Consider the following 57,671-nt stretch of genomic DNA (forward strand, 5'->3'; position numbering starts at 1 on the left):
CAACCAAGCTATTACAGAAAGTCGTCGTATGATGGATGGACATAAAATGGAATATTTCTTTTTATGCTTAAGTTTTATTGGTTGGTTTATATTAAGTTGTATTACATTAGGGATTGGCTTCTTATGGTTGATTCCATATTTCTATACAACAGCTGCAGCTTTTTATGAAGAGATTGCAGAGGAATATTATGAGAAAAAAATTCCAACGCTATAAAGTGAAACTGTAATCAGTGGGAGGGTATCCATCCCCCACTGATTACTAGTTGAACCAATTGGGCTTTTACTGCCCGCAAATAGCCGGATAAAAAACACCCAGTGTGAACTATTGGTTCATGCTGGGTGTTTTTTGTAGAAATTTTATAAATTGATTACTAGTAAGTGGTTTGCTGAAATAGTAACCTTGCATATATTTGCAGTTGTTTTTTTGCAGAAATTTAAGTTGGTTTTCTGTTTCGATTCCTTCGGCAACGACTGAGAGATTTAAAGTGTTTGCAAGAGAAAGGATAGTGGAAACGATGGCTCGTTCTTCAGGTCGATGATCGGCTAGTTGTGTAAATTCTCTCGGTACTTTCAATGTATCGATAGGAAAAATTGATAAATAAGCGAGAGAAGAATAGCCAGTACCGAAGTCATCAATGGACGTTCGAATACCATATTCCTTTAATTGTTTCAGTCTCGATAATGTTTCTTTTTCATCAATCATCGCAATTCGTTCTGTTAACTCAAGTATTACATATTGTGGATCGATTTTCATGTCGCTTAGTATTTGTGAAATGTTTTCGATTAATTGCTCTTGCTGGAACTCTTTTGCTGATAAATTAACACTTATTTTTAAATTGTTGTAGCCAAAGGTATGCCATATTTTCAACTGGCGACAAGATTCTTGTAATACCCAATGTCCAAGTGGAACGACTTGTGGAGTTTCTTCTACAATTGGAACGAACTCATATGGTGGAATGTCGCCTAGTAGTGGGTGTTTCCAGCGTATTAATGCTTCGGCACCGATAATTTTATTTGTTGTCGTATCAATTTGTGGTTGATAGACGAGATAAAATTCTTTGTTTACTAAAGCGAGTGGCAAATCTTTTTCGATTCGGGCTTTTCGTTCCATTTTTTTATATAGTTCTTTTGTATAAAGTGAGCTACCATTTTTCCCTTTGTTTTTTGCTTCGTACATGGCCATATCAGCATGTTGCAAAATAGACAACGGATCTTTGCCTGCTTCAGGGTATATGGCAATCCCGATACTTGACGAGATTTGTAAATGTTGATTTTCAATTTCGAATGGTTCATTCATAGATACTACAATCATATCAGCTATTTTTTGTACATCTTTATCTTCTTTATAAGCTTCTATTAGAATTGTGAACTCATCCCCAGCTAATCGAGCAAGTTTCATATTGGGCGTCGATATTCGTTCGAGCCTTTTTGCTACAGCAATTAAAAGTAGGTCTCCTATTCGATGGCCGAGAGTATCGTTAATAACTTTAAATCGGTCTAAATCGAGAAACATAACAGCGAAAGGCCTCTTTGATGTTTTTGCTCGTATAATTGCTTTTTCCAATTGTTGATGAAACGAACGGCGATTTGCAAGCTCAGTTAAAGTATCATGATATGCTAGGAAATTAATTTGTTCTTGTTGTTGTTTGCTTTCCGTAATGTCTTTAATCATTAAATAGACCCCTGAAATATGATCTTTTAAAAAGATGGGAACAGCTGTAACATGCAAGTAGTAAATATCTCTGTTTTTGTGATACGCTCGTATTTCTAAAGAGATAGAATTCCCCTTTTTTACGCGATGAAAGGCGTTAATAATCTCTTCTAAATCTTCTTCGTATATGAGTGAGTAGTAAGGTTGATTTAATAATTCATTCGTTTGATAACCGAGTAAAGTAGTACCAGCGTTATTCACTTTAAGAAAATTACCATACAAATCTAATGTGAAAATTGGATCCGGGTGATGCTCGTATAAAGATTTGAACATTTGTTGGTTATGATAGAGTTCATTTTTTTGCTCTACTAAATCTTCTGTACGTAGTTCAATTTGTTTCTCGAGTTCCGAGTTGAATTGCATTTGTGCTACCAATAATATTTTATTTTGTTTTCGCACTAAACTATGGCGTATGAGAACGAAAGAGAAAGTTAACATAAGCCCAATTACTACAATGGGTGCAAAAACATATTCAACCAATATAAAAACAATAAGCATCATGACAGAAATATACGGTAATGATAATCGGATGAATTCCCCAAATTTAGGTGTTAGTAGTACTTGTTCTTGTTTTTCAGGTTCTTTTGTATGAAGAATACAGGCGATTGCTACTAGTACTAAGGTCACTTGATAGAGCGGAGTAACAGTAAACATAGAATACTCTGGTGTGAAGTATTTTATATAAGCATAAATTGCATCCGTAGTGGCATACAAAATTAAAGCACTACCAAGAAGCGCACCAACTTGTTTTGGTAATAAGGATAATGGTCTGAATAAAAGATTGATTCCTATTAAAAGAAAGAGTAAATCAGCCATTGGATAGATAAGCTGAACAAATGTGTCGATATAGGATGTTGTAAAAACGTGAATGGTTCGTTCAATAAGTAAGTAGTAACTTAAAGTAAATTGGGCTGTAACGATAATGCAAATATCACATATCATAAAAATCTTTTCTAATAAATCTCGGTTATAAATGATTTCGTATAGAAAGGCAAGTGCAAAGCTAATTAAAAAAAGTAAGTAAAAAAAGTCAGACGGATCAACGAACGTATAGTAGTCCTTTAAAATTAAACGTTGATAGGAAACGACTATATCACCGATGAAATAAGAAAGGGCTCCAACTGATAATATGATCCAAAATAAACGAGGTAGCCCTTTTTTTATATTTGAAAAATAAAGTATATAACTACAAGCGATAATATCAATTAATAAGGTACTCATTCCAATTAATATTTGAAATGGAAATGAGTATTCATATAGAAAAGGCATTGCTATGTAATGAATCGCAATAGATAACAATAAAATGCTTGTGAGAATACTTATATGTGTTTGTTTTTTCATTTATATCACCTACGGTATATATAAACTCCGCTTTGTATTTTTTATGATTGGTTGAAAAACATATATAATTTCTATACTTATTTTGCACAGGTATAGCGAGTTCTAAAAATAGATTTTAATAATTCTTGTTTCTGTTCCTAACATATCGACATAGGAATTTGAAGTTTGCTATAATGATTTAAATAGTTGTATTATTTAGAAAAATTTAAAAATAATAATTACTGCAACTAGGACATATTGTTTACTAAGTGAACTTGTTCTTAATTCAGGGGGGAGGGTTTCACAATGGCAAGTGTATATGAAAATAGTTATATGATCGTTTTGATTTTCTTGCTATTAGGCATATTGCTGCCGGTAGTGGCTCTTACATTAGGGAAATTGCTACGCCCAAACAAGCCGAGTGCAGCGAAGGCGACGACATATGAGAGTGGAATTGAGCCTTTTCATGATGCAAATATTCGGTTTCATGCTCGTTATTATATTTTCGCTTTATTGTTTGTCATCTTTGATGTAGAAACTTTATTTTTATATCCATGGGCTGTTGCATATGACAAGCTAGGTTTATTTGCATTAATTGAAATGCTCATTTTTGTTGTAATGTTGCTAGTTGGATTAGCGTATGCTTGGAAAAAGAAGGTGTTACAATGGTTATAAATTTTGAGGAATTACACCCAAACGAGCGGGCGGAATTAGAACGGAATATCTTTTTTTCTACATTAGAACAGTTGAAAGGATGGGCGCGGAGCAATTCTTTATGGCCGATGACATTCGGGCTAGCATGCTGTGCGATTGAAATGATGGGAGTGGGTTCATCGCATTACGACTTAGATCGATTTGGGTCATTTTTTCGGACGTCACCAAGGCAATCAGATGTCATGATTGTATCAGGAACGGTAACGAAGAAGATGGCTCCTATTGTTCGGCGCTTATATGACCAAATGCCGGAACCGAAGTGGGTTATTGCAATGGGATCTTGTGCAACAGCTGGTGGTCCATATGTGAATTCATACGCTGTCGTAAAAGGAGTAGATCAAATTGTACCAGTTGATGTGTATATTCCTGGTTGCCCACCAAACCCTGCTGCTTTAATTTATGGAATTAATAAGTTGAAAGAGAAAATTCGTTACGAGGCAAAGACGGGAAAGCAGGTGACGAATAAATGAGTGATCCAAATAAAGATTTAGAGGATTTGAAAAAAGAAGCAGCTAGGCGCGCGAAAGAAGAAGCGAGAAAACGTCTTGTAGCGAAACACGAGTCGGAAATAAGTGAACTTGAGGAAGAAAACGAAGAAAAAGAGAAAGCGCTACCAAAAAATAATGATATTACTGTGGAAGAAGCAAAACGACGTGCAGCAGCGGCGGCCAAAGCAAAAGCGGCGGCGTTAGCGAAGCAAAAGAGAGAAGGAACAGAAGAAATAACGGAAGAAGAAAAGGCGAAAGCGAAGGCAAAGGCAGCAGCGGCGTTAGCGAAGCAAAAGAGAGAAGGAACAGAAGAAATAACGGAAGAAGAAAAGGCGAAAGCGAAGGTAAAGGCAGCAGCGGCGGCCAAAGCAAAAGCAGCGGCGTTAGCGAAGCAAAAGAGAGAAGGAGCAGGAGAAATAACGGAAGAGGAGAAAGCGAAGGCCGTGGCAGCCGCAAAGGCAAAAGCGGCGGCAAGAGCGAAGCAGAAAGCCTCGCTAGGTGATGGGGATTCGGGAGATGAAAAGGAAAAGGCAATTGCAGCAGCAAAGGCGAAAGCAGCAGCGGTGGCAAGGGCGAAGGCAAAGGGTGCTGAAAGTAAGAAGGAAGGTGCGCCGAAGCAGGAAGAACCATCTATTAATCAGCCGTATTTAAATCAGTATGTTGAGGTTATTAGGAACAAAGTAGGAGAGGATGTATTAGTAGATTCCTATATTAATAAACTTTCAAAAGATGTACCGACTCTCGTGGTGGCTCCTTCAAAATATTATGAGACGATGGAGTTACTGCGATTCCATGAGGGACTTGCTTTTGATTATATGTCAGAGCTACATGCGACAGACTTTGTGACTCATATGGAAGTGTATGTTCATTTATTTTCATATGGAAAGAAACAGTCAGTAGCAGTGAAAGTAAAGCTGGACCGAGAAGCGCCGCAAGTGGAGTCGGTGACAGCGCTTTGGAAAGGGGCTGACTGGCCAGAGCGAGAAGCGTATGATTTGCTCGGCATTGTATTTAAGGGGCATCCGAATTTATCGCGTATTTTAATGCCTGATGATTGGGTAGGGCATCCGCTTAGGAAAGATTATGAACCGTATGATGTGGAGGTGTAGCTTATGATTCGTACGGAAGAAATGCTTTTGAATGTAGGGCCTCAGCACCCGAGTACACATGGTGTATTCAGGCTTGTTATTAAGATTGACGGGGAAATTATTAAAGAAGCTATACCGGTTATTGGGTATTTGCATCGCGGGACTGAAAAGATTGCTGAGAGCTTACAGTATACGCAAATTATCCCGTATACAGATCGAATGGACTATTTATCGGCAATGACGAATAATTACGTCATTTGCCATGCTGTAGAGACGATGATGGGGCTTGAAGTTCCGGAGCGTGCCGAATACTTGCGGGTACTTGCGATGGAGCTTGGAAGGATTGCGAGTCATCTCGTTTGGTGGGGGACGAATCTTCTGGATATAGGAGCGGTTAGTCCATTTTTGTACGCGTTTCGTGAACGAGAGATGATCATAAATTTATTAAATGAATTATGCGGTGCACGGCTTACTTTTAATTATATGAGAGTCGGCGGTGTGAAGTGGGATGCGCCGGATGGATGGATTGAAAAAGTGGAAGAGTTTGTTCCGTACATGAGAGAGCAATTGGCAGGTTACCACGACCTTGTTAGCGGTAATGAGATTTTCTTAAATCGTGTGAAAGGCGTTGGTATATATAGCGCGGAAGAAGCAATTTCGTATTCTTTAAGCGGAGCAAATTTGCGATGCACCGGAGTAAACTGGGATCTTCGCAAAGATGAGCCGTATTCGATTTATGATCGTTTTGATTTTGACGTTCCTGTTGGAAGCGTGGGGGATGCTTGGGATCGCTACGTTTGCCGAATGGAGGAAATTGAGGAGTCGTTAAAAATTGTAGAGCAAGCAGTCCAGCAGTTTCCAAAGGACGGAGCTGTGCTAGCGAAAGTGCCGAAAATTATTAAGGCGCCTAAAGGAGAAACGTTCGTCCGTATAGAGTCGCCGCGTGGAGAGATTGGTTGCTATATCGCTAGTGACGGAAAGAAAGAGCCATACCGTTTGAAATTCCGCAGGCCGTCTTTTTATAATTTGCAAATTTTACCAAAATTATTAAAAGGTGAAAACATCGCCAATTTAATTACGATTTTAGGTGGAGTTGATATTGTACTTGGGGAGGTTGATGGCTAATGATTGAGACGCTCTTACAATCACCTTCAAGCTGGACGAATTTTTTCATTTTTTTCGGATTAGCGGTGCTTCTATTATTTGCAGTCCTTGGCTTCGTTACATATGGCATTTTGGCAGAACGGAAAGTGATGGGATTTATGCAGGGGCGGATTGGACCAAACCAAGTTGGAGGACGGTTCGGTTTACTGCAAACGGTAGCTGATGTTTTGAAACTATTATTGAAAGAAGATAGTATTCCGAAAGCAGCGGATAAACCGTTATTTATATTAGCGCCTGTCATTGCATTCGCACCGGCATTTATGGTGCTTGCGGTTATCCCATTCACTGATAAATTTCAGTTCGCAGATATTGGAGTAGGGCTGCTCTATTATATTGCTGTTTCCGGCATTACGACGATTGGTGTTGTGACTGGGGGATGGGCATCGAATAATAAATACTCCCTTTTAGGAGGGATGCGCGCGGCGGCGCAAATGATTTCTTATGAAATTCCGCTTGTAATGAGTGTAATTGGCGTCGTTTTGTTAGCTGGTAGCCTGAATTTAAATGAGATTGTAGTGGCACAGGAGAAGGTATGGTATATTTTCGCGCAGCCAATCGGTTTCGTTGTTTTCTTAATTGCAGCAGTTGCAGAGTTAAATAGGACACCATTTGATTTGCCGGAAGCGGAGTCAGAACTTGTTTCTGGATATCATACGGAATACTCAGGGTTTCGCTGGGCGTTTTTCATGCTTTCAGAGTATGTATATTTCTTCGGGATGGCATCGTTAATTACAGTGCTCTTTTTAGGAGGATGGAATCCAGTTATGTTCCTTGGATTTATCCCAGGTGCTGTATGGTTTGCTTTGAAATTTAGCAGCGTAGTCTTTCTCTTAATTTGGTTCCGTGTCACGTTTCCGCGTATAAGGGGTGATCAGTTAATGGAGTTTGGCTGGAAGGTATTGTTGCCAATTGCACTTGCAAATATTTTCTTAACGGCATTGATTAAAGAGTTATTCTTCTAACCTATGAGAGGGGTGCCAGTAAGAGATGAAAGGACTATTTAAAGGATTAAAATATACATTAAGTAATTTGAGTAAGAAAAAGGTGACGTATGATTATCCGAATCAACCGTTGCCGTTGCCAGATCGTTTTCGGGGTATTCAAAAATTTTATCCGGAAAAATGTATTGTTTGTAATCAATGTTCCAACATTTGTCCGACGGATTGTATTCAGTTAACGGGAAAAAAACATCCTGATCCTACGAAAAAAGGAAAAATTATCGATACGTATGATATTAATTTTGAAATTTGTATTCTTTGCGATTTATGTACAGAAGTTTGCCCGACAGAAGCAATTGTTATGACAAATAACTTTGAACTCGCGGCGTACTCACGTGATGACTTATTTAAAAATTTGCAGTGGCTTGATGAAAACGACGAAAATGTCAGGAAGGAGAATAAGTCATGAATGGCGAGTTTGTAGCATTCTTTATACTATCCTTGTCTGCAATTATCGGCGGTGTTCTTATGTTGAACTTAACGAAAGTCATGCATATGATGCTAGCTCTTGTTCTAACATTTCTCAGCATTGCAGGTTTGTACTTTCTTTTATCAGCCGAGTTTATCGGTGTTGCACAAATTTTACTTTACTCTGGTGCGATCACAATTATTATGATTTTTGGCATTATGTTAACGAAACATAACGCGGAAAATGAATCGCGTCTTACTCTTCGAAAATGGATTATCTTCTTTGCAGTTGTAGCATTTGGGGCAGTTATGTATTTCGCTGTTAACAATATTGATTTTGCAAATGAAAGCACACAAGGAAGTTTACCTCTCCATGAAAAAAACACACTTCAAATCGGTACACTTCTCTATTCGAAATATATTATTCCATTTGAATTAACTTCAGTTATTTTACTTGTAGCACTTGTTGGCGCAATTATACTTGCGAAGAAGGATGAGAAAGAGGAGGATTCCAATGAGTAGCGTTCCCGCTTCTGCATATTTAACGCTTGCGATTATTTTGTTTTGCATTGGTCTATTTGGAGCTTTAACAAAGCGAAATACAGTAATCGTATTAGTTTGTATCGAATTAATGCTCAACGCTGCCAATTTAAACTTAGTGGCGTTTAGTAAATTAGGTTTATTCCCGAATTTAACAGGGCAAATTTTCTCGCTGTTTACGATGGCTGTAGCGGCAGCGGAAGCGGCGGTAGGACTCGCCATTTTGATTGCTTTGTACCGCAATCGCACGAAAGTTCATGTAGATGAAATGGATACGCTCAAGGGATAGCATTGTGACCGAAAAGGGGGAAGGAAACAATGATCGATTATGCATGGCTCATACCGCTTTTCCCGCTTGTTTCGTTTTTGTTACTTATTATATTCGGGAAGAAAATTAGAGAGGGAAGCAGTGTACTTAGTATTTTTTTCGTCTTTCTCTCCTTTATATCCGCGGTACTTGTATTAATAGAACGGTTTTCGAAAGTCACAGTGAAGCATAAGTGGCTATGGCTTAGAGCTGGAGATATCGATATATCATTTGGCTTTGAAGTGACTGCATTAGGAGCTTTAATGTTGTTTATCGTCACACTTGTGAGTTTACTTGTACATGTGTATTCGAAAGGTTATATGAAAGGCGACGAAAGACTACCAACCTTTTATGCATATTTAGGACTCTTTACATTTGCGATGCTCGGGCTCGTTCTATCGCCGAATTTATTACAACTTTATATATTTTGGGAGTTAGTGGGTCTCGGTTCATTTTTACTCATCGGTTTTTATTTCTTTAAAGAAGAAGCGAAGGCTGCTGCGAAAAAGGCTTTTATTATGACCCGTATTGGGGATGTTGGTTTATTTATTGGGATGATTTTAATTTTTTGGCATGCAGGTAGTTTTGAATATGATGCAATTTTTAGGGCGATTTACACGGGTGATCTTCCCCCTACTATGATTACTATAACGGCGATATTAATTTTTATCGGGGCGATGGGGAAATCAGGTCAGTTTCCGCTTCATACGTGGTTACCAGACGCGATGGAAGGGCCAACGCCTGTTTCGGCACTTATTCATGCGGCGACGATGGTCGCAGCTGGTGTATATTTGGTAGCGACGATGTTTCCGCTATTTTCGGCGAGTGCGGTGGCGATGCAGACGGTTGCAATCGTTGGGGGATTCACCGCAATCTTTGCGGCCTCTATCGGTCTTGTACAGACGGATATAAAGAGGGTGCTTGCTTATTCTACAGTTAGCCAGCTCGGATATATGATGCTTGCGTTAGGTTCTGCTGGTTATGTAGCCGGTGTATTCCATTTAACGACACATGCCTTCTTTAAAGCGCTACTATTTTTGGCGGCAGGAAGTGTAATTCATGCCGTGCATACGCAAAACATTAATAAAATGGGCGGTTTACAGAAGAAGATGAAAGTAACTGGTACGTTGTTTTTAATAGGTACACTTGCAATTAGTGGGGTTCCGCTCCTTTCCGGATTTTTTAGTAAAGATGAGATTTTGGCGGCGACTTGGATGAGTGGCAATTACTTTCTATTTGTTTTAGCAGTCCTTGCGGCATTTTTAACAGCGTTTTATATGTTCCGTTTATACTTTCTTGTCTTTACTGGGGAAGCGGAGACGAAGGAAGAGGTGCACGAATCACCTCGGATTATGACGTATCCAATGATTGTTCTCGGCGTCCTTGCGGTAGTAGCGGGATATATAAATACACCGTGGTTTGGGACGTTTCTCGGAGATTGGCTTACGAAAGATATAGGATTTAAAGTGGAAGAGGTGCATGGGCCCGTATGGATTATGATCGTTGCGACGCTCGTTTCATTTGCGGGAATTGCCCTTGCTTATTTCATATATGGAAAGAAAACTATCTCACGGGATTGGGCTGGAGGAGAAGGATCATCTCTTCATAAGCTCCTTAAAGAAAAATATTATGTGGATGAACTATACAATGTTACGGTGCTTCCGATTACGAAGGGAATCGCTCATGTGCTTCGCTTATTCGAAGTATATGTTGTAGAAGGATTCGCAGTTTTAATTGGAAGTTTGGTGAAAGGTGTGAGCGGCATCGGGTCGAAACTTCAAAACGGGAATGTACAAGTGTACGGCACTGTAACAGCGGTTTCGCTCGCGATACTTGTAATTATTTTGCTATATACGGGAGGGGATTTACGATGAATGATTTGCTACTAACGTTCTTCATTTTTTCCCCACTTTTAGGAATTCTCTTACTTGTATTAACACCGAAAAAAGAATCGCGTACAGTGCAAGCGCTTGGTTTGTTTGGGACGGCGCTTCCATTCGGAGTCGCCATCGTCCTCGCTTGTACATATGCTTCTGGAAAGAGTTTATCGCTATTTGATGAAAAAGTGAAATGGATTAAATTTGGGGATTTTGCAGCGGTAGATAAAAGGTGGTTTTCCATTTATTACGAGCTTGGTATTGATGGATTATCGCTTGTCATGATGGTACTGACGGCCCTTCTAGCGATGCTTGCAGCAATTGCGGCGTTTTCCATTAAAAGAAATTTGAAAGCATTTTATATGCTATTACTCATGCTAGAAATAGGGATGCTAGGCGTCTTTGCTGCTCAAAATTTAATGTTGTTCTTTATCTTCTTTGAAATTACGTTACCACCAATGTTCTTATTAATTGGGAAATGGGGGAAATTGTCGAGTGAAAAGGCTGCATACAGTTATTTAATATATAACGGCATTGGCTCAGCTATTTTGCTCATTGTTTTCTCAATTTTGTTCGCGAAAACAGGTACGACAAATATTGCGGAGCTTAAAGAAATATTAACGAGTGTATCTACTGGAGGAGGATTGTTTGTTCCGAGTGGCTTACAGTTCGGTTTATTTCTTGCCATAATGATTGCTTTTGCAATTAAACTACCCGTCTTCCCTTTGCATCGCTGGATGGTCAATGTGCATATTGAGGCACATCCTGCTGTAGTTATGCTTCATGCGGGCGTTTTGCTGAAGATTGGCGCGTACGGTATTATTCGCTTCGGGAAGGGGCTATTTCCGGAATACTTTCGCGAGTTTGCAACGATCCTTGCGATTTTAGGAGTCATTAATTTATTGTATGGTGCCTTTTTAGCGCTCATCCAAACGGACTTTAGGAAGGTACTTGCTTACTCTAGTATTTCGCATATGGGAATTGTTTTAATGGGACTCGCAGCACTTAATGCGCCAGGTACGCAAGGGGCGTTATTCCAAGTTGTGTCGCACGGTTTAATTGCAGCCTTGCTCTTTTTCTTACTCGGTGTTATTGAACAGCGATTTGGAACGTCGAATATTACAGCGCTTGGTGGACTGGCAAAAAGTGTCCCGGTACTTAGCGGCTTCCTCTTAGCAGGAGGAATGGCCTCGCTTGGATTGCCGGGGATGTCTGGATTTGTTAGTGAGTTTCTTGCCTTTCTCGGTTTATTCCAAGAGGAGCCAGTCATTGCTGCTGTCGGTGTGCTTGGCATCATTTTAACAGCTGTATATGTATTAAGAGCGACACTCCAAGTGACATTTGGTAAGAAAGAATGGGAAACGAAATTTGATATACACGGATGGGAGTATGTACCTGTTATATTACTTATCGTTTGTATTATTGCAATTGGAGTAATGCCAGAAATACTAGGGGATCCGCTTCAAAATACATTGAAAACATTGGGGGTGAAGTAGGATGGATATGAATACGTTACTTAGCTTATCGTGGCATCTTATGGTGCCAGAATTCATTATTCTCGGGGCTGCCATCCTTCTTTCCATATGTGATTTGTTTTTTAAGCTGAACCATAGGTACGTAGCGCTTGGTGCGATCGCTGCCATCATATTAGCGATCGTGTCATTAATTACACTATATGGCGAACCAGCAGGAGATATTTTAAATGGATCGTTCGTATTAGATGGATTTTCAAAAGGATTTAAAACGTTGTTATTAGGCGGGGCAACCCTCATCTTGTGTATGGCAATGAGCGATGACAAGAAGAATCCAATTGAAGATAAGGGAGAATATTATTACTTATTTTTAATGGCGCTTCTTGGTGCGATGTTCATGGCTTCTAGTGTCGACTTCATTACGCTTTTCGTCGGTTTAGAGCTACTATCACTTTCTTCCTATATTTTAGTAGGAATTCGAAAAAAGAACCGTGCATCAAATGAAGCGGCAATGAAATACGTCATTAACGGAGGAATTGGAACGGCAATTACGCTCTTTGGAATGAGTTATTTATACGGTATTACAGGTGTAACCAATATCGTGGATATGCAAAAAGTATTCACCGGGGAGCTGGCTAGTGGTATTCAGTTATTGTTAGCTCTCGCATTTCTCCTATTGCTCGTTGGACTCTCATTTAAAATTGCAACAGTGCCATTTCATATGTGGGCACCAGATGTGTATGAAGGGGCTACGACACCGGTTACGGCTTTTCTTGGAACGATTTCTAAAATTGCTGGGTTCTTACTCGTTATTCGCCTGTTCCTTATGGTTTTTGCAAGTGTATCAATACAAGGGGATGTGCAATCTTTATACGGGCGTATGAGCATATATATTGCCGTGCTAGCAAGTATTACGATGATTGTTGGGAACGTGGTCGCATTAAAACAATACAACGTAAAACGTCTATTTGCTTATTCAGGTATCGCACACGCAGGGTATTTACTCGTTCCGCTTGTAGCATTATCGCCGTTTACGATGGATAGTATGTGGTTTTATATGCTTGCGTACATGCTTATGAATATAGGAGCGTTTGCGGTTATCCACGGCTTAATCTTACAAAACGATAAGGAAAATATAACTATTTTCACCGGTTTATACAAGCGATCGCCATTTACAGCGATAGTGATGACAGTCTTTATTTTATCGCTGGCCGGGATACCAGGAACGGCAGGTTTCATTGGAAAGATTAACATCTTTTTAGGTGCACTTCATGTAGAGCCAGCTCATTACGTACTAGCTTCGATTATGATGGGTACGACAGTTGTTTCATTCGTATATTATTTCCGTATTTTACAACAAATGTTTTTCCGCACAGGGGAGACAGAAGAAAAGATTCGGTTACCGTTAAATATAAAGATTGTTATGAGCCTTTGTGCAATTTCGATTGTAATACTAGGGATTATGCCGATGATTGGATATAATTTCTTTTATGAATATTTTCCATTAATGAAAGATTTCTTCTTCTTAGGGAACGTGGTACAATAGTGAAAATAAAAGGTGTGGAGTCAGTACTCTGCGCTTTTTATTTTGTGTTAATCGCAAATGAAAACGCATATAGGTATACGTTTTTTGAGAGGAATTTTCGATATGAAATGTAAGATGCTTATTTGCGTTTGAAAAAGTGTGGCTCCTACTTAGTATGGTATCGTTTTTATATGTTTTGCAAGTAGTAGCCAAGTAAAGAGGGGTCGATTTTTTGGCACAACTTTTAGGGCAACAAGCACTGATTGCTATTGTTTCGCATCTATTGTTTATTACCATTACGTGGTGGGCCTTACAAGGCATTCACATTGAGCGTTTAATGAAGCCTGGGAAAGTGATGCAGACACGAGTATTACTCATCCTAATTACCATTGCAATTGGGACATCTGTAAGTAACTTTTTCCTTGATTATTTAGGCTATTCAAAGAGTTTAACGTATTTAGTAAAGTAAGTGTATAGAACCTTATATCTCCGTTAACAATGGGGATAGGAGGGGATGAAATTGAAGCTTAAAGCCATTCTTATTGTTGTCGTAAGTGTTGCTTTATTTTTGGTTGGATATAGAGAGATGAAACCGATAAGCGATGAACAGAAAATGGAGAGCATGATTGCAGCTTTAGAGAAAAATAATGCTAAAGTGGAAAAATGGTCATGGTTAGCACGAGAGACAAAAACGATTTCTAATATACATACGTTTCAAAAGTTGTTAAACGATGTGAAGGACAAGGCAAATGTCCAAAAGTGGGAATTAGAACAATCTCCAGATGGATATAAAGCTACATCCTATAAAAAATTTTCTTCGTATGAAGAACGAGTAGTAGTAACTTGGAGTAAGGAAAATACTAAAGAAAACACTTTCATTATATTTGAAGTGAGCGGGGCAAAATGGGACCCGAAGTACGTTCAGAAAATGAATAAAATTTTTAGCGAAAAACCTATAATTTACACTTGTGTTCAAGGTGTACTGAATGATAAGATTGAAGGTGTTTTGCAAAATAAAACCAATCAGGTTTTGAAAGATCTTTCAGCAAGAGCGATCGAACAAGTAGAAGAAAGAGCATTTGTGTCAGTCTCCGCATACAATAAAAAGTGGGATGACGCTCTTTCAACAAATAGAGAGAAAATAAATGTGCAAATAGCAATACGTTCTACAGACAACAAAGATACAATTGTGGTTGGCACACCGATCATAACTTCTGAGTATTGAGTGAATAGATACTGAAAAAAGGACACGGAGGGGAATAATTTGGAAAAGATCATCGTCCGTGGCGGAAAGCGGTTGAACGGCACAGTGCGTGTTGAGGGCGCAAAAAATGCTGTATTACCTATAATCGCTGCAGCCCTATTAGCGAGTGATGGAAAGAATGTACTATCTGAAGTACCAGTATTGTCTGATGTATACACAATTAACGAGGTATTACGTCATTTAAATGCTGAAGTCGTATTTGAAAATAACCAAGTAACAATCGATGCTTCTAAAGAACTAAACATTGAAGCACCATTTGAATATGTACGTAAAATGCGTGCGTCTGTTCAAGTAATGGGGCCATTATTAGCACGTAACGGTCGTGCTCGTATTGCACTTCCTGGTGGATGTGCAATTGGTTCACGTCCAATTGACCAACATTTAAAAGGCTTTGAAGCAATGGGAGCAAAAGTACAGGTTGGTAATGGTTTTGTTGAAGCATACGTTGAGGGAGAACTAAAAGGAGCTAAAATTTATTTAGACTTCCCAAGCGTGGGCGCGACAGAAAACATTATGTCTGCAGCTACATTAGCAAAAGGGACAACAATCCTTGAAAACGCAGCGAAAGAACCAGAAATCGTTGACTTAGCGAACTTCTTAAATGCGATGGGAGCGAAAGTACGCGGAGCTGGAACTGGAACGATTCGTATCGAAGGCGTTGATAAATTATATGGTGCAAACCACTCTATTATTCCTGACCGTATTGAAGCGGGAACATTCATGGTTGCAGCGGCAATTACTGGTGGAGACATCTTAATTGAAAATGCTGTGCCTGAACATTTACGCTCAATTACAGCGAAGATGGAAGAAATGGGTGTTAAAATCATTGAGGAAAATGAAGGTGTACGTGTTATTGGCCCAGATAAGTTAAAAGCGGTTGATATTAAAACTATGCCTCACCCAGGTTTCCCAACAGACATGCAATCACAAATGATGGCATTATTACTACAAGCTGACGGAACAAGTATGATTACAGAAACGGTATTCGAAAACCGCTTTATGCACGTTGAAGAATTCCGTCGTATGAATGCTGATATTAAAATTGAAGGTCGTTCTGTTATTATGAACGGTCCAAACAGCTTACAAGGTGCTGAAGTAGGTGCAACTGATTTACGTGCAGCGGCAGCATTAATCTTAGCTGGTTTAGTATCAGAAGGTTACACTCGTGTAACTGAATTAAAGCATCTTGACCGTGGTTATGTAGATTTCCATAAGAAATTAGCTGCATTAGGTGCAACTATTGAACGTGTAAACGAAAAAGTAGAAGAAGTGAAAGAACAAGAAGTTTCTGATCTTCACGCTTAATTGAAATAGTCTCTATGTCTTTTGACATAGGGGCTATTTTTTTTCTATTACTGTTATAGTCAAGAAATTCTATACTTATGCACGTACCAGTGAAAATATTTAGAAAATTTTCGTTTTATTCCGTAACATTTCGATTGATGATGAACGAAATCACTATGCATTACACTTCTGCTTTATCCCGCTATTTGCGGGCAGTAAGACTCCCACCTCAAAATTCGGCGAATGCGAGGGAGTTAGGTGGGAAATTAACTGCCCGTAAAAGCCCGATTGGTGTGGGCTAATAATCAGTGGGAGATGAACAAAATCCCCACTGATTAAAGTTTCACTTTATATCAATACCCCCAAGTATGTTCTAAAAGATTCGGTAGTTCCATAAGAATGAAAGGAAGCCAACTTTATATTGGGGGAATAGGATGAAAGTTTCAAAGCCACTTTTCATTACAGTAGCGCTCTTAATAGCGCTCGTTATCATTGTACCTGCTGCTCTTGTTATCCCGTTTGCGAAAGCAAAAGTAGGGGAAGAAGTAGCTTCTAAAACTCCTCCAGTCGCAGAAAGTATACCCGCTCCAGGAAAAGTAGATACAGCTGTTCAAGTGGCTGTATATCGCGAGAAGCAGAAGAAGGTAGAAACATTACCGGTGGAGGAGTATGTGACAGGTGTAGTAGCTTCTGAGATGAATGCCAGTTTTGAAATAGAGGCGCTAAAGGCGCAGGCATTAGCAGCGAGAACATTTGTAGTACAGCGTATGCTAAGCGGAGAAAAGAAAAACAACGCGGACGTGGTAGATACGGTGAAAGATCAAGTGTACAAAAGCAAAGAAGAATTGAAAAAACAATGGGGTAATAACTACGAAAACAATTTAAAGAAAATCGAGGAAGCCGTTTCCAAAACAGCAGGACAAGTTTTAACATATGAGGGAAAACCAATTTCAGCGTCTTTCTTCTCAACGAGTAACGGACGAACAGAAAATGCAGCTGATTATTGGGGAAATGATTATCCGTACTTAAAGAGTGTGGATAGTCCGTGGGATCAAGCTTCTCCAAAATTTACGAGCGAGCAAACATTCACAGTAACTGACTTTCAAAAACGTCTCGGTGTGAAGGTACTAGCAGACGGGAAAGTTGGAAACATTAAAGACCTTACAGAAGGAAAACGAGTAAAAGATGTAGAGTTTCAAGGAAAAACATTAACAGGAAAAGAAGTGCGTGAAAAATTAGATTTACGTTCTTCTGACTTTACGTGGAAACAACAAGGAAATAACATTGTCGTCACTACGAAAGGCTTTGGTCACGGCGTCGGTATGAGTCAATACGGAGCAAATGGTATGGCGAAAGAAGGTAAGAAGTATACAGATATTGTTGCTCATTACTATAAAGGAATCGAAATTAAAACGATGAACGATTATGAAGGAAAATTAATGGTGAAGAAGTAGATTGTAAAAAGAGCTAATTTAAATTAGCTCTTTTTGTCATTATTTGTAGAAATAAATGAAAAGGTACGCTGTTTACCTTGTGTTATAATACAGTTATGTGAATATATAAAACATAATAACAGGGGGTAATGGAAAATGATGATGGATGTACCGCTTCTCATTCCAGCAATGATAGAACGAGCAGAGAAATATTTTTCCAAAAAGGAAGTTGTTTCACGGACTGCATCTCGTATTCATACATTAACATACGGAGAAATTGCAAAGCGGACGAGAAAGCTTGCTAGCGTATTAAAGAGAATGGGAATCGAACAAGGGGATAAAGTAGGTACAATTGCTTGGAACCATCATAGGCATTTGGAAGCATACTTTGCGATTCCGGGAATCGGTGCAGTACTACATACGATTAATTTAAGACTTTCCGCTGATCACATTTCATATATTATTAACCATGCAGAAGATAAGGTCATCCTTGTCGATGAAGATATGGTACCTGTATTAGAGAGTATTCAACACGAAATCCCGCATATAAAAGCCTTTATTATTATGACAGACGATCATAAACTCCCTCACACAACATTATCACCAGCATATCATTACGACCAATTACTTGAAGAAGGCGATGAAACATTTCCATTTATAAAAGATTTAGATGAAAAAGCACCAGCAGGTATGTGCTATACGTCGGCTACGACAGGGAAACCGAAAGGTGTAGTATACACACACCGTAGTATTGCGCTCCACAGTTATACACTTGGACTTGCAGATGGTGGGAATATATCAGAAGTAGACACTTGCATGCCTGTTGTTCCCATGTTCCATGTGAATGCATGGGGATTACCGTTTGCAAGTACGTGGTTTGGTACGAAACTCGTATTACCAGGGCCACATTTTACACCAGAGATTTTAGCAGGATTAATCGAAAGAGAGAAAGTAACAATTACGGCTGGCGTGCCAACCATTTGGATTGGCTTGTTGCAGGAACTAGAAAAACATCCATATGATATTAGTAGTATAAAAACGATTTGGTCAGGTGGATCAGCTGCTCCGATGAGCATGATTCGTACGTATGAAGAGAAATATGAAATTGCATTTAGACAAATATATGGAATGACAGAAACAAGTCCTGCTGTTGTAATTAATTGCCCAAAATCATATCAGCGTGATTTACCGAAAGAAGAGTATTATAACTTACGCTCTCGCCAAGGATATTTATTCCCTGGGTTAGAAATGAAAGTGATTGGACAAGACGGTGAAATTAGGTGGGATGGCGAAGAAATGGGAGAACTATGTTTAAGAGGCCCGTGGATCGCAGGTAGTTATTATAATGATGAGCGAACAGAAGAATCAATGAAAGATGGATGGCTCCATACGGGAGATATCGTTACAGTTGATTCGGAAGGATTTATTAAAATTGCTGATCGTACGAAAGATTTAATTAAAAGCGGCGGTGAATGGATTTCTTCTGTAGATTTAGAAAATGCTTTAATGTCACATGATAAAGTATTAGAGGCATCTGTCGTGGCAATACCGCATGAAAAATGGCAAGAACGTCCCGTTGCTTGCGTTGTATTAAAAGAGGGACAAGCAGTAGAAAGAGAAGAGTTGTATGCTTTACTAGAAGCAGAATTCCCGAAATGGTGGATGCCCGATGATATTTTATTCGTAAATGAAATTCCGAAAACATCTGTAGGGAAGTTTTTAAAACGAGCACTTCGTGATCAGTTAAAAACTTATATGGTAGAGCAGAAATAGAGAAGAAGGCTATCCTTTAATATGGATAGCCTTTTTTGTTGTCATGATATGAAAATGTATGAAATATCATAATTTCCCATTAATTGTTTGGTACAATAAGATAAAAATCATTTGGAGGAGACGGAATGGCGCTACTGGGGTTGAAACAATTAGGGAAGACGAGCCAGTTACCAGCAATTGAGCTACAGGTTGAGAAAGGACAATGTGTTGTTTTGCAATGTAATAACCATACAGCTAAAGTGTTGCACCGCATCATTATCGGTGAGGAAGAAGCTTCAACTGGCAATGTACTATTTGAAGGCGAAGCGATTGGAAAGAAAAATTATGCCCGTATCGGTTTTTGTTTTCTGAAAGATGAAGCATATGACCGTCTGAAAGTGAAGGAATACTTCAAATTTTTATTAGGACTTTATGAATCAAAGATGAGTATAGAAGAAGTTGTACAGTATGTCGGTCTCTTAGATAAGTTAAATGTGAAAATAGAAAAATTGTCATTTTCAGAGAAACGTCGCCTTCATATCGGGCGAGTGATGATTCATAATCCAGATTTAGTTATTTTGGAAGAGCCAGAGCAAAACGTAGATATAGAAAGTACGATTATTATACGAAAAGCGATTATGAAAATGAAAGAACAAGGAAAGGCAATTTTTATTACGTCATCTTTCTTATCGGACGCCCTTTCATTAACAGAAGATGTATATATATTAAACAACGATGGTGTAAAAAAGGTAGAAATTGAGCAGGAAGAAGTAGAAGAGGTTGATGAAGAAAAAGTCGTTCAAATGATTCCGCAAATGAAATTAGAAAGAATACCGGCGAAAGTGAACGATAAAATCATTTTACTTGATCCGATGGAGATTCATTTTATTGAAACGCAAAATGGAGTAACACATATTCATGTGCGTGAGGGTGATTTTGTATGTGCGTTAACATTAAGTGAACTAGAAGTGAGATTAACAGGATTCGGATTCTTCAGGTGTCATCGCTCGTATCTTGTAAATTTACAAAGAGTACGAGAAGTTATTACATGGACACGTAATAGTTTTAGTTTAATTCTGGATGATGAAAGAAAAAGTTCGATTCCGCTTTCAAAAGGACGAATGGACGAATTGAAAGGTGTAATTGGACTATAAAAAGTGCTCCAATAAGCTCAAAATACGATTCATTCACCGGTAAAAATACTCCTTTTACCGGTATTTTACTGCGTAACCCCTTTGTTTTTCATATGATTGAGTCAAGAAAAGCGAAACAAATAAACGAGAATCGCTAAAGCGGCTTTCATCTATAGAAAAAGAAAAACAAAGGGGATGACGAAATGACATTGGCAATTGAAATGAAAGATGTAATGAAAAGTTTCAGTGGGAAAACAGCACTTCGAAATGTAAATATTGAGGTGAAGCAAGGAGAGATTTTTGGATTTCTCGGACCAAGTGGATCCGGTAAAACGACAACAGTAAAAATATTAACTTCTCAATTGCTTCATAGCGTTGGAACGGTAAGAGTATTTGGGAAAGACATTTCAGGACCAAATAGCATCGATTACAAACGAATTGGTATTTTAACAGACAATAGCGGTTTATACGAAAGACTTAGCATTTATGATAACTTATTATTATTTTGTGATTTATACGATTGTAAAAAAGAACGAATTGATGAAGTGCTATCACAAGTGAACTTATTAGATGATAAAAAAACACAAGTGAAAAAATTATCAAAAGGAATGAAGCAGCGCGTCACATTAGCGAGAGCAATCCTTCATAAACCAGATATCCTCTTCTTAGACGAACCAACATCGGCACTTGATCCAGTAAACGTACAAAACATTCATAAAATCTTAAAAGACTTAAATAAAGAAGGAACGACGATTTTCTTAACGACGCACAATATGGACGAAGCGGAAACGCTTTGTAACCGCATTGCCTTCCTTTGCGGGGGAGAAATTGTAGCACTTGATACGCCGGAAAACCTTCGCTTGCAATACGCGAAAGATCAAATACAAGTCGTACTAAAAGATAAGCAAAAAGAAATTGTGAAAAAAGATGAATTAGGTGCAAAACGTATTTCAGAATGGATGAAAAAAGGAGAATTACTATCCATTCATTCACACGAACCAACGCTAGGCGATATCTTTATTGAAGTTACTGGGAGGGGATTATAATGACATTTTCAATGAGACGATTTTCAGCTATTGTAAGAAAAGAAATGTATGATGCAGGTAAAAATTCACAAGTTGTAATTATGGCGCTATTACCTATTCTTCTTGCTGTGCTTTATAGTAATATGACTTCTCTAAAAGAGTTCTTTGCAGGTTTTACGATTGCAATGACGCTTACTATGGTGGGGAGTTACGTGCAAGCAATTATTATTGCAGAGGAGAAGGAAAAACACACTTTACGAGTATTGATGTTATCTCCAGCAAAGCCATTAGAAGTTATTTTAGGAAAAAGTGTACTAACTGTATTTTTTGTATTAGCATCTAGTTTTATTAGTTTAGTGATTTTAGATACTTTTAAAGGGAATATTGGCATGCTAGTTATTATTCTTTTAATAGGTACATTGTTATGTGTCGTATTAGGTACTATTGTTGGCTTACTATCACAAAATATAGCGCAAACATCTATTTTGGGACTTCCGATTTTTCTAATATTCACATTAGGGCCGATGTTACAGGAAATGGTTAAGAATGAGTTTGTGATAAAAGTAGTTAGTTTCCTTCCGACAAGTCATATTATGGAGGCATTGCAAAAAGTTATAAAAGGAAAAGGATTTGTTGCGATTCAAGAACATCTTTTAAACAATATAATTTGGGCTATATGTCTTATCATTCTTTGCATTATTGTTTACAAAAAGAAACAATTAGACTAAAAACTGAGCTAAAACGCTCAGTTTTTTCTTTTTTCTATCATTTCCTCGGAAATTTTGCACTTCTTATACATATTTTTACATATTTTGTCGAAAAGTAATTAGTTATACGTTGTATAGGATGCGTGAATATTGTTCAAAATGATTGCTGAGGTGATGATAGAATGCGAGGAAGGAATAATAAAAAGTCGCAAAAAGTAGTACATTTATTTCAAAGAAGATGGGTGTTTCCGGCACTATACATTGCTTGTGCAGCGGTAATCTTAATGGTTGCGCTATGGTTCCAAGGAGCTAATCCGAAGAAGACTCCGAACCAAGATGCAACACCATATACACAATCGGAAGATCCAGCAGTACCAGTAACGAAATCTTCAGAAGTAGTGAAAATGCCAACTGCCGCTAATGCGGAAGTAGTCGTACAGAAGAAATTCTATGAAGATGCAGCAACAGAGGCGGAACAAGAAAAAGCACTTGTCTTTTATAACAACACATATTCCCCGAATAAAGGAATCGACATTGCTGCGAAAAATGGAAAAGAATTCGATGTTACAGCTGCTTTAAGTGGTGTTGTAACGAAAGCGGAAAAAGATTCACTTCTTGGTTATGTTGTAACAGTTGATAGCGGAAATGGTGTAGCAGCTTCTTATCAAGGCTTAGGCAGTGTGAAAGTAGAAAAAGGTGCAAAAGTTGCACAAGGTGAAGTATTAGGAAAGTCCGGCCTAAGTGCAATGAACAAAGAGGCAGGTTCTCACGTTCACTTTGAAGTGCGTAAAGATAATGTGGCTGTGAACCCTGAGCGTTACTTAAATAAATCAGTAGCAGAAATTAAAGCTGATGCAGGTGCTGCAAAGGCAACGAATGCTTCTGGTAAAAAAGCTGATGACAAATCTCAAAAAGAAGAGAAGTCAACAAGCACGAAACCAGAAAGTAAAACAGAAGATAAGTCTCAAAAAGAAGAGAAATCAACAAGCGGTTCGACTAGTGACAAAGAGACGAACGGCAAACAAGAAGAAACGAAGAAAGAAGAAAAATCAACAAATGGTTCTTCTTCACAAGAATAAGAAAGTGAAAAAATCAGTTCTTACTAGGGGAACTGATTTTTTTATTTTTATATAAAAATAACCAATTTCGAGAAAAAAATTGCAATAACAAGGAAATATGACGAGATTCTCGAATATATATTACAAAAGGGAGGGGATACTGTGTCATTTTTATTTGTTCTGTCGATTGCTATTATTTTATTGTTTGTTTTATTTACTTTATATTATTACATTGCCGGTAAGAAAGAAGTTCCCCGCCATCAATTGTTAGAGGAAGAATATGATCGAGAAGAGTGACACTCCAAAAAGGAGTGTCTTTTCTTTTCGTGCACCTATTGGAATTTTTAGAACTAAGCCGTATAATACTAGTTGTGATTTTTTTACATAAAAACGATATTAGAATACAGTAGGGATCTAATATACTGTATTTTTTGTTGTGGTTGAGGGGGAAGTTTAATGAAAGCTAGAGAGAGCAAAGGTTTTAACAAAGTTTTTATTTTCATCGTTATAGCAATTGTATTAATTGGTACGATTGGGTTTATTATTTTTAATAAGGTTAGTAAAGATAGTAAAGAACAAAAAATTCCAGTTTTGACTTATTATTATTTAGCAAAAGATAAGGACAAAAAGGTAAGTGCTGAGTTGAAAAATCGAAACACAGTTTTATCTGTTGAAGAATTTGAAAAACAAATGAAATATTTAGCTGATAATCAGTATCGTACTCTTACATTAAAGGAATTTAATGAATTTATAAAAGACAAAAAGAAATTACCTAAAAAAAGTGTGTTGATCTCGTTTGATAATTCTTCAAAGTCAAATTATTTATATGCATATCCTATTTTAAAAAAATATAAGATGCATGCAGTTTCATTTGCAGTTACTTCTAAAATTGTAGCTAAAGAACAGAACTTGGATGTTCAAAAAGTTCAGCCATTAAGTGAAGTAGAGATGGATAAAATGAAAGATGTCTTTGAATTTGGGAGTCATACCCATAATCTTCGTGATAGTGCTGACGGTTCGGTGGCTTTAATAAGTAAATCAAAAGACGAAGTTAAAAAGGATGTAGCAAAGAGTCAACAAATTTTAAAAACAAAATTTATGTCATACCCATTAGGGAAATACAATAGAGAAACTATTGAAGTGCTAAAAGAACTGAATATGTCTTTAGCATTTACTAGCTTACAAGGTTATGCGACATCAGAACAAAATCCATTAGAAATCAAGCGTTGGTCTATTTCTACAGATACTACAATGAATCAATTCTCTGAAATCGTTTCTGGGAAATACAACGTTAATAAGAAGTGAAATTTAGTTAATTGTTAAAATTACATAGTTCACAGCCGGAAAACATATTTGAGTTCTTTTGAATTCTAATATGTTTTTTGTTTTATAATGATGAAAATCTTAGAAATATGAAATGTCCTCGATTTTTCACATAAGAAGTTTAAGTTTCTTAAACTTCTTATGTGAAAATACCAAACAGGTAGCATATATCAGTAGTGCGGGCAATACAATGGTATAAACCAAAGCAAAGAGAGTGTTTGAGGTGAGAAATCGTGAATCATTTCATTATAAATCCAAGAATGTTTAACGCTTACAAACAGCACTCACACTTACTTCTTAGTCGTATGCAGCGAGGCTCATTTCACACTTCTCACATCCAATTTAGGGAGGCGAGTGGTGTGCACGATTACATCAAAGAGAGAACTATCAAAATTGGTAAGTATATCGTGGAGACAAGAAAGACAGTGCGTGTCATTGCAAAGGAATTTGGGGTATCAAAGAGTACAGTCCATAAAGATTTAACAGAACGTCTACCAGAAATTAATCCAGAGCTCGCAAATGAAGTAAAAGAAATTCTTGATTATCATAAGTCTATTCGTCATTTAAGAGGGGGAGAAGCAACAAAGCAAAAGTATAGAAAAGAAGATGTAGAAAAGCCTGTACGCCAATAAATATACAATAGCAAACATTCCGTGAACATTCGGTAATATTTTTCAGAAGAATTCTTTTTGCGAATATTACGTTTCTGTTAAATTTATGATAAAATCAGAAATTAGGTGTAAAAGAATTCGGGTGTAACCTGATTTTAAATATCGAGGAGGAAAAAACGGGAATGTTTGCGCGAGATATCGGAATTGACCTAGGTACGGCTAACGTATTAATTCATGTTAAAGGTAAGGGTATTGTATTAAATGAACCATCTGTTGTGGCAATTGATCGTAATACAGGTAAAGTACTAGCAGTAGGTGAAGAAGCAAGAAGTATGGTGGGACGTACGCCTGGTAATATTGTAGCGATTCGTCCACTTAAAGATGGCGTAATCGCAGATTTCGACATTACAGAAGCAATGTTAAAGTATTTCATTAACAAATTGGACGTAAAGAGCTTCTTTTCAAAACCTCGCATTTTAATTTGCTGTCCAACTAATATCACATCAGTAGAACAAAAAGCAATTCGTGAAGCTGCTGAACGTTCAGGTGGTAAAACAGTATTTTTAGAAGAAGAACCAAAAGTGGCCGCTGTTGGTGCGGGTATGGATATCTTCCAACCAAGCGGTAACATGGTTGTTGATATTGGTGGAGGTACAACAGATATCGCTGTACTATCTATGGGTGATATTGTTACCTCTTCCTCTATCAAAATGGCGGGCGATAAGTTTGATATGGAGATCTTAAACTATATTAAACGCAAGTATAAGCTATTAATCGGAGAACGTACTTCAGAAGATATTAAAATTAAAGTTGGTACAGTATTCCCAGGTGCACGTAGCGAAGAGCTTGAAATTCGTGGACGTGACATGGTAACAGGTTTACCACGTACAATTACAGTATGCTCTGAAGAAATTACAGAAGCATTAAAAGAAAATGCAGCTATCATTGTACAAGCTGCAAAAGGCGTACTAGAGCGCACGCCACCAGAATTATCTGCGGACATTATCGACCGTGGTGTTATTCTAACAGGCGGTGGAGCTTTACTACACGGTATCGACATGCTTCTAGCAGAAGAACTAAAAGTACCAGTATTAATTGCTGAAAACCCAATGCACTGTGTTGCGGTTGGTACAGGTATTATGTTAGAGAATATTGATAAATTACCACGTCGTGCATTGAAATAAATCCTAAAAAACCAGAAGTATACAATTTCTGGTTTTTTTTTTGTATGGTTAAATAAATTGAGTGAAGCTATATAAACCGGCATTGAAAACGTTTTCGTAGGGGCGGTGTTACATAAATTGCACATTAATTGTAATAGTTGATTAATGGAAATTATGTTATAATCGCTAATGTGAAATCCGTGTGAACTTAGTGTAATTTATTTGTAAATTTAATACGGATTTAAAAGGGCTTTTATTATTTTGATAATGATGCGAGGAGCCCTATCAAAAGCAAGTTATTTATTGATTTTGGGGGGCAACTAAATATGAAAAAAGTAATTACATATGGAACTTTTGATTTATTACACTGGGGGCATATTAATTTATTGAAGAGGGCAAAGGACTTAGGGGATTATTTAATTGTGGCGGTTTCTTCCGATGAGTTTAATAAATTGAAAAATAAAAAGTCTCATCACAGTTATGAAAATCGTAAAATGATTCTTGAAGCAGTTCGTTATGTAGATGAAGTAATTCCAGAGTATGATTGGGAACAAAAAGTGGTAGATATTCAAGAGCACAATGTTGATGTATTTGTTATGGGCGATGATTGGAAAGGTAAGTTTGATTTTTTAGAAAGCTACTGTGAAATTGTTTACTTACCAAGAACAATAGGAATTTCTACAAGCAAAATTAAACAAGAATTAGCGTTAATTGCTAGGTAATATATGCTAAGAGAAATTAGTGTAACAATATATCTGGCTGTATTCAAAATACTTTTTAGCATAGTAAATATAGCACCACTTAAAAATAAAGTTACCTTTATTATGTCATATGGTGAAAACCTTATTTGTATTTATGAAGAAATGAAAGAGCGAAATATTGATTGTGAATTTGTATTTTTATATAAATCGACTTGTAAGTATGAATTGAAAAATTATCCGGATTTAAAAGTAGTTGCGTTTGAAACAAAAAATATTGTACAAATGATACAAGCCATATATCATTTAGCGACATCTCGGTATGTTATTGTTGATAATTATTTTGGATCACTATCCACGATTCGTTTCAAAAAAAAGGTTCAATGTATTCAAATTTGGCATGCAGCGGGAGCGCTTAAAAAGTTTGGTTTGTTGGCACCGGCTTTTAAAAAGAGGAGTAAATATGCTCAAAAAAGGTTTCTAAGGGTGTATAAGAATTTTCATAAAATTGTCGTAGGATCAGATGCCTTAGCGGAGATTTATATCCAGGCATTTGGAATGAACGAAGAAAATATACTGAAAACAGGGATTCCGCGTACAGATGTATTTTTTAATAAGGGTGACCAAAAACATATTATTAATAATTTCATATATAGTATTCCTAATTTATCTAGAAAAAAAGTAATTTTATATGCACCTACTTTTAGAGATAAAGAGCTCGAGGATTTTGGCTTGCATTTAAATATTGATGCAATGTATGAAGCCTTAAGGGATGAATATATTCTTATTATTAAACTACACCCTGCTATTAGAAATAAATTGGAATACAGGGAGAAGTATGAGGATTTCTTGTATGATTACTCTCTATATCCCAATATAAATGATTTATTTTTGGTAACAGATATATTAATAACGGATTATTCTTCTGTGCCTTTTGAATTCTGTCTACTAAATAAACCAATGATATTTTTTACATATGATTTAAAGAAATATGCGAAAAAAAGAGGGCTTATTGGAGATTTTATATCAAATGTTCCAGGTCCAGTTGTCTATAGCACGGCTGAAATCATTGAAAAGATAAAAAATCATTCGTTTGATTCTAGAAAGCTGGAACAATTTAATGCGCAATGGAGTCAGTATTCAAATGGGAATTCCAGTAGGAATTTAGTGAGTTACTTATTTGATAACTGGGAGTGATTTTTAAGCTAAGTGAAATTCATAGAAATTACTTAGTTTTTTATTTATGTAAGGGTTTTGGTTTATATTATTTAAGATGTCCGGCATTGAATATGAAAAGATAAATTGATAATCCGGTAATTTTACAAGATGGCTAAATGTAGTTAGAAGGTGTATGAATAATATGAATGTAATCAAAAGAATGAAAACAAATCGATTGGTAAAAAGAGTTTGTAAAATGATATTTGTCGTTTGTAGCTACTTACCTGTTCGGGAAAATTTGGTTGTTTTCGAAAGTTTTTCTGGCAAACAGTATAGTTGTAATCCACGCGCTATATATGAGCATATGAAACAACAAAATTTAGGGCTTTATATGGTTTGGAGTGTGAATAAAAGTTATACCGCACATTTTGAAGAAGCAAACATTCCATATATTAAACGTTTTTCACTTCGTTGGTTTGTTTTAATGGCACGTGCGCAATATTGGGTTACAAATAGTCGGATGCCACTATGGCTTCCAAAACCGAGGCATACCATTTATGTACAAACTTGGCATGGTACACCGCTAAAGAAATTAGCGATGGATATGAAAGAAGTTTATATGCCAGGGACAACTACAGAAAAGTATAAGAAGAATTTTCAAAGAGAAGTGCAAAATTGGGATTATTTGCTGTCCCCTAATGCATACTCAACAAAGATTTTTCAAAGAGCATTTCAATTTGAAAAACATGTAGTTGAGACTGGATATCCTCGAAATGATTTTTTATATGTAAATAACAATGGTAAGAAAGTTGAAGAGTTAAAGAAAAAGAATAGCTTACCTATGGATAAAAAAGTAATTTTATATGCTCCAACATGGAGAGATGACCAGTTTTATACTAAAGGGCGCTATAAATTAGACTTGCAATTGGATTTAAGACTTTTAAAACAAAATTTGAGTTCCGATTATATTATTTTATTAAGAATGCATTATCTAGTAGCAGAACAGTTCGATTTGGAGGAACATGCAGGGTTTGTTTATGATTTTTCTCATCATGTTGATATTAATGAATTATACATATTGACAGATATTTTAATAACAGATTATTCTTCTGTCTTTTTTGATTACGCAAACTTAAAAAGACCTGTTATTTTTTATACGTATGACATCGATTTATATCGTGATAAGATAAGAGGTTTTTATTTTGATTTAGAAAAAGAAGCTCCTGGACCAGTGGTTTCAACAACGGAGAGTGTACTAGAAGAAATTATGAAATTTGGAAGGAATGGATTAGGAGAATTTGAAAAAAAATACGATACTTTCTATGACAACTACTGTTATTTGGAAGATGGTTTGGCATCTAAACGCGTGGTAGAGAAAGTGTTTTTTGGAGAGGCACAATAAGATGAATGCAATGATTATGGTATTAAAAGAACAGATAAATAGTCTTTATCTAATTAAACGTCTATCTATTTATCAGGTTAAAAGTTCAAATAAAGATAATTATCTAGGGATTGTTTGGGAAATGTTAAATCCTTTAATTCAAATGGGTATTTATTGGTTTGTTTTTGGAATTGCAATAAGAGGTGGTTCAGGTGTTAATGGTGTACCGTTTGTATATTGGCTAATTTCTGGCATATCGGTATGGTTCTTCATTAACCCTGCAACCTTACAAGCTTCTAAATCTATTTATACAAGATTAAATATGATTTCAAAGATGAGTTTTCCGATGAGTGTTATTCCTAGTTATGTAATTATATCTAACTTTTATCAACATCTAATATTAGTAGGCATTGTTACTTTTATCTTTTTGATAGGGGGACAAGGGATTTCAATTCATTATATCCAATTGATCTATTATATGTTTGCGACAGTTATGCTCGTTTTTTCATTTTCCTTAATAACTTCTACTTTATCTACGATTGTACGTGACGTACAATTGGTCGTACAATCTTTAATGCGGATGCTACTCTATCTAACTCCTATTTTATGGACTCCTGAGAAGTTACCGCTTGCCTTACAAAAAATTATGCAACTTAATCCATTATGCTACATTGTTGAAGGCTATCGAAAGGCTCTTTTAGGGACAGGATGGTTTTATGAAGATATAAAGTATGGCCTTTATTTCTGGGGCATTGTATTTGTCATGCTACTGATGGGTACAGCAATACATGTAAAATTTAGAAAACATTTTGTAGACTACCTATAACGAGGATTGTAAAAAATGAATTATTCAGTGAAGTTTCATAATGTAACAAAAAAATATAAAATGCATAGTAAAAGTTCTGATAAGTTAAAAGATATAATATATCCTAGCGGATTTGGTGAAGATTTTTACGCGTTAAGAAATTTAAGCTTTGAAGCACAAAAGGGTGATGTAATAGGGATTATTGGTGTAAATGGATCAGGTAAATCAACAATGTCCAATTTAATTGCTGGTATTACACCACCTACAGCAGGAACTATCGATATTAAGGGTAATATAGCGCTTATCGCTATATCTGCTGGACTTAATAATCAATTAACAGGTCGTGAAAATATTGAATTGAAGTGCTTGATGATGGGATTGAGCAAAGAAAAGATTCAAAGTTTAACACCAGAAATTATTGAATTTGCGGATATTGGTAAATTTATTGACATGCCCGTAAAAAAATATTCTAGTGGTATGAAATCTCGTCTTGGTTTTGCAATTTCGGTAAATATTAATCCAGATGTTTTAGTCATTGATGAAGCATTATCTGTAGGTGATCAAACTTTTACAGATAAATGTTTAAAGCGTATGAATGAGTTTAAAGAGCATGGAAAAACGATCTTCTTTGTAAGTCATTCATTAGGGCAAGTTAAGCAGTTTTGTACAAAAGCATTATGGATAGAGTACGGTGAAATAAAGGATTATGGGCTTATGCAAGATGTAATGCCTAAATATGAGCAGTTTCTAAAACAATACCGTGCTATGAGCAAAGAGGAACAAAAAAAGTTTAAAGAAGAGGCACAACGAAAACAAGCCGGCGAAGAAGTTCGCAAAGAAGACAATATAAGTATTAATCCACCTACATATGGATATACCTTACTAAGGCGAAAAAAGAATAATAAAAAGAAAAAAGTGATAATTGCTGCGGCTGGATTAGCTTTATGTATCGGATTAGGAAGTGCAGTTTACTTGAAAAAAGACTTAATATTGAATTCGTCGCAAGTAGAAGTAGCAAATAAAAAAAAGACAATAGCATCTAGTGAAAAGAAAAAGAATCCATTGGCGGACTTAGATGTGAGATATGTGAAATCAGCAAAAGCGCGTATTAGAGATATGCCAAATTTAAATGGAAAACAAATAAATTTGATGGAGTTTGGTACGCCATTTATTGTAAGGGCACAGCAAAAAGATGAAAAGGATGATATAAATTGGTTAAAGCTTGTATATGAAGATGGAACAGAAGGCTGGATCAGTGAGAGTGTGTCTAGTATGATCCCTTTTAACTCAGCTTTACAGTATGAGGCAATCTCTAACAAGTTAGGGGAGCTATCAGGCTCAAATCAAGATTTTAAGAGTGGTATATCCCTATTAGGAAAAAATCAACAGGATGTACAAGGTATAATGGGGAAGCCTAAAAACATAGAAAACCTATTAGAAGGTACAGTAAATAGTTATAAGAATATCAATGTCTTATACAACCATCATTTCACTGTAAAACAGGTTACAATACAAAATATGTCTATTTCTAAAGAGACGATGTTAGAGAAATTAGGTCAAGCACAATTAATAAGTGAAGACGGAACATCATTTATATACCGATCAGATAAATATGATTTTAAATTTTCATCTGTAGATGGTATAACTGTTGATCAGATATCTATATTTTTACATATTAATTAAATTGATGAAGTGTTTGCATGATTACGGTGGAGCTAAAACCTTCGTATATCGCTCATAGTTGAGTTACAACATACAATTTGCTTAGAAATCTAAGGTGCGTGGCGTGTATTTAACTATATGAATTTAATTCATTGAAATGCTGAAGAGAGTGTGAAACGAATGGTAGAATCCCCCGGAAAATTAATTACTAAAATACGAATAACATCGTTTAAGAAAAGAAAAGGAAAGTGGCAGTTTGCTATAAGGGTAAAATGTAAAGACAAATGTACGATCCAAGGTATAACTTTAAAAAAAAGGAACGGAGATAAAGTTTATCAAATCCCATATCGGGAAAGTAACGTAAATGAAGTTGAAAAAAAGGTTGTCTTTGAAGTAGAACTGAGTCAAATTGAGTTGGGTCCGTTTTTTTGGGATTTCTATGTGCATCTGAAATCCGATGAATTTAAAAGCTATCGAATTAAGCATCCGAGTTATATGGTTAATAGAAAAATAAACAATCGTTTACAGCATGACCATACTGAAGGTGAGTATGTAGTATATCCATATGTGACCGTTAAAGGTGGACTCAGTTTACATTATCGAAAAAAGGGAACCTATGACCAGTTAAAATATGCCTTGAAAGAAAAGCTAGCATTAATTATATACTATACATTTAAATGGTATTGGGATCGAAAAGGTGCTGTATTAGTATATGAGAAATTTAGCCAAACAGCACAAGATAATTCTTATTATTTCTTTAAGTATTGCTATGATCATAAGAAAATTCCTAACCTATATTATGTAATTAACAAAAAGTCTAACGACTATAAGATGCTTGGTCAATATGAGGATAAAGTTATCGATTTTATGAGCGTTAAGCATATGATCTATCTCCTTGCTAGTACATTTATGATATCTTCTGAGTCAAAAGCACACTGTTATATATGGAAAGAAAACAGAGGGACGTTCAAGAAAGTTATACATGCTAAAAAGCACGTTTTTTTACAACACGGTGTACTAGGTTTAAAAAAGGTAGATTCAATTTTTAAAAAAGGTAGTCCGAATGGAACGAATCTATTTTGTGTATCTTCAGAATACGAAAAAGAAATTGTAAAACAATTTTTTAATTATAGGGAAGATGAAATAATTGTAAGTGGATTGGCACGTTGGGATTATTTACAAAATAAGAGCGGGAGAAAAAAACAAATCCTATTACTACCAACATGGCGAGAATGGCTAGATGAGATATCAGAGGAAGAGTTTTTAAATAGTCAATTTTATAGGCAATATGAAAGGTTATTAAACGATACAAATCTTATTGAACAATTAAAGAAACATAACGTTATATTAAAGTTTTTTATGCATCCAAGAATTTGTAATTCTATTCATTATTTCCAGCGCCATACTCCGAATATAAAGTTTGTTAAATACGGAGATACAAAAATTAATGAGTTGATAATGGAATCTTCATTGCTTATAACAGATTATTCTAGTGTTTCTTGGGATATGTATTATTTAAAAAAACCAATTATTTTTTTCCGATTTGATGACACAATGGATGGTTATTTGGATGTAGAGCATGAATTATTTGGAGATACATGTATACATGTAGAGGAACTAGTCCAATTATTAACCTTGTATATAAATAATGGTTTTAAGGAAAAGGAAAAATACGGATTGCTTAGAAATCGTTTATTTTCATATATTGATCAAAATAATGCGAAGAGAATTGTTGAAGGCATTTTTTCAAAGGAAAAACAATAAAAAAACTAACACTTCTTTTTTAATTACTTGAGGATATTTTATTATATTGTCAATTAAGTAAATAGGTATACTGTGTTTGTCGCGTTTAAATGTAATCAGGGTCTTGTTTCTTAATTACGGCAGGAATAATAGTTTTTTATATAAGAAACATAACATCATTTGTAAATAAAAGAATGGATATAGCAGTAGGGGTAGTGAAGCTAATTGTTAACAGAGGAAAGGTGAGGTCGAATTGAAAGTAAAGGTATTACTGGAAGAAATGAAGGTTACTCAAAATAAAAATATTGAATTAGAAATCTCTATACAAACAGATGGAAATACTAAAGTTGTTTATGAGCGAGTAAAGGGATTATATATTCATAAAGGAGAGTCTAAAAACCAGTTATCACTATCCAGTATAAGAATCTGTAATGATAGAGTTATATTTGTTCTTCCAATTTCGGAGCTTTCTAAAATAATGAATTACGGAAAATTAAAGGTTTCCTTACAGCTAGATAAAGATATTATTCTGCTTCATGTATATAACAATTTGAAAAAGAGTTTCTTTATATGTCCTGACAATACAAGCTTTCAAGTGAATGCGAGTAATTCAGTTGAAAAACTTGCTGAATTTAGTAGGAAAGATTCTGTAAGTATTGCTGTATCCGCAAATAAAATTTTTGAAAATAAAGAGAAGGATTTTATTATACAAGGAAGATTCTCTCCAGAGTTTAAGCGGAAGGAAGTGCGTTTAAAAGAGTTTTTCTTGAAAAATAACCTTACAAAAGAAGTTAGAAAATTAACAGATTTAAAAGTGAATGAGAGCATAAATGAATATCAAGTAATACTGAAATTAAAGGGAAACCCTTTATATGAAGGGAATTGGGAACTATTTTGTGCAGGAGTGCTTAATGGGAAACCTGCATTAGTAAAAGTTAAAAATAAACAAGAAAGAAAAGTAGTTGGAAGTTATTTTAGTTATAATGATCAATTACATTACCATATGTTTTCTCGTAATGCTGAACATGAGCTCGTTCTAAATATTAAAAGGAATACAGAGCGAATGGCCTCTACTAAAGTTGAAAATGTAAGTTTAGATCAGAATAAGCTTACTATCGAAGGCTCAGTTCAATTCAATCGTATGGTAGACATGAAAAACCAAATGGTAGAGCTACTATTTATTCAAAGAGATACGAAAAGGGAACAATCTCACCCTATCAGTATAACGAATGATTTCTTTAAAAAGACTATTGTTTTTGAAGAAGGCGACTTCTTTGAAGAAAAAGGAATTTGGGATGTATTCGTAAGCTTTAAAGTGCAAGGAATCAGAAATAAAGTCCCATTAAATCTAGGTTCTAATCCGGATTCAAAAGCAGATTTTGTAATTATACCTAAGACATTTTATAACAAATCAGGTGCTATAAAGAGGATTCGTCCATACGTAACCCTAGATAATAATTTAGCAGTATTAATTAGAAATGAAGGAGTATACTGTGATGTTATTAGAGTTGACTATGAAGCGAGTAAGTTAATTGTAAAAGGTTTTGTCAGAATCCTGGATATCAATTATGTTTTAAAAGATGTTTATCTTTATGAAGAATCTTTAAATTTGAAAATGAAGTGTACAAATGAATTTTCAAAAGGAGATGGTGGCTACTATTTTAGTAGCTCATATGACTGGGATTCATTTGATATTGCTAAAATTGGTGAAGTGAATTTTAAATTTATGGTTCATGTTGAGAGTAATGGAAATAACATTGAATTTAAATTAGCCTCTAATTTAGATGACATTAAAAATAAATCAAAGATAATGATTTATCCACCATTAAACAAAGATGCTAATGGATATCCAATACAAATTCGACCTTACTATACAAATAAAAATGAACTGTCTATTTCCATATGCAACTCTCTTCAAGCATATTGTACTGTGGTTGATGCAAAGAAAACACATGTGAAATTTACAATTCAGTCCAAAATACACGGTGATTTTGTATTGCAAGGTGCAGAATTAGTCTTGAAGCATAGTCAAACAAAAGAAATCATAAAACAACAGTTGCAGTCGAATAGTGAAAATGAATATATATGTAATATGAATCAAGCGTTTATTGAATCTATTAAATTACATGAACAGGGCAGATGGGAAGTTTATTTTTCTACACGTGTAAATAATAATATCGTTCAAGCAAGATTATTTGGTAGGGATCTAGAGGTTATTAATAAGAGTTCCACGTTCAAATCAAATGCGATAAAAATAGCAGATGAACTATACATGTCAATTTTCTTTGATAAAAAAAATAGAATAATGTCACTTGAAACGCGAAATATAAGAGCTCATGAGAAACCGAGTGAAAAGATAAGATTTTTGGCTGCAAGAGGAATTGCTAAAATATGGAGTAAGTTTAGAAGAAAAAAGGTATGGCTTATTGGTGAAAATTTAGGAGAAGTTGCACAAGATAACGGATTTGCCTTTTTTGAATCTTGTATTAAGAAGAATGTCCAAGAAGAGACGTATTATGTGAGTAAGAAAAATAATAAAAATATCGACAATCTCTTGCCATATAAAGATAAAGTTGTGCGATACGATAGCTTTAAACATCTTGTTTTATACTACTTAAGTGAATATACAATTGTAAGTCATGGAATTAGGGATGTTATTCCAAGTATTGTTCATAATAAGATGGCGAGTAATACAAAGAAAGTTATCTATTTGCAACATGGTATTATCGCAATGAAAAAATTGCAATTTAATAGAAATTCATATAATGGAATGATTAAAAAGTTTGTTGTTTCTTCCGAACATGAAAAAAATATCATGATCAATGAAATGAAATTTAAAGAGAAGCAAATCATGGTTACTGGCTTAGCTAGGTTTGATTCGTTAGTAGATAAGAGTAAAGATAAGAAAACGAGAGAAATTCTTCTTATGCCTACATGGAGAGAATGGGTGATTGGCTCAAAAGAAGAGTTTTTAGCTTCTGATTTCTTTATACATTACCATGGGTTATTGCAAGATAAAAAATTGCATGATTTGCTTGAAAAGCATGATTTAGTACTTAAGTTCTTCCCTCACATTGAAATTCAAAAAAAATATAAGGGTGAATTTGAATCTTTAAATGAAAGAATACAAGTTGTTAAATTGGGTGAAGAAAGTGTAAAAGAATTGATGCAAAACAGTTCTTTAATGATTACGGATTATTCAAGTGTTGTATTTGATTTTAACTATTTGAAAAAGCCAACAGTCTTCTATCATTTTGATGTAAATGATTATTTGAAACATAGAGGTTCTTATGTAGATTTAAGAAAAGATCTAGTTGGGGATATTGCACTGACAAGAGATGAAGTTATTAAATATGTGAGCGATTATGCTAAAAATGACTTTAAGTATAAACTGAAATATAATATAAATTCTAAAAAATATTATGCTTATCATGATAAGCATAACTTTGAACGAATTTATAATGAAATTGGGAAATTATCTACTAAAGTAACGACTAAATAGTGAGGTGAAAAAAATGAAAGTTACATTTCTTGTATATAATATTTATGGAATGGGCGGAACGGTAAGAACTGTTGTAAATACAGCGAATTACTTCGCTGCTAAAAACCATGAAGTAGAAATTATTAGTGTGAGAAGAACAAGTGCTACTCCGATGTTTAATATTGATAAAAAAGTAAAGATTACCCCAATCTTTGATGCAAGAAAGGGGAAATTATTTGGTAAAAACACACCGTTATATCAAAAAATTATTAAAAGAATACTAATGAAATTTCCTAGTGTCTTCATAGATAAAAGTGAAGATTTGTATCAGATGTTTAATTTATTTGTAGATTTTAAAATCATTGCAGCGCTTAAAAAGATAAACAAAGGAATTTTAATTACGACAATACCTTCTTTTAATATTCTAGCTACAAAGTTTGTAAAGAAAGATGTAATAAAAGTTGGACAAGAACATTTATATTTCGCTGGTCATGCACCAGGATTGCAAAATAAAATAAAAAAACATTATAAAAAGCTAGATGCTCTAACATGTTTGACAGACTCCGAAATTAAAGACTATGAGCAGTTATTAAAGGGAAGTAAAGTGGATTTATATAAAGTAGAAAATGCAACAGATATTCCAGAAGAAACAGCAAAGCTGGATAAAAAAGTGGTCATTGCAGCTGGACGTTATGCCCCTGAAAAGGGATTCGATCTCTTGATTCCAGCTTTTTCTAAAGTTATAAAAAAACATCCTGATTGGAAGTTGAAAATTTTTGGGTCTGGAGCGGAGGAAGAGGTACTTCGCGAAAAAATCTTCGAGGAAAAAGCGTATAATAATATTTTCCTTATGCAAAAGACAAATAATATTATCGGTGAAATGCGCAACTCTTCGATATATGCTTTAAGTTCTAGATATGAATCCTTTGGAATGGTAATTATTGAAGCAATGTCCGTTGGGGTACCTTGTGTAGGTTTTGCTTGTACAGGCCCTAGAGAAGTCATTGCACATAAAGAAGATGGTATTCTAGTTGAAGAAGGAAATGTAGAGGAACTAGCTAATTCATTAATGATGTTAATTGAGTCTGAAGAATTACGAAAAGAGTATGGTCGAATGGCAAGAAAGAATGTTGAAAAGTATACATTTAATGTTGTCGGTGGAAAATGGGATCGTATATTAGAAGAACAAGTACAAAAAAAGTCAAAAAAGAACGTAAAAGAAATGCTCGTGCAGACATCTGTATAAAATAATTTAATATGAAAAGAGCTGACTCGCAAAGTTGATAGAAACTTATCAGCTAGAGGTAGCTCTTTTTTGTAATTACAAATCGTTTTTAAAAAATATATTATTGTTGTTTGGAAAAAATAAATAATTTTTAAAGTAATAATTGAACCGTACTGATGAATCATAGGTACCTAAAAGAGCTCCTATTTTGTGATGAAAATCAAAAAATGGAAGTGTATATTACGTTTTAGAACCAAATGGGTATTTTCCAAAAAAGTTAGACGAACTTGAAAGGCCGGTGTTATAGAGGAAGCGTTAACACCACGAGAAAGATATATATTGATTGAGTCTACTAATAAGTCGGTTACGATTCCCATGTAGGGCACGCTATCTTTTCACATTAGCCAAGATAAGTTGGATTGGACAGTATGTGTGGCTTCGTCAGACAGATAAACAGGCAGAAAAAAGATTATGAATGGTTCCAAGATTTTTTTCGATAAGGGAAAATATAGTGGGCATTTTGTTAAAATGGTGTTGGAAAAGATCATAGGAAGTTGTATGAATCTCAAGCGTATTTACCGCATTATGCGTAAATATAACCTTGTGACAAAGATTCTTTAAGTGAATCTATAAAACACATGAAGGCATAAAAACATAAAATATTTCCGAATTTTTTAAAAAGCTAGTTTAGATCAAGAAGAGTTCGATAAAGAATGCTAAATGATTATGAAAAAGGGAAGAAAGCTTATTTATCAGGTGTAAAAGAAAGTACAACATGAGAGGGTGAGTCTATTATGTCTCTTCCTCCTTACAAATAGATATCGTCTATCAAACATTAGATAATTTGAAATAGAGATGAGGATAAGTGATTCATCTTGGATTGTTTCTACATTTGAATAAACGAATGCACTATACACACTCTGAATTTCAGAAATGTATAAGAGATATGAGAATTAGACAATCTATGTAATTACTTAAGCAACGTACTATTGAGTCATATGATAGATGAATTGGATCAAAAGATTATTAAGCCTTGGAATGCATGGGGCTGACAATAAAAAACTATATGGAAGAATATCATTATACTCGTTATAAGTGTATATTAAAAAAGATGAATCCGGTTGTATACCGGATTCATCTTTTAAGTGTTAGTTTTTTATTTCCGCGTATTGAAGAACATTTTTATTTTATCATCACACAAAAGCATACTTAAAATAGCAAGTATTTCATTCATTGTATTTACAACAACATTATTATGTCTAGTAACATATGTTTCATTATTTTCATAAACGAATAGATTGGATCCATTTTCATTTATTGCGTTTATTAACGGAACAATATGATCATCATATAAATTGTCATGTTGTGATGTAACTAAATAAACATTTGGTTTATATCGACTATTCTTGATTACATTACCGAGATAATTATTATAAAATGCTTTTGTTTCCTCTGTAATAGTTTCAGGTAGAATATATGTGAGAAAGCTTTTGTATTGCTCAATAAAATTATAAAGATGATATTGTGGAACTGCAGTTAGTATATTTTTGATACCTAATTCATATCCGAAATTTAGTGCAGCATAGCCACCTTTAGAAGGGCCAAAGAAAATAATGTCTTCTTTTAGAATTTTATATTCATTGATTTTTAGTTTTAAAAACTCGAGCACTGCATCACGAACATCAAGCTTTCCATTTAAACCTAAATAATAACTACCTACATGCCCTATATCATCTTTTATATAAATTTTTCTACAGTTATAAAATTTTAAACCATCAATTAAAGTATAAGGATAGCGATGCCTAGCATCATCTGAATTTTCATTCCCTAATGATTGGAAAATAACTAATAATTTTCGCTCTCCTTTAAAGTTTTGCACTGGATAAGGATCTTCCATATAGGTTAGTTCAATACCGTTTTTTGCCTTATAATGTACTTCGATTTTGCCACTCATAATATGCTCCTTGCATCGGATTTTTTATTGATTTTATTAAATATATTTGCTGAAAATATAAATGTATAAAGACAAATAATTGATAAGAAAGATATAAATTTAGTAATGAAGATATATAAAAACTATATTAAGTATACAGTGTTCAAACTATATATACAACGAAGAGTAATATTGGGGATGGATAAAAAGAAGCATTTTATAAACATTATATAAGAGGTTTTTATAGGTTTATGGAAAAAAATGGTGATATTTACACTGTTAGGTAGTATGATTAATTTGATATAGGAAGAAAATACTATGCTAGATATTCAATAAATTACAGAAATTATTCCTCGTTGCTACTGAATTTTATATGTTAATAAAATTCTAGAACTAGAAAAAGAGTGTATAATTGAAATTAAAATGAGGAGTATTTTAACGGGAAGTCTACTGATTATTTATTAATACTATGTATTTTAATTGTAGGGCATTGCTGTTGGCTATTCGTTATCAGTATTGATACTCGTTATTTAAATATCAAATTTGTTATGATATTTAGCTTTGTCGAGAATGTGAAATGCGACTTGCATATTAATCTAACCAACTCGAAAAGGAAAATTGAAGTGTAAACGGTGGCATGAGAAATTGAAATTATATCTGATTTTGGTGATAAAAAGAAGTGATATAATTTGAGGAACATTGATTTTAGAATGAGAGTAGCACAATTTATTTTATCCTTCTCATTGTTTATAAAATATAGAGGTCATAGTTGTTTGTGAAAAATAACCAAAAATGTTTCTTATTTTGTTAAAAAGGAAAATATGTTATGTGTTGTGTAATTAGAAGAAAATCTTATGAGTTAGGATGATTATCGTTGAAAACAGTAAAAAAAGCCATTATCCCAGCAGCTGGACTAGGAACAAGATTTTTACCAGCAACTAAAGCAATGCCAAAGGAAATGTTACCGATTGTTGATAAACCAACAATTCAATATATTGTAGAAGAAGCGATTGAATCTGGAATTGAGGATATTATTATTGTAACTGGAAAAGGAAAGCGTGCTATCGAAGATCACTTTGATCATTCTTTTGAGTTGGAACAGAACTTACTAGAAAAGGGTAAGCATGAAATCCTTAAGAAGGTGCAAGAGTCTTCTAAAATTAATATTCACTATATTCGTCAAAAAGAGCCGAAAGGCTTAGGTCATGCTGTATGGTGTGCTCGTAAGTTTATTGGTAATGAGCCATTCGCTGTCTTACTTGGTGATGACATTGTACAAGCTGAAACGCCATGTTTACGTCAATTAATGGATCAATATGAGGAAACACAATCATCGGTAATTGGTGTTCAAACCGTTCCAGAAACGGAAACACATCGCTATGGTATTATTGATCCACTGGTACAAAAGGGTCGTAGTTATCAAGTAAGTAAGTTTGTGGAAAAGCCAGCTCAAGGAACAGCACCATCCAACTTAGCGATTATGGGACGATATGTACTATCACCTGAAATCTTCATGTTCTTAGAAGACCAACAAACAGGAGCTGGTGGCGAGATTCAGTTGACGGATGCTATACAGCGTTTAAATGAGATTCAAAGAGTGTTCGCTTATGACTTTGAAGGAAAGCGATATGACGTTGGAGAGAAGCTTGGATTCATTCAGACAACAATTGAAATGGCATTACAGCACGATGAGTTAAAGAATGAGCTATTAGGTTATATGGAGAAACTATTAAAAACAGAAATGGTTACGAATTAACTTTCACAAAAACCATCCAGGAAATGTATTGTTAAAGCAATTTCCTGGATGGTTTTTTTATAATTGTTTCATTAATTTATCTGCGACTTTTTTAGAAAGCTGCTTTGTCATTTTGGGAACAAATGGCTTTATTGCTCCATTAAAAATGAAGGCCCCTGTACCAGTTGTTTTTATTTCTAACTGACTTGTTACTTTTGTAGTAGAGGAAGAGGTTGATTCGGCATGGAAAAAGCCGCTGCCAATTAATTTCTTGGTTGGAGAAGTCATCGTAAAGCTAATTTTATCTGGCATGTTCCATTCAATAATTTCAACATTTAGACTAACGTCGCGTTTAATAAATCCCAAATCACCGTGCAAACGCCAAGTTGAATGTTTATCATCAATAATCTTATGTTTCACATAGCCTGTAACTAGTGGAGCCCAATTATTTATATTACTAATAAAGCTCCAAATTTGATCTGGGGAGGCCGTTAATTCTATAGTATGTACACCTTTTGCCATTTGTTCGCTCCTTTCTAAAAAGCCAATATATTTGAAGTTGAAGAGTTAGGTCGGAATTTTTATATTCATTTTATCATAATATCCAATATTTATGTTATAAGATGTTTTCATTTTTATTTTTTTATTTTTTATTAAGATTCATATTTCTAAATATAACATTTAAGAAAATGTAAGGAAAATAGAGAAATCATAAGTAAAATTAGGGAATTAATGCGAAAAAGGTCGAAAATTAGGTTTTAATTTCTCATTTTTGTCATATATAATAAATCTTGAATACGACATTAAAGGCAAATCATATTTGATATAATTTGCCTTTCCCTAATTTGGGTATACACTCTTTTCAACCTCCGTGTCAGTTATAATACATATTGGAAAGAGTGTATACATTTTTTTTATTTGGAAGAGGAATTTTGAAATCATTTTTATAATGACAAAGAAGAGTTAAAATGGGATAATGATAGTATAACTTCTGGTGGTATGACCAATCTTTTGTAAGGAGAGAAGTGTATGCTAGATATTCAACAAATTAAAGAAATAATTCCTCACCGCTATCCATTTTTACTTGTGGATAAAGTGTTAGAAGTAGAAGAAGGAAAGCGTGCTATTGGAATAAAGAATGTTACAGCTAATGAAGAGTTTTTTAATGGGCATTTTCCAGACTATCCTGTAATGCCGGGTGTTTTAATTGTAGAAGCTTTAGCACAAGTTGGAGCTGTTGCTATGCTGAAGAAAGAGGAGAATCGTGGTCGTTTAGCATTCTTTGCCGGCATTGATAATTGTCGTTTTAAACGACAAGTCCGTCCAGGTGATCAGCTTCGTTTAGAAGTTGAAATGACGCGTGTACGTGGAGCAATTGGCAAAGGAAAAGCAATTGCAACTGTAGATGGTGAAATTGCTTGTGAGACGGAAATTACGTTTGCACTTGGTGACAAGAAAGAATAAATATATTAGGATATATAGTAGGCAAATAACGATAGATAATTGTTATTTGTCTATTTTTTGTGGATGGATATAATTTAGTTTTATTAAATTGTTTTGTGTTATGTATAATAGGATTTATATGTATTGTAGGTTAGGTCGACGATAGGTTTAAGAAGGAAGGTTTGCATGATGAAAAAGAAAATTTTATTTTGGGTACTCGGTATTATTGGGGTACTAATTATAGGTGGAGGAGTTTATGCTTATAATGTATATTCTTCTGTATCTAAGACATTAGAGGAAGTTCATAAACCTTTAAAGCGTGATGAAAACAACAATAAAGTTGGAGAAAAAGTTAGTAATGGTGAACCAGTTTCAATTTTATTATTAGGAGCAGATGAACGTGGTGAGGATAAAGGGCGTTCAGATTCTTTAATGGTAATTACATTAAATCCTAAAAATAATTCTATGAAAACAGTAAGTATTCCTCGTGATACTTATACAGAGATCGTAGGTAAAGGAAAGAGCGATAAAATCAACCATGCTTATGCATTTGGCGGGGTTGATATGTCTGTAGCAACAGTGGAGAAGTTCTTGAATGTTCCAATTAACTACTATATTGAAGTGAATATGGAAGGTTTCAAAGATATTGTTGATGCGGTTAGTGGAGTAGATGTAAATAATGATTTAGAATTTACGCAAGATGGGCATCATTTTGCGAAGGGGAATATCCATCTAAATGGTGATGAAGCTTTAGCATATACACGTATGCGTAAGCAAGATCCACGTGGTGATTTTGGTCGTCAGATGCGTCAGCGTCAAGTCATGCAGGGTGTTATTAAGAAAGGAGCTAGCTTCTCTTCTTTAGCAAGCTATGGAGATGTGTTGACAGCAATTCAAAAGAATGTAAAAACAAACTTAACGCAAGATCAAATGTTTGATATGCAAAAGAACTATAAAGATTGCTTGAAAAATAGTGAGGATATCCAAATCTCAGGCGACGGTCATAAAGCGGCAGATGGTATTTGGTACTACTATGTTCCAGATGCAGCAAAACAAGATTTAACGAATAAATTAAAAGCGCATCTTGAATTAAATAAGTAATCGTTAATAACCCTGACTGTATAGGGAGAGTTACTATTATTTTGTGGTATAGTAATAAGTAAAAGATAAAAGGTGTACGAGAAATCGTACACCTTTTATCTTTTACTATAAGAAAGTAGTTAATCTTAGTCTGCGGGAAGTGTTACTATCAAATCCTAATGGTTATGTATTATAGCATAAGTAGTTTCTTTTTCATGTATATAACACCAGCACTTCAAAAGCCTGACTTTCCCTTTGAAAAACTTGGTGCCAAATAGTATGATGGTGTAAGAAACGGAGAAAATAACGAGAGATATGTGAGTGATTTTATTCCGTTATAGTATTTTAAGTAGATATTATTGTGAAAGATAATATTGGTCATCTGAATGTTCACCTATATGAAATTGATAGCAACGATAGTTTTGAAATAGATTCTGTCGAAGATTTAGAGAAGGTTGAAGAGAAGCTTGCAACTTTAAGAAGTTAGTTGTCGTTACGGTTCACATTATATTATTTAAAATGAGTGTTTATGGTAAAATATAGATAAGCATAAAATGTAAGAGAGAAACTATATATTTGTTGTATTGAGTATAGTTATTGAAGTAGGAGGAATAACATGAGTTCAATCTTGGTTTGCGGCGGAGCTGGTTATATCGGTTCTCACGCTGTGAAAAAATTAGTAGATGAAGGTTTATCTGTAGTAGTGGTTGATAATTTACAAACAGGTCATGAAGATGCGATTACAGAAGGCGCAAAGTTTTATAAAGGAGACCTTCGTGATAAAGGTTTTTTAAGAGACGTCTTTACACAAGAAAATATTGACGCGGTTATGCATTTTGCGGCTGATTCTTTAGTTGGTGTTAGTATGGAGAAACCTCTTCAATATTATAACAACAATGTGTACGGCGCACTTTGCTTATTAGAAGTAATGGACGAGTTTAAAGTGGATAAGTTCATTTTCTCTTCTACTGCGGCAACTTACGGCGAAGTAGATGTGGATCTTATTACTGAGGAGACTGTAACAAATCCAACGAATACGTATGGCGAGACAAAACTAGCAATTGAAAAAATGCTTCATTGGTATAGCCAAGCGTCTAACTTAAAATATAAGATTTTCAGATACTTTAACGTGGCTGGTGCAACTCCAAATGGTATTATTGGGGAAGATCATCGTCCAGAGACGCATTTAATTCCTCTTGTTTTACAAGTGGCGTTAGGTCAACGTGAGAAGATTATGATGTTTGGTGACGATTATAATACACCAGATGGTACTTGTATCCGTGATTATATTCATGTTGAAGATTTAGTAGCGGCTCATTTCTTAGGTCTTAAGGACCTACAAAACGGCGGAGAAAGTGATTTCTATAACTTAGGAAATGGTAATGGTTTCAGTGTAAAAGAGATCGTTGATGCAGTTCGTGAAGTTACAAATCATGAAATTCCTGCTGAGGTAGCACCGCGCCGTGCGGGAGATCCAGCACGTTTAGTTGCTTCTTCTCAGAAGGCGAAAGAGAAGTTAGGATGGGATCCTAAGTATGTAAATGTGAAGACAATCATTGAGCATGCTTGGAATTGGCATCAAAAACAACCGAATGGATATGCTAAATAAATATAATAGGTGAAAGAGAGGGTATCGTCGACAAAATATGTTCGACAATACTCTCTCTTTTTTTGTATGATTTTTGCTATACTAAACTGTACTATAATACAGGATGGAAGGAGGATAAGGATGAAAATACTTGTAGTTGATGATGAATCAAGTATTCGTAATTTGATTCGGATGCAGTTAGAGATGGAAGGATATGAAGTATTAGTAGCGGCTGATGGGAGAGAAGCTTTAGAGAAGTGGAATGAAGGGCCTCATGTGTTGATTTTAGATGTGATGCTTCCGGATACAGATGGGTATGAATTACTTCGCTTGTTCCGTGAGAAGGATAGGGATATTCCAGTGCTTATGTTAACTGCAAAGAGTCAGATGAATGATAAATTGCTTGGTTTGCAGCTTGGAGCGGATGATTATGTGACAAAGCCTTTCAATTATGCGGAGCTCATTCTTCGTGTGAAGAACATGAGTAGGCGTGTGAAGAAGGAGGAAGTAACTGTAAGTCATCAAGTAATTTGCGCAGGTGACTTAATGATTTGTCCTAAAGAAAGAAAGGTACATGTTAGTGGACAAGAAATTCAGTTAACGTACCGAGAGTTTAATTTATGTCAGTTGTTCGTTTCAAATCCACAGCGAGTATTTATGAGGGATGAGTTGCTTGAGAAAGTATGGGGATTTGAGTATATCGGAAATACGAGAGCGGTTGATATTATGGTGCAAAGGCTGCGAAAGAAGCTTGGTACGAGCGGAGAATATATTAAGACAATTTATGGCGTTGGCTATAAGCTGGATTGTTAAGTGGTGATGGTATGTCGTTAAAACGAAATATGGTATTTGGAATAGTTGGACTGTTAATCCCGATTCTTGTTCTTTTATACGCGGTTGTTTATATTACGTTAGAAAAGAATATGTATCACAACGCAGCGGATTCTTTAGAAAAGTTAAGTGTAGAAGCGCAAATTTATACGATGAATTATTTAGAGAAGGAAGCAGAAGTGGAGACGCTAGGTCCGAATTCGCTTTTAATTGCTTCGTACTTAGCGAAGCGGATGGATGTCCGTGTGCAGATGATTGGGAAGAATGGAGATGTTGTTGCAGATACACAAAAAGGAGCACTGCTTCATCGGAATATCGATATTGAGAGTTCCTTGAAGGGGAAAAAATCTTATGTTTTTGAGGAGGGGGACCCAGCTCCAATTCTTTTATTTTCAAGCCCAGTTTATTATGGAAACGATGTCATTGGAAGTATTCGTTTTATAAATGAGTTAACGGGTGAGAAAGAAGTTTTAACAAATGTGAGCTGGACGTTCTTAATGACATCTCTTTGTCTAGTAGCTGCTGGTATTTTCTTTGCAATTCGTTTGGCGAAGTCTCTTCATAAACCAATTGATCAGTTAAGACAAATGGCGCAGCGGCTTGCGAATGGAGATTACGAAAGTAAGATTGAGCTAAATGAGTACGTGGAAATTGCGCAGCTTTCAGCATCCTTTAATGTGATGGCTGATGGAATTGAACTGCATATTAAGCAGTTAAAGGAAGAAAAAGAGAAACAGAAAGATTTCTTAGATCGTATTACGCATGAACTGAAAACACCGCTAACAGCGATTATCGGTTATGTTGATCTAATTCCAAAGTTACAATCGAAGGAAGATGTACAGGAGAGTCTTCGTTATGTAACTGTAGAAAGCGAGCGTTTATTATCACTTGTAGAGGAGCTACTTAAGTCTTCGAAATATGGAACGAGTACGTTTGAAGTGTCACCTACAGTTGTAAATATAAAGGAATTGGCAGAAGAAGCAGTTTCAATTGTGAAACCCCGCCTGCAGCAGTTTGAAATTGAAGTTATAAATGAATTAACGGATGTACATGTCGTTGCGGATTTTGATAAGACGAAGCAAATCTTTTTAAATGTACTTGATAATGCGATTAAATATAGTGATGCTACGCAAATTCGAATGAATGTAATTGTAAATGAGCATGAGGCGAAGGTCTTTGTTCATGACGATGGTATCGGTATAGATGAGGGCGTGCTTGCGGAGTGGAATGAGTCTCCAGAAGGTAAAATACTTCCTTCTAGTTACGGGAACGGCTATGGTTTGTATATTTGTCAGGAGATTATGAATAAGCAAGGCGGAAGTATGCGAATTGCGAGTAGTGAAGAGATTGGGACTACGATATTTATTACATTTTTACTTCCGAGACGGATGGAAGACATAAAAAACTTGAAAGCGGTTAAATGATACATTTATGAAACAATTATGCGGTATTTTCGAAACAACGTTTTTTTATCTTGGAGGTAGGCAGAAATGAAAAGGCTATCATTTCAAATTCTTATGTTTGTCCTTTGTATGATCGTTTCTCTTACTTTGTTTTATGTTATGGAGAAGCAAATATATAATCGAATCACAATTGTGAATGACAAACAAGCCGTTTTACAAAGAGTGAACGAATCTCTTCCAACTGAAGTGAAAGTAAGGCATGAAAAGTGGGGAGAAATTGTTGTAACGGATGAAGTTCGTTTACATACGATTGTTTCATTCTTTGACCGAATTCGAATAGAGCCGAGAGATGTTAAGAGCCAAGAACAAGTATTTACTGGAGAAGTAACGTACTTGAATGGACATAAGCGTACTTTTGCAGTAGGTGACTTGTTCCAGTATGAGGCAAACGTATACGGAAAGAATGGCACGGATCCGATGATCTCAGCACTTCAAACGTATTTGTTAAGCCTGTATTACACGCCAGAGCGTATTAGTGATTTCTTTGCTTCAGCAAAGGATGTTGTAGTACGCCAAGGTAATGTGGTACGTACTATCAATCTTACGCCCATACTTGATTCTATTCGGTACGCAAAGCAAATTACAGATTATGGAGAAATCCAGAAGTTATTACAATCACAGAATGAACCGATTGCTTATATTACCGCTTATAAAACAGGTAAGCGTGTAAAGAATGAGCGCGAAGATATTCTTACGATTTCTGTGTATCCATCGTATTTTGTTGTGCAATACCTCGGTGATAATAACGGGAATGTCATGTATATGAAAGGATCTCTAGCAGATTTCTTTGTAAAGGAGAATGTGTCATGAGAAAGATAGCCTTTTTCTTCTTTTTGCTAGTAATTGGAGGAGCGATGTCTAGTTGCTCTCGAGATACAACCTCTATTAAATATAGTAAAAATGGTCTCCCTATTTTAGATGATCGCCATATTGTTGCGTATGTAGCGGCACGCGAGGAAGTTGGTGAAGCTTTGCTTTCGTCATTTTGTAAACCACGCGGATGTACGTATGAATTTATTCGTCTTTCGACAGAAGAACTTCTTCGGAGAGTGGAAGAAGAAGCTGGTAACCCGAAGGCAGATATTATCATTGGCGGTACAGTAGATGCGCATCAAATGATGAAGCAAAAGAATCTTTCTATTCCTGTGACGAGTCAGCATGCAAATCGTATTTCAAAAACTGTTAAAGATAAAGATGGTTATTGGTACGGTTATGAAGTGGAGAAACTGGCAATTGCGATTAATAAAGAGCGGTGGAATGAAGAAATAGCTCCGCTCGGTCTTCCATATCCATCGAGGTGGCAAGATTTATTAGATCCAGTATACAAGGGAAAGATTGTTATGCCTGATCCAAATGTTTCAGGTACAGCATATACGTTTTTTCAATCACTTATTGATACTTTAGGTGAAGAGGAAGCAAAGGCGTATGTGAAGCATCTTGCAGGACAAGTGGGGGAAGTAACAGTGAATGGTTATATACCAGCAGAACTTGTTGCGAGTGGTGAATATATGATAGGCATCAATTTTATGGGAGATCAGAGAATGCTTCAAAAACAAGGCTTTCCTATTTTAAGCCACGAACCTGAGCAAACTGGATTATCTGTTAATGCGATTTCGAAACTAAAACGTGCACCGAGTGGTATTATTGCGGATTTATTTATTGATTATTGTTTATCAGAAGAAGCGGGTCACATTTTAGAAAAAGTTTCGTTTGGTGTACCAACGATGTTTGCGAAGAATGAGAAAGAAATAGAAGGACAGCCAGTTAGAAGGGCAAACAAAAATATATCAAATAGTGGAATAATCGAGATATGGAATAGACAACGTCTCTCTCATAAGTGAGAAAAGGAGACGAAAATATATGTTTAAATGGCTTAAGCCAGCACCTGCAATTGAGAGATTGCCAGCGGATATGATCGACCGTGTATATCGATTACTACGTATTCGTGTGCTAATCGGGATTTCAGTTGGGTATGCTGCTTATTATTTAGTTCGTAGTAACTTTACGTTATCAAGTACGTATTTAGTACAAGAATATGGTTTTAGTACAGCTCAAATTGGTCTACTAGGTTCAGTAATGGCAATTGTTTATGGATTTAGTAAGTTCTTTATGGGGAATTTATCAGATAAAGCTTTCGCCCAGCGCTTTATCGCAGTCGGTTTATTCTTATCAGGGCTTGTAAATATTTGCTTCGGCTTTGCATCATCATTTGGGATGATTGTTACATTACTTGTTGTTAATGGTATTGTGCAAGGTATGGGAGCACCACCTTGTAGTATCGTTATGACGAAATGGTTTTCGAAGAAAGAACGTGGTACGAAAACAGGTATTTGGAATATTTCACATAACGTTGGCGGAATGCTTGTGCCACCACTTGTTGGAATTGGTGTAGGTATTTTCGGTGAAAGTCATTGGCAAGGTGGCGTGTTTATTTTCCCTGCGATTATCGCAATGGTAATTTCAGTTCTTGTTTGGATTAATGCAAAGGATACACCTGAGTCTGAAGGCCTTCCTCCAATTGATGAGTATCGTAATGACTATGAAAATCTTGAAAAAGCAGATAATGCTAACAAGATGTCGCCAAAAGAAATTTTAATGAAATATGTAGTGAAAAATAAATTTGTATGGTTCTTATGTATTGCAAATGCATTTGTTTATTTAATTCGTTTCGGTGTTATTAACTGGGTTCCACTTTATTTAACGACAGTTAAAGGTTTTTCAAAAGCAGAAGCGCATGCGGCATATGCTATTTTTGAAGGGATGGCAATTCCAAGTTCATTAATCGTTGGTCTTTTAAGTGATAAATTATTTAAAGGAAAACGTATGCCATTATGTATTATTAGTATGGTTGGAGTTGTTATTGGTACGTTTGTATATTGGCAAGCGACTAGCATACTTGTTGTAAGTATTGCAGTTTCTATTATCGGTTGTTTAATTTATGTACCACAATTTTTAATTGGTTTAAGTGCAATGGAATTAGTACCGAAGTTTGCAGTAGGTACAACAGTTGGTATGTGTGGTCTGTTCGGTTATGTAGGAGGAAGTCTTGTAGCGAATGCGGCGATTGGTGTTATTGTTGATCGTTCTGGCTGGGACGGCTGCTTCATCCTACTATTAGCAGGTGCAATTTTATCAACAATCTTCTTGTTCATCGTTCAACGTGGACATGAGAGAAAAGCTCCTAAAGTGGCGTAATATTTTATTTGAAAAAGCTATCCAATTATTGTTTTGGATGGCTTTTTCTATATAATATAATCTTTCCTTAAAACTATCTTAAAAGATAGGATGTCATATTTCTAATCATTGGAATTTTTGTTACAATATAATTGAATGTGTAAAACTTTGTAAAAAGAATGTAATAATATGCAGTTTATTTTCAGAAAGTTTTATACAATTCGAATGTTTATTAAACTATTAAGCTATAAAAGGAGCGAGAATATGTTACCAAATACGGTTCGTACTCCAAACAAGAAGAAGAAATGGATTATTGTCGGGGTTATTGCACTAATTGTTATTGTAGCAGCGGTTAATATTTTTATTATGCAAGGTAAGAAGAAGGGCGCAGCGAATACGGATGCTGTAAGTTTCGAGAAAGTGACAGAGCGTAAGCTGAATAATACGAAGTTAATTTCTGGTCAGGTGAAGCCTGGGAATATTGAAAGTTTCTATGCGGATCCGACTAAAGGAAAAGTGAAAGATATTGAAGTGAAAGAAGGGCAAGAGGTAGAGAAGGGAACGAAATTATTCTCTTATGATAATGAAGAAATTAATTTGCAAATGAAGCAAGCTGAGCTTGATCAGAAGATGGCGGATATGCGTTATGATCAAGGGAAAAAGAAGATTGATTCGTTGAAGAAAGAAATTAAGAAGGCGAAAGATAGCGGAGCTGGGAAAGAAGTAACAGATCCGATGGAAGAGCAAGTAAGTGAGTTAGAAATGACACAGAAGACAACTGACCTTGAGAAAGAGAAAGGGAAGTTACAAAAAGAAGAGTTAAATAAAAAGCAGAACGAGCTTACGATTTATAGTAATTTCGCTGGTGTTGTACAAAAGTTAGATAAAGATGCGGCGCAAAGTTCATCTCAAGCGTTAGGTGGTCAAGGGAAAGCCTTCTTACAAGTAGCTTCTAAAGATCCGTTCCAAATTCAAGGGACATTAACAGAGCTTCAGAAGTCACAAATTCAAAAGGATCAAACGTTTACTGTAACGGCGAAAGCAAATAATAAGAAGAAGTGGACAGGGAAGATTACAGAAGTAAGCGAATTCCCAACAAGTGCAGAGATGGCTCAAGCTGGCGGTTTAGGCGAAGCGACTCAAAATATGTCTCAATATACATATAAAGCAAGCCTTGATAGTCAAGAAGGTTTATCTCCGGGTTATCACGTTTCGTTACAAGTAAATTTAGAGAATAAGACGATGATTGCTGTGCCAAGTAAGAGCATTGTAGAAAAAGGCGAAGATGCATTTGTTTATATCGAAGAGAAAGGAAAGCTTCGTAAACAAAATGTGAAAAAAGGTGCTACTGATGGAGATTGGACAGAGATTGTTGAAGGCGCAACAGTGGGGCAAAAGGTGGTTAAAAATCCTTCCGACAACGTGTATGACGGAATGGAAGTGAAAGAGAAATGATTACGTTAAATCATATTGCTAAAACATATTATCAAGGTAAATTGGCAGTGCCGATTTTACATGGTATTAGTTTAACGATTCAAAGTGGTGAGTTTGTTTCTATTATGGGACCGTCTGGTTCTGGTAAATCAACGCTTATGAATATTATCGGTTGTTTGGATCGTCCAACAGAAGGCGAATATATGCTGAATGACGTGAATATCTTAACAGCAGACGAGTCAAAGCTTGCTTTAATTCGTAATGAATATATCGGCTTTGTGTTCCAGCATTTTAATTTGCTGCCGCGTCTTTCAGCAGTGGAAAATGTTGAGCTTCCGCTCGTATATGGTGGCGTGAAGAAAGCTGAGCGCCGCAAACGTGCTTTGGAGGCACTAGGTAAAGTTGGATTAGCAGACCGCGTGCATCATTTACCGAATGAGTTATCAGGTGGACAGAAGCAACGTGTAGCGATTGCAAGGGCGATTGCGAATAATCCAACGTTCATTATGGCGGATGAGCCTACAGGGGCGCTTGATACGAAGTCTGGTGAGCAAGTTATGGATATTTTCACAAAGCTAAATGCAGAAGGTACAACGATTGTTATGGTTACGCATGAAGAGGAAGTAGCAGCGTATTCTTCCCGCCGCATTGTACTGCGAGACGGGAAAGTTACAGAAGATAGAAGGTGTGCAGTATGAGTTTACTAGATAGTATAAAGATTGCCTTATCTTCTATTTTAGCTCATAAGCTACGCTCTGCTCTTACGATGCTCGGTATTATTATCGGCGTTGGTTCTATTATTACTGTCGTTGCGATTGGGCAAGGCGGGGAAGCGATGTTGAAGTCAAAAATCGCTGGTTCTGGTAATAACCTTATGCCAATTCAGTTTAAACCAGATATTAATGATGAGTTTAGTATGGGAGGGCATCAAGTCCCGAAATTAACAGAAGAAGATATTATGGAAGTAAAGCAAATTAAAGATGTTTCTCATGTTATTACGACGAATAATACGATGGAAACAATGGATATTAATGATAAAAAGTCAATGATTAATGTTATTGGACTTGATAGTGAGTATTTTGAAGTAAATAAAGTGAAGGTGGTCAAAGGCCGTTCATTAAACGAATCTGATATTTCACAAGGAAATAACGTTGTGATGATTAGTACGAAAACAGAAGAGACGTTATTTAAAGATGAAAATCCAGTAGGAAAAATTATTGAAATGAAAGGACAACCGATGCAAATTATTGGTGTCTATAAATCAGATAATGAAATTATGGGATTTGAGGCTGAGGAAATGTTAATTCCTCTCACTTTATGGCCTGTTTTATACGGAACAGATGATATTCAAAGTATCGCAATTCAATCTAAAAATGTAGACGATTTAGAAGTAGCTGGGAAAAAAGCTATTGATGTATTAAATGGTCGTAAGCCAAGCGATATTCCAGGTAAATATGAATTGGTAAACTTAAAAGAATTCCAAGAAGGTGTTTCTAAAGTTACTAACATTATGACGATGATCATTGGCGGTATCGCTGGTATTTCACTAGTCGTTGGTGGTATTGGTGTTATGAATATTATGCTCGTATCTGTAACGGAGCGTACGCGTGAAATTGGGATACGTAAAGCACTTGGAGCAACGCGTAGTAAAATTTTATTACAGTTTTTAATTGAAGCCGTTATGTTAACGCTTCTAGGTGGTTTAATTGGAATTGGTCTTGGATATGGCGGGGCATATATTGTTTCCACATTCGCAAAATGGCCACCGCTCGTTTCATGGGAAGTTGTTGTAGGAGGAGTACTATTCTCTATGACACTTGGTATTATTTTCGGATTAATTCCAGCGAACAAAGCTGCGAAGTTAGATCCAATTGAAGCACTTCGTTATGAGTAATTAATAGTGTAGTAGAACTGCACATTACCGTTCTAGTGGGCGGTTCGTAGCCTCTAGCTTAGAAGAGGATGTGAACCGCCCGTTAGAACGGGTTATATAAATAGAAGGAGGCGTTATAATGGAAGCGAATATGAACACGCAAAAAGTTGGCGGAGAGAAGCCGTCATTGTTTGGAATGATCACATCTCCTGGCTTACAGTTTGAAAGGATGAAGGCGAAAAGTCCAGTTTGGGGTGCATTCTTTCTCTTTGTAATACTAACAGCTGTAATTACAGGAATCGGTATGTATCAAGCAATGAATCATCCTGATGTAATGGGTAAGGTAACCGATGCTGAAGCGGCTAAAGTGGTTGGTTACTTTGCAATAGGAATGGGTATTGTTGGTGGAATATTTGGTACTGCGATTTGGTTCTTCGTTGCGGCAGCTATTTATAAAGTAATTATGATGTTTATGAGCAATGATACTTCATACATGAAATTATTATCTATTTATGTCTACACATATACAATTTCAATTTTAGGTGCAATTGTGAACTTTATCATTAGAATGATTCTTGGAGGCGATATTGAAACGTCTTATACAAGTTTAGCAACTTTATTTGAACCACATACAGTTGCTCATGGTATCGCTTCTTCATTCGAAATCTTTAATATTTGGGGACTCGTTGTAATGGGATTAGGCTTACACATTACAGCAGGACTAAGCAAAAAACAAGCAACCATTTTAATTGTTATTTTCTTTATCCTTTCAGTTGGATTTAGTAGTTTAAGTGGTCTCGCTCCGAAATTTGGTGAATAATTTGTTCTATTAGAAAAAGGTGACTCTTCAAGGGAGTCACCTTTTTTATTTTTACCCTTATTTCAAATACCACCAACAGAATTTCAAATACTGCCTAGTGTAATTTCAAATTTGGATAGTAGTATTTGAATTTGCCGACAATGAAAGTTCCCTTTCCTTCTTATATTGTAAAGGTACCGCGGAATAACAAAGAGGTATACCTTTTAGAAATAGGTACGATGTGAAGCCAGCGACTTTTACAGAGACGGTTGTATTGTATGAAGGAATGATTGTAAATCAAATAAGGAAGCTAAGCATTTATCAAGATTATGAAGAGTATTTTCAATGTGGTTTACTCGGTCTTTGGTATGCGTATGAAAGGTATGATGCAGAGAAAGGGAGTTTCCCTGCTTATGCAGTTGTAACGGTGCGTGGTTATATATTAGAGAGGTTGAAGAAAGAATGTGTGGTGCAAGAGAGGTATGTATGTGTTGGAGAGTATGATGAACGATTTGAGTCCGAAGATACGGGAATGAGAGCACAGGATTTTATGAGTGTGTTAAATGAGAGGGAGAGGCATATTATTTCAGAACGATTCTTTGTAGGGAAAAAGATGGGGGAGATAGCCTATGAAATGGGGATGACGTACTATCAAACGAGATGGTTATATCGACAGGCGCTTGAGAAAATGCGAGATAGTGTAAGGGGATAAAAATAATAAATAGAATGGAAGGTACAGAAAATATTACCTTCCATTCTATTTGTTTTAAGGTAGTAAATGAGGTATGAGGTTTTATGGGTGCAGTGAATCTTGCATATTCATTTGGGATAATACATATCCAGCTTTCCAAAATTGCTGATTTAATTTATGGGAACTAATTTGTATCGTTACGGTAGCGCCGTTTGAAAAATAAATTTTAGTTTTTTTTGTTTTTTTGAAAAACTCTAGTTGATTTATATGGCTATAGAACAGCCAAATACAGTTTGGAGAAGCAGGAGATTCTGTCGGGAAAGCACAAATATATTCTCTGTGATTAATTGGAATCGGGACATTTTGTTTGAACTTAAATTTTGCTTGGACTGCATTACGTCTGCCCTGATAAGTAGAATAAATATCTGTTAGACAAGATTTCTGTATGAGCTGGAGGGCAGTTTGGTGGGAGTAAAGATGATTCCCACTACTGTCGGTAATTTTTGTGCGGTAATAAGGGTGTTTACATGGCTCGAGCATCATTGTAGAACTAGAAATAAAAATATCACTTTCATGATTCATAATTCTAAATCCTCCCTTATAAAATTTATATTCATAATATAATTATATACGAATTAAGTAAATAAATTGTTAATCTTTTGTTTCGTATTGTAAATTTTGGTCATTCGTTTACAATCAATATGTGATAGTTTTTCTAATTTGCATCGCTTGTACATATATATGAAAATAGAAAAGAGTAGGCGGTGATATAGCATGAAGAAAAAGTATATTATTATAGCTCTAGCTGTTGTTCTTCTAGTATATTTAGCAAATAGTAATCCGAGTAAAGGAGAATATACGGATTGGGCAGCGAAGCAGTTTATGAAGCGTAATGATGTGAGTAAGAAACTAGACGAGGTTCAAAAAGAAAATGAAGAGGGTCTCCTCGGTGACTTAGCATCGGCGGGTAAGAAGTTGGCGAAAAAGTATGTTGAGCCACAAGTTGGGTTATTAATCGATCATTATACGAAGCGAAATGATTATATTTTCTTCTCAACATATACGACCGAGTTCGATTTAGGTGGAGAGAACTATAAATATGTATGCGT

Annotated in this window: 53 protein-coding genes and 1 pseudogene (2 of these 54 cut by a window edge); 50 read left to right on the forward strand and 4 right to left on the reverse strand. The window is 35.5% G+C overall.

The genetic code is table 11. The features are described from left to right. On the forward strand, positions 1-214 hold the end of the coding sequence (locus tag ACQKNR_RS12085; protein WP_427318075.1) for a DUF975 family protein. Its footprint begins 440 nt before the window's first position; the window shows 214 of its 654 coding nt (coding positions 441-654); its start codon lies beyond the left edge, outside the window; its stop codon occupies positions 212-214. A gap of 108 nt (positions 215-322) precedes the next feature. On the opposite strand, the gene ACQKNR_RS12090 is transcribed toward ACQKNR_RS12085, so the two are convergent. After that, a complete protein-coding gene (locus ACQKNR_RS12090) occupies positions 323-3,052 on the reverse strand; it encodes an EAL domain-containing protein (protein WP_427318077.1) in 2,730 nt (909 codons plus the stop codon). A gap of 285 nt (positions 3,053-3,337) precedes the next feature. Between ACQKNR_RS12090 and nuoA the strand changes: the two genes are divergently transcribed. The 33 genes from nuoA to ACQKNR_RS12255 all read left to right on the forward strand — a co-directional run bounded on the left by nuoA (position 3,338) and on the right by ACQKNR_RS12255 (position 39,731). Continuing rightward, a complete protein-coding gene (gene nuoA / locus ACQKNR_RS12095; protein WP_427318079.1) occupies positions 3,338-3,706 on the forward strand; it encodes an NADH-quinone oxidoreductase subunit NuoA in 369 nt (122 codons plus the stop codon). Continuing rightward, the gene (nuoB, locus tag ACQKNR_RS12100) at positions 3,697-4,215 is read left to right on the forward strand and encodes an NADH-quinone oxidoreductase subunit NuoB (protein WP_000236331.1); all 519 of its coding nucleotides are present in this window, start codon (positions 3,697-3,699) and stop codon (positions 4,213-4,215) included. The genes nuoA and nuoB overlap by 10 nt, the downstream gene beginning before the upstream one ends. Beyond that, positions 4,212-5,342, forward strand: coding sequence for an NADH-quinone oxidoreductase subunit C (locus ACQKNR_RS12105; protein WP_427318081.1), 1,131 nt, complete (start codon positions 4,212-4,214; stop codon positions 5,340-5,342). The genes nuoB and ACQKNR_RS12105 overlap by 4 nt, the downstream gene beginning before the upstream one ends. Before the next feature lie 3 nt (positions 5,343-5,345). Then, the gene (nuoD, locus tag ACQKNR_RS12110) at positions 5,346-6,446 is read left to right on the forward strand and encodes an NADH-quinone oxidoreductase subunit NuoD (protein ID WP_427318083.1); all 1,101 of its coding nucleotides are present in this window, start codon (positions 5,346-5,348) and stop codon (positions 6,444-6,446) included. After that, positions 6,446-7,447, forward strand: a complete 1,002-nt coding sequence (nuoH, locus tag ACQKNR_RS12115; protein WP_002174337.1) for an NADH-quinone oxidoreductase subunit NuoH — start codon at positions 6,446-6,448, stop codon at positions 7,445-7,447. Before nuoD ends, nuoH begins: the two co-directional genes overlap by 1 nt. Before the next feature lie 25 nt (positions 7,448-7,472). Next, entirely contained in the window at positions 7,473-7,892 is a 420-nt protein-coding gene (gene nuoI, locus ACQKNR_RS12120; RefSeq protein WP_427318085.1) for an NADH-quinone oxidoreductase subunit NuoI, read from the forward strand. Further along, on the forward strand, positions 7,889-8,413 hold the full coding sequence (locus tag ACQKNR_RS12125) for an NADH-quinone oxidoreductase subunit J (RefSeq protein ID WP_063222506.1): 525 nt from the start codon (positions 7,889-7,891) through the stop codon (positions 8,411-8,413). The genes nuoI and ACQKNR_RS12125 overlap by 4 nt, the downstream gene beginning before the upstream one ends. Beyond that, entirely contained in the window at positions 8,406-8,720 is a 315-nt protein-coding gene (gene nuoK, locus ACQKNR_RS12130) for an NADH-quinone oxidoreductase subunit NuoK (protein ID WP_071736512.1), read from the forward strand. The genes ACQKNR_RS12125 and nuoK overlap by 8 nt, the downstream gene beginning before the upstream one ends. 29 nt (positions 8,721-8,749) lie before the next feature. Then, complete coding sequence (gene nuoL, locus ACQKNR_RS12135) at positions 8,750-10,612, forward strand: NADH-quinone oxidoreductase subunit L (protein WP_427318087.1); 1,863 nt, start codon at positions 8,750-8,752, stop codon at positions 10,610-10,612. Then, entirely contained in the window at positions 10,609-12,111 is a 1,503-nt protein-coding gene (locus ACQKNR_RS12140) for an NADH-quinone oxidoreductase subunit M (protein WP_427318089.1), read from the forward strand. Before nuoL ends, ACQKNR_RS12140 begins: the two co-directional genes overlap by 4 nt. A 7-nt stretch (positions 12,112-12,118) precedes the next feature. Next, complete coding sequence (gene nuoN, locus ACQKNR_RS12145) at positions 12,119-13,633, forward strand: NADH-quinone oxidoreductase subunit NuoN (RefSeq protein WP_427318433.1); 1,515 nt, start codon at positions 12,119-12,121, stop codon at positions 13,631-13,633. Positions 13,634-13,844: 211 nt separating this feature from the next. Beyond that, positions 13,845-14,081: a DUF1146 family protein gene (locus ACQKNR_RS12150; RefSeq protein ID WP_193412717.1), complete on the forward strand. Its 237-nt coding sequence runs from the start codon at positions 13,845-13,847 to the stop codon at positions 14,079-14,081. A 51-nt stretch (positions 14,082-14,132) separates the two neighbouring features. Next, entirely contained in the window at positions 14,133-14,837 is a 705-nt protein-coding gene (locus ACQKNR_RS12155; protein WP_427318091.1) for a YwmB family TATA-box binding protein, read from the forward strand. Positions 14,838-14,876: 39 nt separating this feature from the next. Then, positions 14,877-16,181, forward strand: coding sequence for a UDP-N-acetylglucosamine 1-carboxyvinyltransferase (murA, locus tag ACQKNR_RS12160; RefSeq protein WP_000411264.1), 1,305 nt, complete (start codon positions 14,877-14,879; stop codon positions 16,179-16,181). 413 nt (positions 16,182-16,594) lie between these two features. Then, positions 16,595-17,614, forward strand: coding sequence for a stage II sporulation protein D (gene spoIID / locus ACQKNR_RS12165; RefSeq protein WP_427318093.1), 1,020 nt, complete (start codon positions 16,595-16,597; stop codon positions 17,612-17,614). 135 nt (positions 17,615-17,749) lie between these two features. Beyond that, positions 17,750-19,366: a long-chain fatty acid--CoA ligase gene (locus tag ACQKNR_RS12170; protein WP_427318095.1), complete on the forward strand. Its 1,617-nt coding sequence runs from the start codon at positions 17,750-17,752 to the stop codon at positions 19,364-19,366. A gap of 125 nt (positions 19,367-19,491) precedes the next feature. Beyond that, positions 19,492-20,499, forward strand: a complete 1,008-nt coding sequence (locus ACQKNR_RS12175) for a LytTR family transcriptional regulator DNA-binding domain-containing protein (protein ID WP_427318097.1) — start codon at positions 19,492-19,494, stop codon at positions 20,497-20,499. Between the two features lie 182 nt (positions 20,500-20,681). Then, complete coding sequence (locus ACQKNR_RS12180) at positions 20,682-21,524, forward strand: ATP-binding cassette domain-containing protein (RefSeq protein WP_427318099.1); 843 nt, start codon at positions 20,682-20,684, stop codon at positions 21,522-21,524. After that, entirely contained in the window at positions 21,524-22,231 is a 708-nt protein-coding gene (locus ACQKNR_RS12185) for an ABC transporter permease (RefSeq protein ID WP_427318101.1), read from the forward strand. Before ACQKNR_RS12180 ends, ACQKNR_RS12185 begins: the two co-directional genes overlap by 1 nt. A 161-nt stretch (positions 22,232-22,392) precedes the next feature. Further along, positions 22,393-23,289 (forward strand): peptidoglycan DD-metalloendopeptidase family protein, encoded by an 897-nt coding sequence (locus ACQKNR_RS12190; protein ID WP_427318103.1) that lies wholly within the window; start codon positions 22,393-22,395, stop codon positions 23,287-23,289. A 141-nt stretch (positions 23,290-23,430) separates the two neighbouring features. Next, a complete protein-coding gene (locus tag ACQKNR_RS12195; RefSeq protein ID WP_427318105.1) occupies positions 23,431-23,565 on the forward strand; it encodes an ABC transporter ATP-binding protein in 135 nt (44 codons plus the stop codon). Between the two features lie 159 nt (positions 23,566-23,724). Continuing rightward, on the forward strand, positions 23,725-24,573 hold the full coding sequence (locus ACQKNR_RS12200) for a polysaccharide deacetylase family protein (RefSeq protein WP_427318107.1): 849 nt from the start codon (positions 23,725-23,727) through the stop codon (positions 24,571-24,573). Between the two features lie 377 nt (positions 24,574-24,950). Then, positions 24,951-25,223 (forward strand): sporulation transcriptional regulator SpoIIID, encoded by a 273-nt coding sequence (gene spoIIID / locus ACQKNR_RS12205; RefSeq protein WP_000544012.1) that lies wholly within the window; start codon positions 24,951-24,953, stop codon positions 25,221-25,223. 161 nt (positions 25,224-25,384) lie between these two features. Then, positions 25,385-26,386 carry a rod shape-determining protein gene (locus ACQKNR_RS12210; protein ID WP_427318109.1) on the forward strand — a complete coding sequence of 334 codons (1,002 nt, stop codon included), beginning with the start codon at positions 25,385-25,387 and terminating at the stop codon, positions 26,384-26,386. A 305-nt stretch (positions 26,387-26,691) separates the two neighbouring features. After that, positions 26,692-27,087, forward strand: coding sequence for a glycerol-3-phosphate cytidylyltransferase (gene tagD, locus ACQKNR_RS12215; RefSeq protein ID WP_427318110.1), 396 nt, complete (start codon positions 26,692-26,694; stop codon positions 27,085-27,087). 3 nt (positions 27,088-27,090) lie between these two features. Next, a complete protein-coding gene (locus ACQKNR_RS12220) occupies positions 27,091-28,260 on the forward strand; it encodes a CDP-glycerol glycerophosphotransferase family protein (RefSeq protein WP_427318112.1) in 1,170 nt (389 codons plus the stop codon). Positions 28,261-28,423: 163 nt separating this feature from the next. Further along, positions 28,424-29,623, forward strand: a complete 1,200-nt coding sequence (locus ACQKNR_RS12225; protein WP_427318114.1) for a CDP-glycerol glycerophosphotransferase family protein — start codon at positions 28,424-28,426, stop codon at positions 29,621-29,623. A gap of 1 nt (position 29,624) precedes the next feature. Continuing rightward, positions 29,625-30,428: an ABC transporter permease gene (locus ACQKNR_RS12230; RefSeq protein WP_427318116.1), complete on the forward strand. Its 804-nt coding sequence runs from the start codon at positions 29,625-29,627 to the stop codon at positions 30,426-30,428. A gap of 15 nt (positions 30,429-30,443) precedes the next feature. Continuing rightward, positions 30,444-32,090, forward strand: coding sequence for a teichoic acids export ABC transporter ATP-binding subunit TagH (gene tagH, locus ACQKNR_RS12235; protein ID WP_427318118.1), 1,647 nt, complete (start codon positions 30,444-30,446; stop codon positions 32,088-32,090). A gap of 420 nt (positions 32,091-32,510) precedes the next feature. Beyond that, positions 32,511-33,833, forward strand: coding sequence for a CDP-glycerol glycerophosphotransferase family protein (locus ACQKNR_RS12240; RefSeq protein WP_427318120.1), 1,323 nt, complete (start codon positions 32,511-32,513; stop codon positions 33,831-33,833). Positions 33,834-34,065: 232 nt separating this feature from the next. Further along, a complete protein-coding gene (locus ACQKNR_RS12245) occupies positions 34,066-37,314 on the forward strand; it encodes a CDP-glycerol glycerophosphotransferase family protein (protein ID WP_427318121.1) in 3,249 nt (1,082 codons plus the stop codon). 13 nt (positions 37,315-37,327) lie between these two features. Next, a complete protein-coding gene (locus ACQKNR_RS12250) occupies positions 37,328-38,539 on the forward strand; it encodes a glycosyltransferase family 4 protein (RefSeq protein WP_427318123.1) in 1,212 nt (403 codons plus the stop codon). A 1,021-nt stretch (positions 38,540-39,560) separates the two neighbouring features. Continuing rightward, positions 39,561-39,731, forward strand: a complete 171-nt coding sequence (locus tag ACQKNR_RS12255; RefSeq protein ID WP_427318125.1) for an IS3 family transposase — start codon at positions 39,561-39,563, stop codon at positions 39,729-39,731. Here ACQKNR_RS12255 and ACQKNR_RS12260 read toward each other — a convergent pair. Continuing rightward, positions 39,675-40,472, reverse strand: a complete 798-nt coding sequence (locus ACQKNR_RS12260; protein ID WP_427318127.1) for a hypothetical protein — start codon at positions 40,470-40,472, stop codon at positions 39,675-39,677. The genes ACQKNR_RS12255 and ACQKNR_RS12260 overlap by 57 nt on opposite strands. 853 nt (positions 40,473-41,325) lie before the next feature. Between ACQKNR_RS12260 and galU the strand changes: the two genes are divergently transcribed. Continuing rightward, positions 41,326-42,207: a UTP--glucose-1-phosphate uridylyltransferase GalU gene (gene galU, locus ACQKNR_RS12265; RefSeq protein ID WP_427318129.1), complete on the forward strand. Its 882-nt coding sequence runs from the start codon at positions 41,326-41,328 to the stop codon at positions 42,205-42,207. A 57-nt stretch (positions 42,208-42,264) separates the two neighbouring features. Here galU and ACQKNR_RS12270 read toward each other — a convergent pair whose 3' ends face one another. Continuing rightward, positions 42,265-42,708: a CoxG family protein gene (locus ACQKNR_RS12270; RefSeq protein WP_427318131.1), complete on the reverse strand. Its 444-nt coding sequence runs from the start codon at positions 42,706-42,708 to the stop codon at positions 42,265-42,267. A 507-nt stretch (positions 42,709-43,215) separates the two neighbouring features. On the opposite strand from ACQKNR_RS12270, the gene fabZ reads away from it, so the two are divergent. The 14 genes and pseudogenes from fabZ to ACQKNR_RS12340 all read left to right on the forward strand — a co-directional run bounded on the left by fabZ (position 43,216) and on the right by ACQKNR_RS12340 (position 56,583). Then, complete coding sequence (gene fabZ, locus ACQKNR_RS12275) at positions 43,216-43,650, forward strand: 3-hydroxyacyl-ACP dehydratase FabZ (protein ID WP_000884318.1); 435 nt, start codon at positions 43,216-43,218, stop codon at positions 43,648-43,650. A gap of 168 nt (positions 43,651-43,818) precedes the next feature. Continuing rightward, positions 43,819-44,730, forward strand: coding sequence for a LytR family transcriptional regulator (locus tag ACQKNR_RS12280; protein ID WP_427318133.1), 912 nt, complete (start codon positions 43,819-43,821; stop codon positions 44,728-44,730). A 331-nt stretch (positions 44,731-45,061) separates the two neighbouring features. Beyond that, positions 45,062-45,196, forward strand: a pseudogene (locus ACQKNR_RS12285) (CTP--phosphocholine cytidylyltransferase); the annotation flags it as partial. A gap of 129 nt (positions 45,197-45,325) precedes the next feature. After that, complete coding sequence (gene galE / locus ACQKNR_RS12290) at positions 45,326-46,318, forward strand: UDP-glucose 4-epimerase GalE (RefSeq protein ID WP_427318135.1); 993 nt, start codon at positions 45,326-45,328, stop codon at positions 46,316-46,318. A gap of 120 nt (positions 46,319-46,438) precedes the next feature. Then, a complete protein-coding gene (locus tag ACQKNR_RS12295; protein WP_427318137.1) occupies positions 46,439-47,110 on the forward strand; it encodes a response regulator transcription factor in 672 nt (223 codons plus the stop codon). Between the two features lie 11 nt (positions 47,111-47,121). Then, a complete protein-coding gene (locus ACQKNR_RS12300) occupies positions 47,122-48,552 on the forward strand; it encodes a HAMP domain-containing sensor histidine kinase (RefSeq protein ID WP_427318139.1) in 1,431 nt (476 codons plus the stop codon). A 66-nt stretch (positions 48,553-48,618) separates the two neighbouring features. Continuing rightward, complete coding sequence (locus ACQKNR_RS12305) at positions 48,619-49,401, forward strand: DUF3919 family protein (protein ID WP_427318141.1); 783 nt, start codon at positions 48,619-48,621, stop codon at positions 49,399-49,401. Then, the gene (locus ACQKNR_RS12310; RefSeq protein WP_427318143.1) at positions 49,398-50,432 is read left to right on the forward strand and encodes an ABC transporter substrate-binding protein; all 1,035 of its coding nucleotides are present in this window, start codon (positions 49,398-49,400) and stop codon (positions 50,430-50,432) included. The genes ACQKNR_RS12305 and ACQKNR_RS12310 overlap by 4 nt, the downstream gene beginning before the upstream one ends. A 19-nt stretch (positions 50,433-50,451) precedes the next feature. Further along, positions 50,452-51,786: an MFS transporter gene (locus ACQKNR_RS12315; protein ID WP_427318145.1), complete on the forward strand. Its 1,335-nt coding sequence runs from the start codon at positions 50,452-50,454 to the stop codon at positions 51,784-51,786. 243 nt (positions 51,787-52,029) lie between these two features. Then, entirely contained in the window at positions 52,030-53,220 is a 1,191-nt protein-coding gene (locus tag ACQKNR_RS12320) for an efflux RND transporter periplasmic adaptor subunit (protein ID WP_427318147.1), read from the forward strand. Further along, positions 53,217-53,897 carry an ABC transporter ATP-binding protein gene (locus ACQKNR_RS12325; protein ID WP_000631603.1) on the forward strand — a complete coding sequence of 227 codons (681 nt, stop codon included), beginning with the start codon at positions 53,217-53,219 and terminating at the stop codon, positions 53,895-53,897. Before ACQKNR_RS12320 ends, ACQKNR_RS12325 begins: the two co-directional genes overlap by 4 nt. Beyond that, positions 53,894-55,093, forward strand: coding sequence for an ABC transporter permease (locus ACQKNR_RS12330; protein ID WP_427318149.1), 1,200 nt, complete (start codon positions 53,894-53,896; stop codon positions 55,091-55,093). The genes ACQKNR_RS12325 and ACQKNR_RS12330 overlap by 4 nt, the downstream gene beginning before the upstream one ends. Before the next feature lie 118 nt (positions 55,094-55,211). After that, positions 55,212-55,892 (forward strand): Yip1 family protein, encoded by a 681-nt coding sequence (locus tag ACQKNR_RS12335; protein ID WP_427318151.1) that lies wholly within the window; start codon positions 55,212-55,214, stop codon positions 55,890-55,892. Between the two features lie 220 nt (positions 55,893-56,112). Beyond that, positions 56,113-56,583, forward strand: coding sequence for a sigma-70 family RNA polymerase sigma factor (locus ACQKNR_RS12340; protein ID WP_427318153.1), 471 nt, complete (start codon positions 56,113-56,115; stop codon positions 56,581-56,583). Positions 56,584-56,664: 81 nt separating this feature from the next. On the opposite strand, the gene ACQKNR_RS12345 is transcribed toward ACQKNR_RS12340, so the two are convergent. Next, entirely contained in the window at positions 56,665-57,144 is a 480-nt protein-coding gene (locus ACQKNR_RS12345) for a competence protein ComK (protein WP_427318155.1), read from the reverse strand. Positions 57,145-57,336: 192 nt separating this feature from the next. On the opposite strand from ACQKNR_RS12345, the gene ACQKNR_RS12350 reads away from it, so the two are divergent. Further along, on the forward strand, positions 57,337-57,671 hold the 5' portion of the coding sequence (locus tag ACQKNR_RS12350) for a DUF4359 domain-containing protein (RefSeq protein WP_427318157.1). The gene runs 64 nt beyond the window's last position; the window shows 335 of its 399 coding nt (coding positions 1-335); the start codon lies at positions 57,337-57,339; its stop codon lies beyond the right edge, outside the window.

Origin of the sequence: Bacillus sp. NPDC094077, from assembly GCF_050279465.1 — a bacterium.
Taxonomy (GTDB): domain Bacteria; phylum Bacillota; class Bacilli; order Bacillales; family Bacillaceae_G; genus Bacillus_A.

Coding starts and splice junctions, on each gene's coding strand:
- ACQKNR_RS12090 (WP_427318077.1), bottom strand. CDS start 3,052: ATGAAAAAACAAACACATATAAGTATTCTCACAAGCATTTTATTGTTA.
- nuoA (WP_427318079.1), top strand. CDS start 3,338: ATGGCAAGTGTATATGAAAATAGTTATATGATCGTTTTGATTTTCTTG.
- nuoB (WP_000236331.1), top strand. CDS start 3,697: ATGGTTATAAATTTTGAGGAATTACACCCAAACGAGCGGGCGGAATTA.
- ACQKNR_RS12105 (WP_427318081.1), top strand. CDS start 4,212: ATGAGTGATCCAAATAAAGATTTAGAGGATTTGAAAAAAGAAGCAGCT.
- nuoD (WP_427318083.1), top strand. CDS start 5,346: ATGATTCGTACGGAAGAAATGCTTTTGAATGTAGGGCCTCAGCACCCG.
- nuoH (WP_002174337.1), top strand. CDS start 6,446: ATGATTGAGACGCTCTTACAATCACCTTCAAGCTGGACGAATTTTTTC.
- nuoI (WP_427318085.1), top strand. CDS start 7,473: ATGAAAGGACTATTTAAAGGATTAAAATATACATTAAGTAATTTGAGT.
- ACQKNR_RS12125 (WP_063222506.1), top strand. CDS start 7,889: ATGAATGGCGAGTTTGTAGCATTCTTTATACTATCCTTGTCTGCAATT.
- nuoK (WP_071736512.1), top strand. CDS start 8,406: ATGAGTAGCGTTCCCGCTTCTGCATATTTAACGCTTGCGATTATTTTG.
- nuoL (WP_427318087.1), top strand. CDS start 8,750: ATGATCGATTATGCATGGCTCATACCGCTTTTCCCGCTTGTTTCGTTT.
- ACQKNR_RS12140 (WP_427318089.1), top strand. CDS start 10,609: ATGAATGATTTGCTACTAACGTTCTTCATTTTTTCCCCACTTTTAGGA.
- nuoN (WP_427318433.1), top strand. CDS start 12,119: ATGAATACGTTACTTAGCTTATCGTGGCATCTTATGGTGCCAGAATTC.
- spoIID (WP_427318093.1), top strand. CDS start 16,595: ATGAAAGTTTCAAAGCCACTTTTCATTACAGTAGCGCTCTTAATAGCG.
- ACQKNR_RS12170 (WP_427318095.1), top strand. CDS start 17,750: ATGATGATGGATGTACCGCTTCTCATTCCAGCAATGATAGAACGAGCA.
- ACQKNR_RS12175 (WP_427318097.1), top strand. CDS start 19,492: ATGGCGCTACTGGGGTTGAAACAATTAGGGAAGACGAGCCAGTTACCA.
- ACQKNR_RS12180 (WP_427318099.1), top strand. CDS start 20,682: ATGACATTGGCAATTGAAATGAAAGATGTAATGAAAAGTTTCAGTGGG.
- ACQKNR_RS12185 (WP_427318101.1), top strand. CDS start 21,524: ATGACATTTTCAATGAGACGATTTTCAGCTATTGTAAGAAAAGAAATG.
- ACQKNR_RS12190 (WP_427318103.1), top strand. CDS start 22,393: ATGCGAGGAAGGAATAATAAAAAGTCGCAAAAAGTAGTACATTTATTT.
- ACQKNR_RS12200 (WP_427318107.1), top strand. CDS start 23,725: ATGAAAGCTAGAGAGAGCAAAGGTTTTAACAAAGTTTTTATTTTCATC.
- ACQKNR_RS12210 (WP_427318109.1), top strand. CDS start 25,385: ATGTTTGCGCGAGATATCGGAATTGACCTAGGTACGGCTAACGTATTA.
- tagD (WP_427318110.1), top strand. CDS start 26,692: ATGAAAAAAGTAATTACATATGGAACTTTTGATTTATTACACTGGGGG.
- ACQKNR_RS12220 (WP_427318112.1), top strand. CDS start 27,091: ATGCTAAGAGAAATTAGTGTAACAATATATCTGGCTGTATTCAAAATA.
- ACQKNR_RS12225 (WP_427318114.1), top strand. CDS start 28,424: ATGAATGTAATCAAAAGAATGAAAACAAATCGATTGGTAAAAAGAGTT.
- ACQKNR_RS12230 (WP_427318116.1), top strand. CDS start 29,625: ATGAATGCAATGATTATGGTATTAAAAGAACAGATAAATAGTCTTTAT.
- tagH (WP_427318118.1), top strand. CDS start 30,444: ATGAATTATTCAGTGAAGTTTCATAATGTAACAAAAAAATATAAAATG.
- ACQKNR_RS12250 (WP_427318123.1), top strand. CDS start 37,328: ATGAAAGTTACATTTCTTGTATATAATATTTATGGAATGGGCGGAACG.
- ACQKNR_RS12255 (WP_427318125.1), top strand. CDS start 39,561: ATGGGGCTGACAATAAAAAACTATATGGAAGAATATCATTATACTCGT.
- ACQKNR_RS12260 (WP_427318127.1), bottom strand. CDS start 40,472: ATGAGTGGCAAAATCGAAGTACATTATAAGGCAAAAAACGGTATTGAA.
- ACQKNR_RS12270 (WP_427318131.1), bottom strand. CDS start 42,708: ATGGCAAAAGGTGTACATACTATAGAATTAACGGCCTCCCCAGATCAA.
- fabZ (WP_000884318.1), top strand. CDS start 43,216: ATGCTAGATATTCAACAAATTAAAGAAATAATTCCTCACCGCTATCCA.
- ACQKNR_RS12280 (WP_427318133.1), top strand. CDS start 43,819: ATGAAAAAGAAAATTTTATTTTGGGTACTCGGTATTATTGGGGTACTA.
- galE (WP_427318135.1), top strand. CDS start 45,326: ATGAGTTCAATCTTGGTTTGCGGCGGAGCTGGTTATATCGGTTCTCAC.
- ACQKNR_RS12295 (WP_427318137.1), top strand. CDS start 46,439: ATGAAAATACTTGTAGTTGATGATGAATCAAGTATTCGTAATTTGATT.
- ACQKNR_RS12300 (WP_427318139.1), top strand. CDS start 47,122: ATGTCGTTAAAACGAAATATGGTATTTGGAATAGTTGGACTGTTAATC.
- ACQKNR_RS12305 (WP_427318141.1), top strand. CDS start 48,619: ATGAAAAGGCTATCATTTCAAATTCTTATGTTTGTCCTTTGTATGATC.
- ACQKNR_RS12310 (WP_427318143.1), top strand. CDS start 49,398: ATGAGAAAGATAGCCTTTTTCTTCTTTTTGCTAGTAATTGGAGGAGCG.
- ACQKNR_RS12315 (WP_427318145.1), top strand. CDS start 50,452: ATGTTTAAATGGCTTAAGCCAGCACCTGCAATTGAGAGATTGCCAGCG.
- ACQKNR_RS12320 (WP_427318147.1), top strand. CDS start 52,030: ATGTTACCAAATACGGTTCGTACTCCAAACAAGAAGAAGAAATGGATT.
- ACQKNR_RS12325 (WP_000631603.1), top strand. CDS start 53,217: ATGATTACGTTAAATCATATTGCTAAAACATATTATCAAGGTAAATTG.
- ACQKNR_RS12330 (WP_427318149.1), top strand. CDS start 53,894: ATGAGTTTACTAGATAGTATAAAGATTGCCTTATCTTCTATTTTAGCT.
- ACQKNR_RS12335 (WP_427318151.1), top strand. CDS start 55,212: ATGGAAGCGAATATGAACACGCAAAAAGTTGGCGGAGAGAAGCCGTCA.
- ACQKNR_RS12345 (WP_427318155.1), bottom strand. CDS start 57,144: ATGAATCATGAAAGTGATATTTTTATTTCTAGTTCTACAATGATGCTC.